Raw genomic sequence first — 52,728 nt, forward strand, 5'->3', positions numbered from 1 at the left:
GAGCCACGTTCCCATGTCCAGTGCCGCCCCCACCGCGTCTTCCCGTCCCGCGTCCTCCGCCCTGCCCCCCCTCATGCCGATGTGGATGATCGGACTTCTGGGACTGCTGACCGCGATCGGACCACTTTCGACCGACATGTACCTGCCCGCCTTTCCCGTGCTGGACCTCGAACTGGCCGGGGGGCGCAACGGGGCCAGCCAGATCACGCTGGCGGCGTGGTTCGCGGGACTTGCGGTGGGACAGTTCAGCATGGGGCCGCTGTCGGACAGGCTGGGGCGGCGGATTCCCCTGATCGGGGGGCTTGCGGTATTCACGCTGGCCTCCGTCGGGTGTGCCTGCGCCACAACGCTGGACCTGTTCTGCCTGTGCCGGTTCATCGCGGCCCTTGGCGGGTCGTCCTGCTCGGTCGTGCCGCGCGCCATCGTGCGTGATGTCGCAACCGGACGGCAGGGTGCGAAGATCATGTCGCAACTGACACTGGTGTTCGGCCTGATGCCCATCCTTGCCCCCTCGTTGGGCAGCCTTGTGCTGTCGGTCGGGCATTGGCGGTGGATTTTCTGGATCGCGGTCCTCTATTCCGCACTGGCGCTGGTGGCGGTGGCCGCCGCGATGCCCGACACCATGCCCACGACGCGGCGCATCCCGCTGTCGGCATCGGGTATTGCCTCGCGCTACATGGGGCTGGTGCGTGAGCCGGTTTTCATGTCCAGCGCGCTGATCACCAGTTTTTCGTCATTCGTGATGTTCGCCTACCTTACGGCCTCGCCCATCCTGTTTGAAAAGCTGCTGCACTTTACCCCGCTGCAGTTCGGGATGTTCTTCGGCATCAACGCGGCATTCTTCATCGCCGGGGCGCAGGTCAACGGGTGGCTGGTGCATCACCATTCTCTGACGCGGCTGCTGAACATCGGCATCCTGGTATGCCTGTGCACCAGTGCGCTGTGCCTTGCGCTGTCTCTGTCGGGCTTTGCCGGGCCGCAGCATCCGGCGGTGATCTGCCTGCTGATCATGGGGATTACCGGCACGCTGGGCTTCATCGGCCCCAATGCGATGGTGCTGGCCTTTACCCACCATGGCCACCAGGCGGGAAGTGCCTCGGCGCTGATGGGCACGATCCAGTTCTCCCTCGCCGCACTCAGCGGATTCGTGCTGGGGCATGTGACATTCCACACGCCGGTGCCGCTGGCGGTGACGATCATGGTGGGCGTGGTGGCCATGGCGGCGTGCAATGTCTGGCGGCATATCTGTGACAAAAAAGTATCACATGCGTCCCTTTCTGGCACTTCCGCTTGACACCGGTCGGTCGCTTTTTCCATCCTTGGGGGCGAAGCCGCATGACGTGTGTGCTTCATGGACGTTTCCTCCCTAAACTCTGGCGGCGTCTCACGACGCCGCCTCTTTTTGGCGCGCTTACGGCAGGCCATCGGGTCTCACGCGGTTTGGCTTTGACGCCATGACCATCCCGCGCTACGGCAGGAAGATGTCCGCTTTCCTCTCCCGCTCCGTGCCGCTGCCCCATCCGGAGCGCGCGCATGGATAAGATCCTCGATTTCATCGCAGGCATCGGCCGCACGCTGCTCGACATGGTCCGCATGGCGGGTCAGGTGACGCTGTTCGGGCTATTGGCGGTCTCGCACCTTGTGCGGCCGCCCTTCTACTGGCGGACGTTCTGGGGTTCGCTGATCGAGATCGGGTATTTCTCCCTCCCCGTCGTGGCGCTGACGGCGCTGTTTTCGGGGGGTGTCATCGCGCTGCAATCCTATACCGGCTTCGCGCAGTACCATGCGCAGAGCGCGATCGCGGGTATCGTCATCCTTGCGGTCACGCGTGAGCTTGGGCCAGTGCTGGCGGGCCTGATGGTGGCGGGGCGCGTGGGGGCCGCGATGTCGGCGGAAATCGGCACGATGCGGGTCACCAACCAGATCGACGCGCTCAGCACGCTTTCGACCAATCCGATCAAATACCTTGTCACCCCACGCCTGCTGGCCGGAACGCTGGCGCTGCCGTTTCTGGTCATCATCGCCGATATCCTTGGCGTCATGGGCGGCTTCATCGTCTGTGTCATGAAGCTCAACTTCGTGCCGCAGGCCTATGTTTCGGCCACCATCTCGTCGTTCAAGATGATGGATGTCACGGTGGGACTGGCGAAGGCCGCGATCTTCGGCTTCCTGATCGCGCTGATGGGCTGTTACCATGGCTATCACAGCCGTGGCGGGGCCGAGGGCGTGGGCGCCGCCACGACGGCGGCGGTTGTCGCGGCGTCGATCCTGCTGCTGACCTTCGATTACCTGCTGACGGATGTGTTCTTTTCACAATGACCGGACCGACACCGAAAATCCGCATTCGCGGCCTGTGCAAGTCCTTCGGCCCGAAGGTGGTGCTCAACGGGGTGGACCTCGATGTGATGGAGGGGACGTCCTTCGTCATCATCGGCGGGTCGGGCACGGGCAAGTCGGTGCTGCTGCGCTGCATCCTTGGGCTGGTGACGCCGGATGCGGGCACGATCGAGATCGACGGCGTGGATGTCACCGCCCTGTCGCCGCGCCATCGTGAGCCGTATATGGAAAAGATCGGCATGCTGTTCCAGAACGCCGCCCTGTTCGACAGCCTGACGGTCTGGGAAAATGTGTCGTTCGGCCTGATGGCGGCGGGACGGCAGCACAAACATAAGATCAGCCGTGCGGATGCGAAGAAACGCGCGGGCGAACTGCTTGAACAGGTGGGGATGGACCCGGCCGTCGGTGCGCTGTCGCCCGCCGAACTGTCAGGTGGCATGCAGAAGCGCGTGGGCCTTGCGCGCGCGATCGCGGCACGGCCGGAAATCCTGTTCTTTGACGAACCGACCACCGGCCTTGATCCCATCATGGGGGCGGTGATTGACGGGCTGATCGTCGATTGCGTGCGCAAGCTGGGATCGACCGCGATTGCGATCACCCATGACATGGCCTCCGCCCAGCGGATCGGCGACCAGGCGGCGATGCTGTATGAGGGAAAGCTGATCTGGCAGGGACCGGCGACATCGCTGCTTGACAGTGGCAACCCGATTGTCGACCAGTTCACCCACGGCCGCCGCGAGGGACCGATCAAGGTGGATGTCCGCGTCTGAGGCACTGTCCGGAGAAAACGATAAAAGTTTTTGGGTGTCGCCTTTTGATCGAAAAAGGCGACGTTCCTTGAAGCTTTTTGCAAAAAGCTTCACCAAAAACTTTTATGATTTCAGGGTATTGTCGGCCTGATCTTTACGACAGATCTGCCGCCCTGTCACAAGCTGAGGAACCAAGATGGCACGCCGTCCCGCCAACCGCTTCGTCTGCCAGTCCTGTGGCGCGGTCTTCCCGAAATGGTCGGGCCGGTGCGACGCGTGCGGTGCATGGAACAGCATCGTGGAGGAAACGGTCGAACCCACGGCCGGCGGTGCCGTCGCCCCCCGCCGCAGCCGGGGCAAGCGCATCGAACTGGTCGGACTGGATGGTGACACGCCGCCGCCCGAACGGATCGAGACACGGATCAGCGAACTCGACCGCGTGCTGGGGGGCGGCATGGTCCCGGCCTCCGTCGTGCTGGTGGGCGGTGATCCGGGCATCGGCAAATCGACCCTGCTGCTTCAGGGGGCCTGCGCGCTGGCCGGGATGGGGCGCAGGGTGATGTATATCTCCGGCGAAGAAGCGGTGGACCAGATCCGCCTGCGTGCCCGCCGCCTTGGGCTGGACACACCGGGTCTGGAACTGGCGGCGGCGATCAATGTCGCGGACATCACGGCAACGCTGGAGGGCGAGCGCGACGTGGCGCTGGTGGTCATCGACTCCATCCAGACGATGTGGATGGAAACGGTCGAAAGCGCGCCGGGCACCGTAAGCCAGGTCCGTTCCTCCGCGTTCGAACTGATCCGCCTGGCCAAGCAGCGCGGCTTCTGCCTGATGCTGGTGGGTCATGTGACGAAGGAAGGTGCGCTGGCGGGTCCGCGCGTGCTGGAACACATGGTCGATGCGGTGATGTATTTCGAAGGTGATCGCGGGCACCAGTTCCGCATCCTGCGCGCGGCGAAGAACCGCTTTGGCGCAACAGATGAGATCGGCGTCTTCGCCATGACCGATCAGGGACTGGTGGAAGTGCCCAACCCGTCCGCCCTGTTCCTTGCCGAACGGCGCGGGCATATCGCGGGGTCTGCGGTCTTCGCCGGGATGGAGGGCACGCGCCCCGTCCTGCTGGAGGTGCAGGCGCTGCTGTCGCCCAAGGCAGGCGATGGTGCACCGCGTCGCGCGGTTGTGGGGTGGGAGACGGCGCGGCTGAACATGCTGCTTGCGGTGCTGGAATCGCGTTGCGGGATGAAGCTGAACGCGATGGATGTGCACCTGAACATCGCGGGCGGCCTGCGGGTGATGGAACCGGCCGCCGACCTTGCTGTGGCGGCTGCACTGGTGTCCGCCGCGACGGGACAGCCGACGCATGCGGGTGCGGTCTATTTCGGCGAAGTCGGCCTGTCGGGGGAAGTGCGTCAGGTCTCGCTGGCTGATACGCGCCTGAAGGAGGCACACAAGCTGGGGTTCGAGAGCGCCTACCTGCCGCGTCGCATCGCGCGTGGCAATCGCCGTCCCAGCGCGCCCGAAGGCATGCAGTTGCATGAGATCGGCCACCTTGGCGATCTGGTCAGCCTGTTCGCCACGGAGGGGGAGTGACCCCGGCGTGAGCGAGACGCCCCTGATCCTGACGCAGCAGGTGATGCTGGAACGCGAAGTCCGCAAGAGCCTGTTCCTGGCACAGGCAGCCCCCGTCTCCTCGGCCGAGGCGGCGATGGCGTTCATTGCCGAGGTCAGCGATCCCGACGCCACGCACAACTGCTGGGCCTATCGCATCGGACAGGCCTATCGCAGCGATGATGACGGCGAACCCGGCGGCACGGCGGGGCGGCCCATCCTGCAGGTGATCGAGGGACAGGGGTTCGACCATACCGTGGTCGTGGTCACGCGCTGGTTCGGCGGGATCAAGCTCGGTGCCGGTGGGCTGGTCCGTGCCTATGGCGGGACGGCGGCGGAATGCCTGCGCACCGCGCCGTCACGACCCATCGTGCCGATGGTGGGGCTGACCTTCCACTGCGGCTTTTCCGACCACGCCCTGATCCGCGCCCGCCTGCTGGCGATGGACGCGACGATTGATGACGAGACATTCGGTGCAGATGGCGTGGACCTGCGCATTACCCTGCCGCAGGCGCGTGAGGAGGAGGTCCGCGCGCGTGTTACCGATATCACGCGCGGGCAGGCTATTATCCGGGAGATTGAGGAATAAGGGATCGTTTCAAAACACCTTCTGGGGTCTCTTGGGACTTATGTTTAGGGCTGGCATCGGTAAGTCAATAAAAGAGAGATTGCCGGAGCAACGCGACAAGAGAGACAGGTCATTCGCAACCATGATCCATCCTGTCGCCGTAGTCATCAATTCACGTCAATTGCCAACAGGCCCTGAAAAACTGCATCAAAGTTTCCTTGTGATTTTCAGAATATTTCGTGAGCAGTTTTTTTGAACCATATCCAAAACATGTCATGCCCACAGGGCCGAGGGCATGAACACATTACAGGAATAGCAAATTTAACGTCCCCTGAACCACCGGAACATTCCTTTTCTTTTCGGTGGTTCAGACGTTTCCCCAGTTTCGGCAAGATCAGGACGAACAGACGGTTCGCCTTCATCCTTAATCCATGCAGGATAAGCCGGCACATCGCTTGTCGTGAATATATCCTGGGAAAGCTTCATCCCCAGACGTTCATAATAATCATGACATGTCATATTCCGGCCCGTATCGACCATGCGGGCAACCGCTTGCGGATGATCCTTCAAAATCAGTGCGATAACTGTGTGACCCAACGCAATTTCCGCGCCCAGTCGGAAAACGCGACACGAAAGGACAGTCTGCACAATTTCGTTTCCTGAAACTATAGCGACACTGATGAGGCCATTATTGACAGTCTTGTCCCGCAGGAATGCTGCGACAAGATAGCCCCCGTCGTCAAACAGAGCCGACATGTCGGAATGACTCCATCTTTTCCCGGTCGTATTAAACTGGTTTGTCTTGTTGATCAGTTCAAAGGCACGGCCGAAATTTTCGTGTTCCGAGCTTTGTATAACAATATTGCGCTGACGGAGTTCGAGAGATTGGAGCCACTCCTCGCGATCAAGGGACCGCATACCGACATCCCTGTTGATCTTGGCCTGCGTGGCCCTGGTGCGATTGACGGATTCAGTCGTGATACGGGCGACCTGCATCACAGGGGATGTCAAAATGAGGCTGCGCCATTCCAGATGACTGGATGACAGGGTACGCATTTCAGGAAAAACATGCTTTACGGCTTCGATTTCGCGAGGGTTATCGTCAATGAACAGCGTGTTTTGGGGAAGAATATTAACCTCATCCAGTATTTCAGAAATATTCTCATTCTTGCTATTATAATTTATCCGCACGGAGACAAAATCATCCATACTGATATTGCTGCCGAATATCTCCAAAAACCGCTTGCGGGCGGTGGGTTCGTCATTGGCGCTACATATCGCAAGCAGGCCACCGCGTTTCTTGAAAACAAGTAGGGCTTCGACCATACCCAAAGGCCAGCCCTCGACATATTCCCAATGAGGTTTGTCATCATCTGCGGCAATGCCCCGCCAGAGGGTATCATCCAGATCAACAATCAGTAACTTTATCGGATCGACCTGCCTGATGATATCCATCGCATCAATCATGCGTCGTCCTATTGCAGGCAGGATCTCGCGCCACCCCGTCTGGACATCGTAGAGGTCACCCGGAGAATAAGCGGGTTGTATGCGCATGTCATCCAGCGGATTGGTCCCTACAGGCATATAGGACGCATGCGCCATATGGGTAAAGGAATCATCCTGTATTTTTATACGGCCACCTGCAGACAGGACATCATTGATATCCACATAATATGCATTCGACATTTCCTTTGTCTTGTCACTTATTTTTCTGTTCAGCTCTCTTACCAACATGACAGGATTGGTCATGCTGAAATTATCCACCAGAATACCGTTATAGTTTGTACTCGGTTCAATAAATGACACGAACAGCAGGGATGATTTTGAAGTAAGGTCCTGAAACTTATCCATCACCTGATGAATGAGGTTACCGCAATTATCTATATACTGACGCGCGCCGTCTTCAGTAACCAATCTGGTCCAAGCCAACTCACTTGGCTGTATACCTTCAATCGGGACTGCCGCCTTGAAAAATATATGCCTGAGAGTAATAAATATAACGACAAAATCATATTCTTCATAATTGACATCGGGGATATCGTGATGAAGATAACTTTCAAAAAGTACATGAGCGGTTTTCATGCTCTGCGGCATATTTTCCATTACGGATTCAGCGGAGCATGTTCCCAAAAAGAGAACCTTGTAACTTTCCTCTTTTCCACTTGATCGAAGTGTCTCTTTATACTCGTGCAACGTGAATCTCCATATGCCGCGTGCGCTTTGCATGACATTATACAAATAATATTATGATTTGAGAAGATTTACCTGTATTCAGAAACTAACAGAAAATCGAAGCAGATATTTTCTATCGGTTGATGAGAATGAGCAGTTTGAAAGCATCTCTCTAAATCATTGAATCAGCCACGATGGCCGTATCCCAATTGAATAACCATAGAGATGGTTGTCATGCACCATCGGTCAGAACCCATTTTGAGCAACACGCATAATCATAGCAACGCGACGATATATAAGGTTAAAACGTCTGCCGATCACAGTGCTGTCCATATTGGGCGCCTGAATCAAACCTATCCGGTAATTACATGCCCCCGTAAAGCAGGAAATTACCGGATTATCATTCCACAATTATTTCCAGGGTGATCAATTATTTATTTTTAACGATGCCTGATAAAGAGATTCGGGATCCGGTTCATTGGAAGCTGGTGGCTGAAACAGATATCCGTACTGATCATGATGAGGGCGCAGATGAAGTCCTTTAATTTCCTCGACCGCAGACTCATTGATTATTGGCAGGAATATTAACGGATCCACCGGGAAGAAAAGTTCTTTCTCCATATATGTCACATATGACCCGTACCAGGCGAATTCATACGGCGCCAGTACAATCAACCCGACAAACCCATCATAGCCGTTATTATAAGCCCACCGCTCAAGGCTGGAACAGATCGCACTGTCAAAAAATCCATTGCATCCTATATAATGATATTTTTTCTCATTGAGTTCGGAGAACTGCTCATCTATGAAATCAAATGCTACCGATGCATTGACCAGGTTACCTTTTAGCCAACACAGTTCACCGCTTTCGATAAATTCCTTATTTTTTTCGTATCTATTCTGCTCAATAGCAGCCGTCTTCAAAATATCTCCGACATATAGATGTTCTTTATAATCAAAATCCCTTGAAAAAAACTGGGCCGAATCAAATGTTATATATTTTCGTGACATAAATAATTTTGAAAAGCATAGTTTTATGACCTGCTGTATTCTCCATCCATCGAAATTTTCAGGAATATTCGAACCAGTTGATGATAATACCCATTCTTCAAACAGAATCATCGGCATATTATTGATAATGCCAGCATCTTTCATATCTGAAAACCGACTATGAAATTCAGGAGCATCCGCCCATGGAACAACCAGATAGAAAGGCGCTTCTTTCTTAAAAAACTTTTCATAAGACTGATATAAAACTAACGTCCACTCAAGATCCTTTTTATAGCTTTTGTTGAGGGATGAAAATTCTCCCACATATTCTCCAGAATAAACTTCCAAGGCATCGAACTTGATATCTGCAGCTTCATCAACATAGATTCTAAATTCTACATCCCTGCATTCTTCGTCGAGATATATGCGGACAATAGATATGACGCCTATCCCGGATGCTCCTTTTATCTGTTGTTTCGAGATTATTTTTTCCCCTTTATCACAAGAAATATCGATTTCTACCTTTCCAGATAAATCAAAAACGTCCCCATAAAAAAATATTGTATGAAAACCCTTATCTAGTTTTACATATGGACCACAGATTAAATACCCTTCTTTGTTTGTTGATCTGATAGAACGCCCCTGCTTTTTTCCGATACGGGTGGATATGGCTTGGTCATTTGCCAAATACAGTAAATCAGCTTCTCTTCCGAGAGTTTCATGTAAGTTTGACATGTGCTTTTCCTTTATTTTGATGTTTTTCCATAATGTATTGATATTACATTATTTTGACATTTGTAGGGCCATTGTCAACATTCCATTTTCACGATCCATACTCCGTGTTTTTCCATTTTCTTGAATAAAACTCATCAAATATATCCAAACAAAAATTCCATAATTTTCATATCCATAATAAAATCAGAAAATAACAGACAGCATTTTTCGCCTGTCGATTTCCAGAGATACTCTCACGCCTCGCCTCCCCTTGAATCTGCTCCCGTTACAGAAACATCAAAAACCGAAACCTCGTGTTCATATGATGAACGTATGGATTATATTATACGCATGAAAACCCTATGGAAAACCTCAATACAGGCAACATATCGTAACTAGCCACGTTAATGCCGGATCGTATTATCTCTTCAGACAAAAAAACCGCCTCACATGGAGGCGGTCAAGTTTGTATGCATCAGATCTCGATGCACCTTCAGGAATCTGGAAACTTCTATCAAAAGGCAGTCTCGAAATCGATTCGACTACACAGCAGACAGAACCTTCATGACGCAGGACGTTCCACCATAACGCTGGTGACGGGCAACGTGCGTTGCTTATAATCCTCCATTCCGCCAAGGCTTACCGCTTCCAGAAAGTCGATCTTTTCCCGATTGTCACCTTCATTGAAAATAAAGAAGCCAGAAACACCTATATCTGCACTCTGTTTTTTCCCGGCCTGATATACGCCCGAAGACGCGGAACTACTCCATACCTGACACATGAAAGTACGTTCTTTCTCGGCGGGCGGCAGATCGATAAAGACCCATCTCTGTTTTCCAACTGACACGAGGATATCGCGTAGCACGACCCCTAAATTTGTTTCGATATAACAGCGCACATCCTGTTTATCATGCTCATGGGGAGGCCCGATCAGATGAATGGCAATACGTCGCGTCCGGGGGGACAGGCGCATAGACAGACCCGCTCCATCCTCCATGATCCGGCTTCCGAACGCCTCAAGTGCGCCCCACCCAGTGCCGTGGCGATAAACCTCAGCTGAGGTCGTACCCGCGCAAAGGGCCGTTTCATCACTTTTCGTCAGGGCATAATATCCCTGCGGCGCAAGAGGGGGCACCCATGCCAGACGCGTGGCTCCCTGCGTCAGGCCCAGGACCTTGTTCTGCAGATCCTGCACCACCTGGGACCATGTCCGAAGAACAAAATTTTTCTTGATTTCCTCTTCTTTTGCAGCGCGAAATTTCTGATCAAAGATCATTTTTTCCACAGCCTGCAACAGGGCTTTTTGTGAACCAGTCTTGTATAATACAGAAAGACCCATTCCGGCCTGCGGCAAGGATGAGTTATCAGCAGTTATTACAGGCTTCCCATAACGAAGGGACTCAGTAACCGGCAGACCCCACCCTTCATAGAAACTCGGAAAAACCGTAAAAAGGCAGTTTTCATAGAGATTTTTGAGATCTATATCATTAATGCCCCGGAGAATGATGGCCCGAGACTGCAGATCCGGATTGGAGTTAAGGCAATCTATGGCCTGATCGCCTTTATATCCCTGTGTGCCTGAAATACATACCAGAGTGGGAACCTGCTCCTTACCATGCATCATGATAAGTTTTTTCCAGACTTCAAAAGCACCTATCTGATTTTTTCTGGCCTCAAGCGTTCCAATGCACAATACATAATTCTGTCTGGACAGGTTCCAGTGTGCCAGATTTGTCGTTTTTCCGGAATCAGCTTTCTGGCTGCCAATTTCAGTAGCAGGCGTCACGACTGCTATATGCTCTGAAGGAATATATACTCCTAGTATCCGTGCTGCCGTAATCAAATCCTTCTTCGCGGAATCAGATACCGATATATAGTAATCCGCATGCTGCAATACACTTAGAAGCCATCCGATGAATTTCTTCACATCATCTGGATGACAGTATGCAGGCGCAATAGCGGGGACCACATCATGAACAAAGGGTATATAGCAGATATTATGCTTTTCTTTTGCTTCACGGATATAGATAAAATAATTTTCTATCCCCCATGACGCCCCGATGCTGATCAGCACGGCATCGCGGGGAAAAGAAAGAGCGGACTTCCCCGGCGCGAGAGTATGAAGTGCATCTACTTCAGCGCGCCATTCCTCATCATCCGAGTCTCCGGCAGCCAGGCTGAGCAAAGCAACGCGCCGGAAGCGTTCCGTCGACACTTCCACCCAATCCTCCAGAAGAGGATCTATACGACACAATATGACATTTACACCAGACAGCGTATCAAAGATATTATTTATGATGCCAATCTGGACACGCTGTATCCCGGTAGGCAAACGGTTATGCCTGAAAAATATTATCAGATCTGATATGTCGAAATATAAAGCGTTTTTTACCTGATTATTATTTGAATATTCACTATTATTGCGACCAAATCCATCCAGGATAGCTTTTAGCGAAGAAATATTTTCCAGAGTTTTTTCTGAAACATCTTTTGACAAAATATTATTTAGCTTTTCCATCTCCTTTTTGACGGCTGTTATGGTCTCAACAAAAGAAATTTTTTCTTCCTTCTCTCGATCTTCATTTCCCATATTTTTTTATTCTCCATTACACTTGCGAGATGCACATTTTTGATCTCTTACTTCTTGCACGGATTCGGAGTTCAATCTACACATATAATAGATGATATCAGGCGTGAAATGTGACGCAAGTCTGATAAATGATTGAATATCGGCATTAGTCGCCCGTTGACTGTTTCAGTCACGGCGAACAGGAACAGTGGGATATGAAGTTCGAATTGAAGATCAAGAAGAGTGGCGGTGTATACGTGACGCCAACGGTTCATCGCATCATCCGTCATGGCAATCATGCTCGTGATGCGGGAAAATGGACCGAGGCCATACGGGAATACAGGCAGGCCCTCCAACTTGATCCTTCATTATACCACATATGGATACAATACGGACACGTCGCCCATTCCGCAGGCTTTGAGGACGAGGCTGATGCCGCATACATGCAGGCTGCGAAATTACGTCCGAACACTGGGGAACCCCATCTTCACATGGGGCACTGGGCGACCAAGAACGGAAAAATTCCCAAAGCCCTCAATGCGTACGCCATTGCAGAAAATTATGCCGATACCAGACCTGATTCACTGATCGCCATACGACACCGCCTCCCTCCCACGCTTGCCATGAGCAGCGAAGAAGTTGCCGAAACGCTGCGAAAGGCCACGATCCGGCAGCACTACTATCATAATACACCCGAAGAATTACGGACTGCCGCCGCCCAATTGGAAAAACTCAAGGACCTTTTCAAGGGCAGGCAGGACCAAAAATCAGATGAAATCGTCAGTCTGATAGATGACATTGCCCCCCAACTGACAGACATCAAACCTGATGAGTCAAAACCCGGTTCAGATTATCGAGTTGTATTCGATATTACCGATCTCATCATGCATTTTCGTGGTGATCATCGATTCCCCACCGGCATTCAACGTGTCCAGGTCGAGGTCGTTATCGCTGGACTTCGTACTTATGGCACTGGACAGTTCGACCTTTGCTGTTTTGTGCCGGGTCGAGAAAAATGGGTCCAGATTCATATCGATAACTTCATCGAACTTGCCTATATGTCAGGAAGTATCGAGAACATATCCGAAGCCGAGTGGCAACAGGCCCGCAAGGAACTCCTGATCCATCTGGTCAGTAGCGAATATTACGAAGTTCCCGAAAAAACGGTTCTTGTGAATCTTGGAACATCATGGTTTATCTATAACTACTTTTTACTTGTTCGCAATTATAAAGAGAGAGGGAACTTTTACTACATTCCCTTTGTTCATGACCTTATTCCTGTCATAACGCCAGAATATTGTGCGGGCGGGGTTGTTGAGGATTATATTACATGGGTTGTCGGCGTGTATCAGCATGCTGATTTTTTCCTGGCAAATTCAGAATCAACGGCTGTGGACCTCATCAGAACGGCCAAAAAGCTGGGACGTGACCTGAACCCGGAAAACGTGGTCGTCGTGCCACTTGACGCGGATTTCCGTCGCCCGCTTCAGGACGAGATCTCCACATCTCTCCTTCATCACTGGAATCTCAAGGAAGATTCCTTTGCGCTGTTTGTATCCACGATTGAACCCCGCAAAAACCATCTCTTGGCCTTTGAGGGCTGGATAGAGCTTATTCATCGGCATGGTAAGGATGCAGTGCCGCAACTGGTCTGCATGGGTCGGAAAGGCTGGCTATATGATCGCATTGACGAACGTCTGGAAAGCAGCCCGGAACTGAAAGAGAAAATCACGTTCATATCGCGGACGTCTGATGATGAACTGGCTCTTCTATACCGGTCCTGTATGTTTACCGTATATCCCAGCCATTACGAAGGATGGGGCCTACCTATTACGGAATCGCTGTGTTACGGCAAAATACCTGTCATTGCGGACAACTCCTCCCTTCCGGAAGCCGGAGCGGGATTTTCGCTCATTTTCGAAAGCAATAATCTGGACGCTTTCGTGGGTTGTCTTGAAAAGGTGATTTTTGATTCTGATTGGCGCAAGCAGCAGGAAAAGAATATATCAACCAATTTCCGTCCCCGGACATGGGCCCAGATTGCAGACCAGATCAACACCACTTCCATCAATGTAAGCAAGCTGGTAAAGGCTTCAAAAGAGATCCCCAGGAAAGTAGAGTTAGGAAAATACTACCCCGTTTCGCTCTACAAGAAGCCACAAATCTGGCCCTCTCTTGAAAGTGGTGAGATCTTTCGTCTGGGTTTCGACTGGCTATGGCCAGAAACGGATCGGTGCCGTATTGGCCCCAACGGCGGAACATTGTGCATTACAGATCTTCCTGTCGGAAAAAGTCTGCGTATGTACATTCAGGTTTCAGGACTTACTGAAAAATCCTGCCCATTTTCGATCAGCATAGATGGCGATGTTATTTTACGCAGTATTCTGGAACGACACACGACCCGATGGATTCTGCTCGATATCCCTGAACGAAAGACCCCTTTGCTAAAGGTCTTCATTAAAGGGGAACAGACAGAAATGTGGCGTATGCATCCCTGTGGGGTCGAGCAGATTCTCCCCTATGCCCTTTCTGTTGTCGGTTTTGCGATCTGCGATGCAGATGACGAAGATATGCGTATATCATTCCTTGAATCCGCGACCGCCGGAAATCTGGAAGAGATCAGTATCTATCGGGAACCTGCGGCATAGGGCCTATTGTTCTTTGCAAGCGAGAGATTGCTTCGGAGCAACCCATCGGCAAAAAGTTTCCGGATGCCGCCTTTTTGAAAAAGGCGGCATTTTCCCTGATGTTTTTTGAAAAAAGCTCCATCAGACACTTCATTATGCCTGTGGACCCAAGATCAGACCTGTCACAACAGGCCCTACCTGGTATGTCTGTTTTCTTCCGTATAGGTAGAGAGCAGGAAATGTCCCACACTCCCGCTATCGACAAAAGCAGGCCACTTTCCTCCTGAATTGTTCACGGCCGTAAACGCATCCAACTGGATTTCATTATATCCCTTGCGGTCACATGCAGGCATATGCGCTACAGGTGCGGATGGCGGCGACTGGTTGAACCCACCGAACATCGAATGAATCATCAGGTTTGAACATTGCGATGTATTCGTCATATTGATGGCCGCACCTGACACATTCTGGACGAACATGTCCCCAATCTGCAATTGCGCACTTCCATCAAGCTGAATTGCCGCATTGTCAGGGATGTTCTTACCCAATCTTGCGCTATCTTCCCCCTGCCAGTCCAGTTGTGAGAAGAGGCCGGTTACCTGCCCCCTGGTTGTATTATCAACCCACAGGCAATATTTGCTCTGGTCACATGAAAGCTTCCCGGAATGGATTTTTGACGGATGCCCGCCAATATAATCACCGACATTGCTATCTTGCGTAAGTTGCAGGACAGAGTGTGTGCCCAGTCCGAAGATATTATCAAGGAACGGTGTATCCGCCCGTCCCAGAACAATAAGATTTTCGTTTTCCGTCTTCCAGTCCTGGATATTCCCGACCTGCTCTCTGGTCAGAAGCATGTTCTGGGGATGCGATTTCGTATTTGACTGGGTGTAATACCCCCATCCATGCACATCGTAGATCCGGTCAACATCATAGGAATGGTGTATCGAGATGCCGTAGCGATAGAATTCACCATAAATTCCATTTGCCTCAAACCGACCAACGCCATCGGCATAGACGCCGCCATATATCCCCGCGAACAGCAGGTGATTGAGGAATACACCGCCATCTATCCTGGAAAACAATATTGCTGGGGCATATTCTGTTGGCTTCCATGCAGTCCTCGCCACACTCGAAGGTGCAGGATGATCCTGATAAAGGGCAATGTCACGAATGACAGTGCCACGGGCTTCCCGTCCATGTACATGAATGGCGGGACTGCCTGCCCCTTTGCTGGTGATATGCAACCAAGTCCCGGCAGACAGGGGCATCTGCTCCTGCCACCCCGTTCCCCTGATGGTCACGGCACAGGGCACGTCAACAGTGCTGTCAATTTCATAAACCCGTGCCTGAAGCTGGATGATTCCTGCCATGCTCCTGTGGTCCCGTGCATTGCAGATCATGCTGACAGCACGCTGGATGGTCGGCGCATCATCCATGCCATCGCCCGCCAGCTTCAGGTCATCAGGAAAGATCACATCATGTACCACGGCGACCCGCGCGGCTTCGGAAACCTCCTGCGCCTGCACCGACAGGGGACAACCGAGCACGACACCGCATAACAGGAGAAATTTCTTCATCGGAATCATCTCACATATTTTGATCAGTATCCACAGGCCCCATTCCCACCCCAGTGACCTCCGTCGGAAACCCCCTCACGACAGGAGATCATCTAAAGCCGCCTGAGCCTTAACCGTCATGCACCATGTCGAGATCCGCGAACCGCGTGAATTCCCCTTCGAAGAACAGATGCACTGTCCCGGTGGGACCATGACGCTGCTTTTCAAGGATCAGTTCCGCACGATTATGGGCCAGGTCCATCTTGCGCTGCCATTCCTCCAACGCGGTCTGGTACTTGTCCTGTGAATCGAAGGACGTTTCCTTGGGCTGGCGCTGCTGCAGGTAATACTGGTCGCGATAGACGAACATGACCGCATCGGCGTCCTGCTCAATGGAACCGGATTCACGCAGGTCCGACAGCATCGGGCGCTTGTCCTCGCGGCTTTCGACCTGGCGCGATAGCTGCGACAGCGCGATGACCGGCACCGACAGTTCCTTGGCCAGCGCCTTGAGCCCCTGCGTGATCATGGAGATTTCCAGCACGCGGTTTTCCGGGCGCGTGCCGACCGACGGGCGCATCAACTGAAGGTAGTCAACCACCACAAGGCTCAGCCCCTTGGTGCGCGCAAGACGCCGGCAACGCGTGCGCATGGCCGAAAGCGAAATGGCGGGCGTATCGTCGATATGCAGCGGCAGTTGCGACAGTTCGCGGCTGACCTGCACGAAGCGGTCGAACTCCTTCTGCCCGATCTCGCCGCGACGGATACGCTCACCCGACACGCTGGCCTGTTCGGACAGGATACGGGTGGCGAGCTGTTCCGCCGACATTTCAAGCGAAAAGATCGCAACCGATCCCTTGGGCTGTGTGCCCGGCGGTCCTTCCTGCGCCTCACGCATCAGGGCACGCGCGGCGCTGAAGGCGATCTTGGTCGCCAGCGCCGTCTTGCCCATCGCCGGACGCCCGGCAAGGATCAGCAGGTCAGAGGGATGCAGGCCGCCCGTCTTCTTGTCGAGGTCACGCAGGCCGGTAGTCAGGCCCACCACATCGCCCGCGCGGGTAAAGGCCTGCTCCGCCACGTCGAGCGCTTCGGCCAGCGCCTTGTCAAAGGCAAGGAATCCGCCATCCTGCCCCTTTTCGGTGGCAAGGCGGAACAGCGCCTCCTCCCCGGCCGCGATCTGATCCACGCCGGTCATGCCGGTGCTGGATCCGAACGCGGTGTTGACGACATCCTCGCCAATGTCGATCAACTGGCGGCGCACCCATGCGTCATGGATGGCGCGGCCATAATCGGCGGCATTGATGATGCCGACCATCGCACCGGCCAGCTTCACAAGGTAGCCGGCGCCGCCCACCGCGCCCAGCACGTCGGAATTCTCGAACTCCGCGCGGAGTGTCACCGGATCGGCCAGCAGTCCGGCCTCGATCCGCCGGGAAATGGCGTCGTAGATGACGCCGTTCACCTCGTTGGCGAAATGGGCGCCGGTCAGGAAGTCCGAGACCCGGTCATAGGCGCGGTTGTTTGTCAGGATCGCGCCCAGCAGGGCCTGTTCCGCCTGCAGGTTGGCGGGGGGCGTGCGCTGGGAAATCCCGATCAGGGAACCAGAGGCGCGGGACTCGTCGGGGGAGGGATTGATCGTATTCACGGGGTCCATTCTATCCGACATCGCGGCACAGCAGGAGGGGAACAGACAGGCAAAATGATGACATCAGACCCCGAAACTCGCGACAAGGTCGGCAAGGCCATACTGCCGGTGGCGTTCCAGCCGGGCCGCCACCAGAACCGCGCGCGCCTGCGCTATGGCGGTGTCGAGGTCGGCATTGACGATCACATGGTCGAATTCGTTCCAGTGCGAAATCTCGTCACGGGCGGCCTGCATGCGGCGTTCGATCTCCTCCTTCTCGTCGGAACCGCGGCCATGCAGGCGCCGCTCCAGCTCCTCGATGGAGGGGGGCAGCACGAACAGGCCGATCACGTCATCGGGCAATGCCTTGCGGATCTGGCGATGTCCCTGCCAGTCGATGTCGAACACCATGTCGCGTCCCTCCGCCAGGGCCTGTTCCACCGGCGCGCGCGGCGTGCCATAGCCCCGGCCGAAAACGGTCGCCCATTCCAGAAGTTCGCCCGCTTCGGCCATTTGCGTGAAACGTTCCATGGTGCGAAAGTGATAATGGACACCATCCGTCTCACCCGGGCGGGGCTGGCGGGTGGTGACGGACACGGAATGCAGCAACTGGGGTTCTGATGCACGCAACGCATTGGCAATGGTGGATTTCCCGGCCCCCGACGGGGCGGAGATGACAAGGCATACCCCACGACGCGGCACCGGGGGACAGGAGGATGGCACAGGCGCGCGCGTCGTGGTCATTGGCTTGAATCCTTGCTCAGTGGTCCATGGTCCGGTCCGGCGGGGCGCCGGGTTTTCGATGTTTTATCAGGCGAAGAGTATTCTGCGAATATGAAACCCACCCCCATGCGACGCGGGACAGGCCTGCCGCAGCCCGATCGCGCCCCTGATCATTCCAGCCGCAGAACGGACGCTGCATGAACCTGTGTCGCGTCTTCATCCTGCGCCCGGTGGCCACGACACTGGTGTCGCTGGCGCTGCTGCTTGCGGGGATCTTCGCCTACCGCATCCTGCCGGTGGGGGATCTTCCGAACATTTCCGTCCCCATCATCTATGTGGAGGCGACACAGCCCGGCGCATCGCCACAGCAGATGGCCAGTTCGGTCACGACGCCGCTGGAACGCAGGCTGGGCCAGATTGCAGGCATCAACCAGATCGAGTCGGATTCCAACCAGGATTCCGCCTTCATCCTGCTGACCTTCAATGACGGGGTGAATGTCGATGCGGCCGCCAACGACGTGGAGGCCGCCCTGCGGGCCGCGCGCGCGGACATGCCCGCCACCCTGCGGTCGCAGCCCGAATACTGGAAGGCGAACCCGTCGGACAACCCGATCATCATCCTTGCGCTGACATCGGACACGCAGCCGGTCTCGCGCCTGTATGATATCGCCAAGACACGCCTGCAGCCGCTGCTGTCACAGATCCAGGGCGTGGGCTGGATCGACATCGTCGGCAGTTCCGCCCCCGCCGTGCGCGTGGACATCAATCCTTTCCCCCTGTTCAAGTACGGGCTGGGGTTCGAGGACATCCGCTCCGCCCTGGCCTCGGCCAACGCCAACACGCCCAAGGGCTTTATCCAGAACGGGCCGACGCGCTACACGCTGGCCACCAATGACCAGGCCCGCGATGCGGCGCAGTACCGCAACCTTGTCATCGGCTACCGCAGCGGGCGGCCGGTGCGCCTGTCGGATGTGGCCAAGGTGCATGACGGGGTGGAAAACGATCACAAGGTGGGCTTCTTCAACGGCCATCCCGCCGTCATGGCCATCGTGCGGCCCAAGGCCGGGGCCAACGTCATCCGGGTGATCGACCAGATCAAGGAACGCGTCCCCACCCTGCGCGCGGCCCTGCCGCAGGGCATCACGCTGACACCGGCGATGGACCGTTCGGTGACGATCCGCGCCTCTCTGGCCGATACGCAGTGGACGCTGGTCATTTCCGTCGCCCTTGTGGTGCTGGTGGTGCTGTTCTTCCTGCGCTCGCCCCGCTCCACCCTGATCCCGGCGATCACGGTGCCCATCTCGCTCGCCGGGACGCTGGCGGTGATGTACCTGTTCGGCTTCTCGCTCGATATCCTGTCGCTGATGGCGCTGACGATCGCGACCGGGTTCGTAGTGGATGACGCGATCGTGGTGCTGGAGAACATCGCACGCCACATGGAGGCCGGGATGGGCCGCATGGAGGCCACCCTGCTGGGGTCGCGTGAGATCGCCTTCACCGTGCTGTCGATCACCATTTCACTCGTTGCGGTGTTCCTGCCGCTGCTGCTGATGAGTGGCACGGCGGGAAAGGTATTCTTCGAATTTTCCATGACGCTGGCGATCACGGTCGTCGTCTCGCTGTTCCTCTCGCTCAGCCTGACGCCGATGATGTGCAGCCTGATGCTGGAGGTCAGCCACGACACGCCCCTGCCGCCGACAGCCCCCCTGTGGCAGCGTGGGATGCGGGCCTGTTCGGACGGGTTCGAAAACATGTTTTCCATGGTGCTGCGGGTGTATGAGCGCTCGCTCGAATGGGCGCTGCGCCATCATGTGCTGACGGCGCTGACGCTTCCGGCGAGTTTCTTCCTCATGATCGGCGTGCTGGTCATCATGCCCAAGGGCATCCTGCCCAAGGAAGATGTCGCCCTGATCATGAGCTTCTTCCGCGCCGACCAGACGACGTCCTTTCCGGTCCTGACCGACAAGATCCGCCAGATCAGCCAGGCCATGATGGCGGATCAGGACACGCAGGACGTCCTTGCCTTCTCCGGCGATTCCAATGTCGAGGGGCAGGCCTTCGCACAGATGATCGACCGGACCGAACGCCGCGATGGCCCGGACCAGATGATCGCACGCATCCATGACCGCATCCGCAACGTGACGGGGCTGGACCTGTCGATGTTTTCCGCAGGCGACATCAGCGGTGGCGGCGGCCGGCAGAAGGAAGGGGCCTATCGCTATATCCTGACCAGCGACAATGCCGATGACATCTACACCTGGGTGCCGCGCCTGACGGCGACGCTGCGTGACGACCCGGTGCTGAAGGACGTGACCACCGATGTCATGAACAATGGCGCGGCCGTGCATGCCAACATCGTGCGTGACGCCGCCGCGCGTTATCTGATTACACCGCAGTTGGTCAGCAACACGCTCTATGATGCGTTCGGGCAGCGTTCGGCCTCCAACATCTCGACCTCGCTTACGACCTATCATGTCGTCATGCAGGTGGAGGACCGGTTCCGCACCACGCCGGATATCCTGTCCGCCTTTCGCCTGTCCACGGCGGGCGGCACGGCGGGCGGGGGCACGGTGTCCAATACGGTGCGCGTCACAGACCCCAGCGGCACCGCCAGCAAGGAAACGCAACTGAGCGAACAGTCCTTCCGCAACTCCATCGCCAACAAACTCGCGGGGGGCAACGGGGCGTCGAACGGCTCGGCCGTGTCGTCAAGCAGCGAGACGATGGTCCCGCTGTCCGTGGTGGCGAAGCTGGAGCGCCATCCCACCGCGATCACGGTGTCGCACCGCGACGGGTTCGTCTCCGCCGCGATTTCCTTCAACCTCGCCCCCGGCAAGGCGCTGAGTGATGCGAGTGATGAAATCCGCACGACCATGGTCAGGATGCATGTCCCGTCCACCATCCAGGGCGGATTTTCCGGACAGGCGGCCGAGTTCCAGAAGGCCCTCGTCAACGAGGTGCTGATCTTCATCGCGGCGCTGATGACGATGTACGTCACGCTGGGCATCCTGTATGAAAGCTACATCCATCCGCTGACGATCCTGTCCACCCTGCCGTCAGCGGCGGTGGGGGCGGTGCTGGCGCTGTGGCTGACGGGGCAGGAATTCTCCCTGATCGCGATGATCGGCATGATCCTGCTGGTGGGGATCGTGAAGAAGAATGCCATCCTGATGGTGGATTTCGCCCTGCATGCTGAACGCGACGGCGGCATGCAGCCCGAAGACGCCATCCGCGAGGCCTGCGTCAAACGCTTCCGCCCCATCGTCATGACCACGCTGGCGGCGGCATTCGGGGCTGTTCCATTGATCATCAGCGACGGCTACGGCATCGAACTGCGCCGCCCGCTGGGCATCGCGGTAGTGGGGGGGCTGGCGATGAGCCAGTTGCTGACGCTCTACACCACGCCGGTCATCTATATCTACCTTGACCGGCTGCGTGCATGGGGCAAGCGGCAGGTCCTGCGCCTGCGGAGAAAAAATAATCCGATCAAGGCATAAAAAATGAAAAAAGGGGGTTGCGGCCCCGGTGAGGTCGGGTTAAAAGCCGCCTCACAGCGCACCCGTAGCTCAACTGGATAGAGCACCAGACTACGAATCTGGGGGTTAGAGGTTCGAGTCCTTTCGGGTGCGCCACTTTTCTTTCCAAAATATAATCTGCTGTCTGGGACAGGGGCGATGCCCGATCCTGATGGATTTGGTCTTGTCCGCCATTCCTGCGTGCAGGATAAGGAAGGCGGTCGCCTGTCCTGCGTTACCTGCTGCTACCACACTGATCCGTTGATCTTCCCCTCAATGGGACAGGGACGGAAAGACCGCGCATTCAGATCCAAGAAGACGCCTTCCGACCGCACCGCAAATGTAGCCGATACCCCATCATACGCTTGGGGCTTCATAAGCAGGGATCGGGGCGTTGAGGGTGGCGCGCCGGAAGGGCGGATGGCCTGCCCGTCCTGTGGCCGCGACCGAAATTATCTTTATGGTCGCCGGGTGTGCTGCGCACGCTGCAATCGCCACTGGTCGGTCACAGCCAGCACAGTGATGAGTGGCATGATCCCATTGCCCGTTTCCGTCCGGCCCACTGCGGACTTTAAGCTCATCCCCCAGACAGACCCATAATCGCTATCTCAGGCTTGGAAGGCATCCTGCACGCACCGGAAGCGCCCCAAGCCGCGACAACCGGGCCTGCGACATTCAGTGATCGGCGCACGCAGACCATTTCCTTCGGGATGACAGCAACCTGCCCTTCCGTGAACCGGCCATGTTTCATGCGTCCGTATGTTTCCTGATTGGGCTGTAATGAAACCAGGCACCCAGGAAGAATGCAGGACTTTAAAAAAAGCCCTGCATTTTCCATTGATCTTCAAGCCATCAGCCGTATCGGCCATTCCTCTACATTGAGGAAGTCAGCCTGCTTCATCTCAATTTCCTACATTCAAACCAAGGAAAAAAAGGAGTGACAGGCGTCTCAGGTAGCACGAAGTTTTTTGTCCCTCCTCCGCCATCTAGGACGGATTTGAGAAAAGTTCCTGAACTGCACCGTAAACTTCATCAATATTAATCAATTTAATGCATGCTACATCTTTAGCACACTCGTCATAATTATGATGCAGTGAGCATCCTGCACACGGAACGCGGCGACTAATCGCTATCCCCCCTCGTTCCTGTCCCCATTCTTCCCATCCTATGCGTGACGAATGAAGGCTTACGACCTGCGCCCCACGCAGTGATGCCAGATGCTTGGGGCCAGAATCATTCCCCACGAATACGGACGCAAATGAAAGGAAAGTATCGAAATGATCAAATGGCATCTGACCCGTTATATATACGATCATGCCATTATTTAACAGGTCCTCAGGCAGACGTGCTTTCTGTTCTGCATTTTCCGCCATATACACAACGCGCACGTTCATTTCCCGCACGATACGTTCAGCAAGTTCAACGTAATGTGGCCAGTGGGTAAATTTGATACGTGCGCCGCTATGTATAACGATATAGGGTTCTGTTGCCGGAACGCCATACGGCACAAGCGTATCGCGTGTAATGTCATCACGCTTTTCAACACGGGCGCCACTGTCCATGGCGAGGGAAATGGCCTCACCTATGATTGCGGTCCGTGCTGAATGCTTGATAAAATCACAGCCAGTACTGGGATCATAACTGGAAAAGTTCAGGTCCATCGATTTACGCGGACCGCCAAAGCCTACTGTCAAAGGTGCTTGCAGAAGTGGCAGCAGTTTATATGAATTGGCCGAAACCGGCAGATCAACCGCCAGGTCAAATTTGTACTGGGCAAGTTTTTTCTTTAACCTGACCTGTTCTTCCAAAGGCATGACACGCTGATGGGACACCGGATCATCGGGAAATTCGACGATCACGATGTCATCAAAGATTCCCAATGTACGTGCCAGTGCCTCATTCGCGCGGCCTAACAGCCCGACAATTTTTGCATCCGGAAATGTAGTACGAATTTTGCGAAGGGACGGAATTGACGCAACCAGGTCCCCAAGCTGATCCGGCCGCAATACGGCAATGGTTTTGATATCGAATGGAATGGAACGTGTTGTACAGCAGTGAAGAACGCTCGGACGTGCGTTTATCTGATCCACTATCGACAGGGAGGAGCCTTTATCAATCGGGGCTATAATCGCGTCAGAGTTCTGATAATAATATTCAGGGAACGGCGGTGCTACGATAAGCCTCTGACGATACCAGGTCTTGTTTTCAACTTCTTCTTCAAGGTCGGATGACTGCGCACGGAAGGTAAAGTCATGCCACCCTGACTTCACATCCGTGAAATCCACCCAGGCATTATAGCAGTATTTCCGAATTTTATGATTCGACTTTTCCCGAGGCTGGGCCGCTATGGTCAATGGCTCACTATGGAACAGCTTTCCATCCATGAAGATATCTATTCGTTCCAGCAGAACGGAAGATACAAAATACCCACGCAGCGCCGCAATGCCCCGAACGGTCAGGCCCTGTCCCCATTCAGTGTGCTGTGGCGTTCCATGTCGCGTGGGAACGATCACTTCCTGATGGTTAATGCACAGGTCTTCGTACGATCGTGGAATAAGCGTGCCATCCAGCAAAGGACTTGTAAAATCTTCAAGTTCGATATCACTGGAAAGACGACCGTCTTTCGACGCTTCCAGAAACGCTTTTTTTGAACGTTCGATGAGAAGTTCGCTCGACTTTTCAAGATTCTCCGCTTCTTCTGCGGGGATCTTCCAGCCCGGTTTCAGGGTAACTGCCGACCTGTAGAAATGAAGCGCATCCTCATAACGTCCGATAGTTTTATAAAAATGCCCGAGCTGACAGGATATTTCCGGGTCCGCGGGGTTCATCTTGTATGCCGATAGATAATGCCGGGAGGCAGAGGGAAAATCTCTTGCTTCCTTATACATATGCCCTACCTGAATTCGGATGCCCTGATCTTCACGAATTTCCAGAGCATGCAGGTAAAGCTTGGCTGCTTCAGAAAAGCGCCCCATATCGCGGGCGGCATCGGCGGCGGCAAGCCTGCGATCCCACTCCTGATTATTGGAATTTGATTTTTTATTGAAAATTTTTCTGAAAACCCGGCGCGGGGGGGGAATTCGGATCAGATTTTTCAGGGGCATTTTAAGGAGACTCATCCATGAGATAAACGTCTGCTCCGATAGCCAGAATCCACGGGAGCAGGCTTCGTTACGATTGGCATATTTACCTTAAATCCTAACACAGCGATATCGCCTCCTGCAATAGAATACAAATCCTGGCAATATGTTACATTGCGGACAATTCAGGCAAGAAAACCATGAATCCATTTTATCATTCCAGAAATAAAGCATAATTTCCTGATCTGCATAAATATAGACATGAAATATTTTACCAGAACGTGAAAATACTTTCATTCAAGAACATGGTTTTGGACGAAATTCGAACGGTCATCAGGATTTTCAACAACCATGCGCCACTCATGTCCACTGCCATCACTCTCCCGTTCCGCAATTTCTCCCATATATGGTGCTGAACCCCATCAGAAACGGCCTGCGCCATTTTATTCCTCCAAAAGGCTGGCTGAAAAAGAAACCAAAAAATAACATTATGAATTAAAAAGGTTTTTTGAATATTTCTGGTTCTGTTGGGGATTATCATGAATTGATAACTGCGGCGACAGGATGGATCATGGCTGCGAATGATCTGCCTGTCTTGTCCCTCCGCATGGAAATGCGCTTGAACTGATTGATTTTGCAGAAGAAGTTTCCGATAAGATGCCGCGCTTTGAACAGGGCTTTATCGAACGGGCGCCTGTCAAGGCGGTTCCTGCGCTGGGGAATGACCTCCCAGACGCCTTGCGCACGTAGGGCATCTGCGATCCGGTGGACGTCAAACGCCCTGTCGGCAGGAAGCCCCCAAATCCGGCGGTTCAGGAAGGGGCGCAACCCCGACCGTGTCGTAATGCTGGCTGGGGATAAGCGTAAAGCGGACCAGATTGCCCAGGACGTCAGTCATGGTGATGATCCTGGTGGACCATCCTGTTACACTACGTCCGATCACCTGTTTTTCGGTCCCCCTTTTGCGCCCTTGCCGTGGCGGTGAACCCGGACCACCGTGCCGTCGCACCATCGCATATTCCATGCCTGCATCGTCAGGGACGGCTTTGAGAATCTTCTGGACAACCCCGGCCTTCGTCCAGTCTCTGCAACGCGTGCAAACCGAGTTCCAGTGTCCGAAATACATCGGCAGATCCCGCCATGGACTGCCATTACGGGCAACCCACAACAGGCCCCGGAAGGTTATTCTCAAACAGCCTTTGAACCAATGCGGCACGGGTTCCATTATCTCTCTGCCTGCTGGATGGCATGAGTCATGCCGCCAGCCGGCAGGTCCGCATAATAGCCTGTCCTCCACGTTTCTTGTTTCCATGTGGATTTTGCATATGCTAGATTTTCTATGTCTATCCAGTGGAGTCTTTGAGGGTAATGAAGCCAGCCGTTTTTCTGGACCGTGACGGCGTCATCAATGTCGATGTGGGCTATCCCCACCGTATCAAAGACTTTGAGTTCATCGCGCATGCTCCCCAGGCCATTGCCCGCATCAACGCCAGTGGCCGGCTGGCCGTTGTCGTCACCAATCAGTCCGGCATCGCCCGGGGCCTGTACGAAGAAGCGGATGCCGAGGCCTTCAACGCGCACATTCAGGAACAGCTCCGTCCATGGGGGGCGCATATCGATGCGTTTTACCTGTGTCCCTATCATCCTGATGCTACGGTCGCGCGCTACCGGGCGGACCATCCGGACCGCAAGCCACGGCCCGGCATGATCGAACGTGCGATCAGGGATCTCGGCATCGACCGCGCCGCTTCCTTCCTGATCGGCGACCGGACGACGGACATACAGGCGGCACAGGCTGCTGGTATGCCCGGATATCTCTTTACGGGCACCGATCTCGACGCTTTTATACGCCCGCTACTGCTCTCCTCCCGTGCTGAATCCCTGAATATGTGATCCTGGAATGATTGAGAATTTTAAATTTGGTCGCCTCTGCATCATTGGGGACCTTCTGGTTGACCAGTATGTCTTTGGATCGGTCAACCGGATCTCGCCAGAGGCTCCCGTGCCGGTTCTGCTTCATTCCCATCGCATAACCGTGCCGGGGGGGGCCGCCAATGTGGCCGCCAATGCCGCCGCCTTGGGATGCAAGGTGAACCTGATCGGTGTGGTGGGCGCGGACCGGGCTGCCGATACCCTGCGTGAGGTCATGGCCCCCTGGCCGGATGTCGAACTCAGCTTCGTCAAGGACCCGGCATGGACCACCATCACCAAGACCCGCATTCTCAGCGGGCAGCAGCAGATCGTCCGCATCGACGAAGAGCAGGTGGGCACCCTGTCCCCCACAACGCCGGAACAGCTGATCGCGGCGACGCTTGAGGCGCTTGGCAATGCCGACGTGCTGGTCTGTTCGGATTACGCCAAGGGCGTGCTGTCGGATGAAGTTCTGGCGGTCGTGATCAGGGCAGCGCGCGAAAAGGGCATCCCCGTCATTGTCGATCCGAAGCGTACCACTTTCGAAGCCTATCGCGGGGCGACTCTTGTAACCCCCAACCGTTCGGAAATGACGCGGGCCACGGGCCTGCCGCTGAAAACGGAAAAGCAGATAGAGGCGGCGGCGCAGGCCGCATCGCAGCAGTTCGGCGGCGACGTGCTGCTGACCCGCTCCGAAGATGGCATGACCCTGTGGCAGCAGGAGGGGGACTGCCTGCATGTCACGGCCCGCCGCTCCGAAGTCAGCGATGTATCGGGGGCGGGCGATACGGTGCTGGCAACGGTGGCAAGCGTCCTTTCGGCAGGTCAGAAGCTGGAGACGGCGGTGGTGATCGCGGCGGCGGCGGCGGCGGTTTCCGTCAGCAAGCTTGGCACCGCGACAGTCTCACGCGCGGAACTGAGCGCGGAACTGCAGAGCGAGATGAATGATGCTGGCGCGCTGGTCCCGCTTGAACAGGCAAAGGACATTGTCGCCAACTGGCATCGGCATGGCGCGCAGGTCGTCTTCACCAATGGCTGTTTCGACCTGATCCATCCCGGCCATATCCAGTTGATCCGCGCCGCCGCCAACGAAGGGGACAAACTGATCGTCGCGCTGAATACGGACCGCTCCGTCAAGCGCCTGAAAGGGGACAGCCGCCCGATCCAGGACGAAATCGCCCGCGCGACCGTCATGGGCGCACTGCGCGATGTCGATCTCGTGGTGCTGTTTGACGAGGAAACACCGCTTGAGACCATCATGACGCTGCGTCCGGATGTGGTGGTCAAGGGTGCCGACTATACCGAAGATCAGGTGGTGGGCGGCGATTTTGTAAAGCAGTATGGCGGCCGCGTCGCGCTGGTTGACATCGTGCAGGGACGTTCGACATCATCGCTGGTCAAGAAAGCGCGGACACCTGCCGACTCCAGTTGCGAAAACACCCCCGTTTCGCAATAACGGCAGCCGTGGACTCCATAAACAAGAATAAGAAATAAAAAAGAGGTATTGCATTGCCGCACGATACATGGCGTCTCTGGCTGTCACAGAGCGCGCTTCCCCTGTGGGCTGGTATAGGGTTTGATTCCGGGCGTCGTCTGTTTCATGAACGCCTGACGTTTGAACACCAGCCCATAGAGCTGCCGGAACTGCGCCTGATGGTGCAGGCACGGCAGGTTTCGACCTACTGCCGTGCGGAACTGGATGGTTTCTGCAAGACGGCGGCCCAATCCCTTGAATGCCTGCACGAAGTCGAACGCCGTTACCGGCGCAGCGACGGTGCCCCGGGCTGGATTTTCTCCCTTGGGCCAGACGGACGTCCTGCCGACAGGCGACGCGATCTGTATGCCCATGCCTTCATCCTGTTCGCCTATGGCTGGGCATACCGGGTGTCGCACGATCCCGCATACCTGACCGTTGCGCGTGAAACCACGCTTGAAATCGACCAGATTTTCCTGACGCAACAGGGGGGATACCGCGATACCGTTCCGCCGGCGGACAGCATCCATCGCCAGAACCCGCATATGCATCTGCTGGAAGCCTATCTTGTCCTGTTCGATGTCTCGGGCGACAGTTTCTACCTTGATTACGCACGGCGTCTTGTTGCGCTGGCGCTGAAGCACTTCATCCTTCCCGGCACCGGGATGCTGCTTGAATTCTTTGACAGTGCGTGGGAGCCGCTTCAGGCGGCAGGACATAACCGCGTCGAACCAGGGCACCTGTTCGAATGGTCGTGGCTTTTCTCCGAATTCGCCCGCCTTGCCCCCGCAGATCCCGATATCACCGCCATCGTGCATGCCAGCAAGAAACTGGCGGAGACGGCGCTGGCCCATGGGGTGGATGCCGATACGCTTGCCGTCTGTGACGCCATTACCGAAAATGGCGTCCGGCTGGAGGAATCGACACGCATCTGGCCGCAGACCGAATTCCTGCGCATTCTCGCCCGTCGTGCCCGCGGCGGGGATACGAAAGCGGCAGGTTTCATTGAACGTCAGAGCAGGCTTTTCTTTGAAAATTACGCACCTGCGCGACTGCGTGGGGGGTGGATTGACCGCCTTGACGTGCATGGCGTGGCCCTTACCGACCATATGCCGGCAAGTTCGCTGTACCATATCTATGGCGGGGCGATTGAATACCTTACGACCGCATGAAAAAAGTGTCGCCTTTTTCCGGAAAGGCGATGCCTTGCAAAGCTTTCTGAAAAAATCTTCGCCAAAAACTTCCTTACGTTTTAAGGAGATTACGCATTACCCGGCGGCCTCGGTCTCACATGCCTGACGCACGACGGTACGCACACTCTCGCGCCAGTCCGGCAGCCTGACACCGAAAACCTCATACAACCGTTGCGTATCCAGTCGTGTATCGGCCGGGCGATAGGCAGGCGTCGGCCAGTCTGCTGTTGCGATGGGCACAATCCCCGGACGCGGCCGTCCCAGCACGTGGGCTTCGTCCATGACCACGCTGGCCAGATCATACCACGATGCCCCCCCATAGCCCGCGGCGTGAAAGATACCACCATACCCCGCATGCCATCCCCCGGCCCGCAGTCGCGCCACGATATCCATGATGCCGGATGCCAGGTCATCCGCACTGGTGGGATTGCCGAACTGGTCCCCCACCACACGTAATTCCGGCCGCGTTTCCCCCGCTTTCAGCATCGTACGCACGAAATTACGGCCATGCGCGGAATAGACCCACGCAGTGCGCAATATGATCGAACGGTCATGCGCGGCCAGGACTGCAGCCTCCCCCTCCGCCTTGGACAGGCCATAGACGCAGCGGGGATCCACGGTATCGGTTTCGCGGTAGGGCGTTCCCTTCTGACCGTTGAAGACATAATCCGTGGAAACATGGATGAAGGGAATTTCCCGCCGGGCACAGCCACGCGCCAGCAACGCCGGCCCATCACGGTTGGCGCGCATCGCGCCTGCCACATCCTGCTCGGCCGCATCCACTGCCGTCCATGCGGCCGTGTTGATGACAATGGCCGGCATGTGCGCCTCCATGACCATATCCACCGTCTCGGGCCGGTCAAAATCGAACTCTGGCCGTCCGACGACGCGAATATCGTCCCCGCCGACCCTGCCAAGCGAATGTGCCAGTTGCCCGTGGCCTCCCGTTACAAGGACGGTGCCGGGGAAATATTGCCTGCCATCGTTCATGGTCATTCACCGAAGGTAAAAATACCGGAAACGGACAACAGATCCCCCGCGGCAGCATCCTTGTCCGACACGATGGCGTCGCCTGGCGCGACCGGCCAGTCGATCGCGAGTGCGGGATCATTCCACAGCACCGCGCATTCGCTTTCGCGGTTCCACACATCGGTGCACTTGTACTGCACCACCACGTCATCGGACAGGGTGCAAAACCCGTGCAGGAAACCCGGTGGAATCCACAGTTGCGATCCATTTTCTCCCGTCAGGGTCGCGGCGACCCATTTCCCGAATGTCGGCGACCCGATGCGGATGTCCACCGCCACGTCCCAGATCGCCCCCTGCGTGCAGCGCACCAGTTTTCCCTGTGCATGCGGCGGCGCCTGACAGTGCAGGCCGCGTACGACGCCCTTCTGCCGCGACAGACTCTGGTTATCCTGCACGAACGGCAGCGTCAGGCCATGCGTCGCCATACGTGGCGCATTGAAGGTTTCGGTGAAATATCCGCGACTATCCTCGAAACGGGCAGGCGTGATCAGGAGGATATCGGGAATGGTCAGTTTTTCGACATGCATCCGGCGAAATTCCTTGGGTCATACACGCAATTTCCGCCTGCAACGGGAAAAGGTAACCCTATGTTATCAATTCTGGGATAATGAAGCAGATCATATCCCGCTTTGAATTACTCAATTCACACAATCACTATTCTACACTTCTTAACAATATATAAATACATGCGGTCATATACATGCGTATTCTCCTGACAGGTGGCTGCGGCTTCATCGGATCGGCAGTGGTGCGACACGTCATCCGGCATACCGGGCATGAAATCGTCAATGTCGATTGCCTGACCTATGCCGCAAGCCCACAGGCCCTCGAACATGCACCCGCCAGCCCGCGTTACCGTTTCGAACGGCACGATATCGCCGACGCCCCGGCCATGGCGCGCCTGTTCGCGCAGTACCGCCCCGATGCGGTCATGCACCTTGCCGCAGAAAGCCATGTGGACCGCTCCATCGACATGCCATCCACCTTCATCAGGACCAATATCGTCGGCACATCGGTGCTGCTTGATGCAGCGCGGCACTACTGGCAGGGGCTGGACAGGGCGGCGCAGGCCCGCTTCCGCTTCCATCATATTTCCACTGATGAAGTATTCGGCGCGCTGGCCCCGCACGATCCGCCCTTCACCGAAACCACGCCCTATGACCCGCGCAGTCCCTATTCCGCCAGCAAGGCTTCCTCCGACCATCTGGTCCGGGCATGGTATCATACCTATGGCCTGCCGACATTCGTCACGAACACGACAAACAATTACGGAATCTGGCATTTTCCGGAAAAACTGATCCCGCTGACGATCATAAACGCCATCATGGGCGATCCCCTGCCGGTCTATGGCGCGGGGCAGAACATCCGCGACTGGCTGTTCGTGGAAGACCATGCCGAAGCACTGGTGCGTGCACTCCAGCATGGGCAGCCGGGCGAGACCTACGCCATCGGCGCGCGCCAGCCCCGCACCAACATGCAGGTCGTGACCAGCCTGTGCGCCATCCTTGATGAACTGCGCCCCGATCCGGCAGGTCGGCATGAACGCCTGATCCGGCATGTCCATGACCGGCCCGGCCATGACTTCCGTTATGAAATTGATCCCACCCATGCCGAAAACGCCTTGGGATGGCGTCCGCGCCACGATTTCGAACAGGGACTGCGCCGGACCGTGCAATGGTACCTGGATCACGCATCATGGTGGCAGGCCATCCGCAAGGAACGTTACGCGGGACAACGCCTTGGGCAGGCGGCGACACTGGAGATGTCATGACCAACGCACAGTCATCCCACCCGCCACGCAAGGGCATCGTGCTGGCGGGCGGATCAGGAACACGCCTGCATCCCATGACGCTGGCATCGAGCAAGCAGATGCTGCCGGTTTATGACAAACCGATGATCTATTACCCGCTTTCGACGCTGATGCTGGCAGGTATCCGCGACATCATGGTCATTTCCACCCCGCAGGATCTGCCACAGTTCCGCCGCCTGCTGGGCGATGGGTCGCAGTACGGGGTTTCCTTTTCCTATCGCGAACAGCCAACCCCCGATGGCATCGCGCAGGCATTCATCATCGCCGAGGACTGGATCGATGGCGCATCCTGTGCGCTGATCCTTGGCGACAACCTGATCTTTGCCGACCATCTGGCACAGATATTGCAGAAATCCGCCAGACTGGAACACGGGGCTACGGTTTTCGCCTATCAGGTACGTGATCCTGAACGTTATGGCGTCGTTTCCTTTGCGCCTGACGGCACGGCGATGGATATTGTCGAAAAGCCCCGCTCCCCCCTATCCAACTGGGCCGTAACGGGGTTGTATTTCTATGACGCACGGGTCTGCGAATTCGCGTCCCGCCTGGCTCCATCGCCTCGTGGCGAACTGGAGATCACGGACCTGAACATGATCTACCTGCAGGAACGTTCGCTACGGGTGGAACCTCTGGGACGGGGCTGTGCATGGCTGGACGCGGGCATGCCCGACAGCCTGATCCAGGCTGGCACATTCGTGCAGACCATCCAGTCACGTCAGGGCATGCTCATCGGATCTCCGGCGGAGGTTGCATTCCGCATGGGCTATATCGACGCGGAACAGTTGCGCCACTGGGCCGGACGGATGATCAAGACCGAACTGGGCCGCACTCTGTACGCCATCGCCGGAGGGCAGTAAGGCCGCCCCGACAACAGCCCGAACGGTTAGAAGTTTTTGGTGAAGCCTTTTTGAAACAAGGCGACACCCGAAACTTTTTACTGTTTTCACAGACGGGGCGTTTTCAGACAGTCCCTTAAATCTGCAGGATGGTCCCAAAATCGAAATCCTGCCCATCCGGGTTCGCCCCAATCCGGATGGTGGTGGGTGTCGCCATGGAATAGGGAGGCACCGGCAGGTTGTAAGGGGCGGGCGCCCCCTTGAACACACGCCCTGCCAGATCGAACATCGACCCATGACACGGGCAGGCGTACCCACCGGGCCAGTCATCGCCACCTGTCCCCTCCGGCAGGGGACGATAGGCCGGGATGCAGCCCAGATGTGTGCAGATCCCGACCACAACCCCATATTCCGGCACGATGGAACGATGCCAGTTGGTAGCGTAAGGCGGCTGCTGCCGGTCGGACGAACGTTCATCACGCAGGCGACGCGTCAGGTCCGCCTGCTGCATCCGCGCCAGCGCCTGTGGCGTACGGTGGGTGACGAAAACGGGCCGCCCCTGCCATGTCACAACAATCTGCTGCCCTGGGGGCAGGCGCGAAATATCGACGTTCACCGGCATATGCGCCGCCGCGCTGTCTCGGGGCGCCAGACTCTGCAGGAATGGCCACAGACATGCCCCTGCCCCGGTCACGGCAGTCGCGGCCGTCACCATACCCAGAAAATCACGCCGTCCACCGCCTGACGCAGGCGTTGCGCTATTGTCGGTATCGTCTGTCATCTGGATTTCATATCCGCAGATGGCCATAACGGAAAGGGAATATCACATTCCTCAGGGCGCAAACCATATCCCTCACCCGGAAGGCAAGGGCACTGCCCTTGACCGGCCAAAGGTCACGGACCTCTGGAAACCATGACCTGAACGAACCGGGGTACAGAGGCCTGTGGCTCCTGCCGGATCCGGGCAGAGTCCGGATGCCTCAGGAAAGCGAAGACGGCAGCGACCGCGTCTTCTCGAAACGCGGCGCGAACGGCAGCAGCACAAGGAAATAGCCAAAATAATACAGCGTGGCGCACCGTCCCGCGATCATCCACGCCCCCGCCGCATGATGCCGTCCGACAAGCCCCAGCAACACGAACGCTACCACCAGCCCGAACAGGCCGATACGGCACAGCGGGCGAAACCGGGCGGAGCGCACGGGCGACGGGTCCAGCCACGGCACCGCGAACAGGACCAGCACCGCCCCGGCGGAGGCGACAAGTCCCCCGAACTTTGACGGCACCGATTGCAGGATGCCGTAGAACGGCAGGAAATACCATTCAGGTTCGATATCGGTCGGCGTATGCAGCGGATTGGCCGGACGATAGTTCGCCGGTTCCGAAAGCAGGTCCGGCCACAGGAAGGCCAGCGCGGCAAACACGATGCCAAACAACACCAGACCCACCATGTCCTTGCTGCTGTAATAGGGATGGAAGGGCACCGTGTCCGAAGGCTTTGCCGGTTCCACGCCCTGCGGATTGTTGGAGCCCGAGATATGTAGTGCTGCGACATGCAGCCCCACGATCCCCACGATCGCGAACGCCATCACGAAATGCAGCACGAAGAAGCGATGGACGAACACATCGCCCAGCGCGTCGCTGCCCTCCATCACATGTTCCAGCCCGGGGCCAATGCCGGGAATGGCACCGACCGCCTTGCCCACCACGTCAGCACCCCAGTACGACATCTGCCCCCAGGGCAGGACATACCCGGCAAAGGCCGTCACCATCGTCATGACCAGCAGCACAAGGCCCGTCAGCCACAGGATCTCACGCGGGGCCTTGTATGACCCGTAATACAGGCCCCGGTACAGGTGCACATACAGCGCCCCCATGAACAGGCTGGCCCCCGTCATGTGCAGCGCCCGCAGCAGCCAGCCGGCAGGCACCTGACGCTCGATCACCTCGATCGACGCAAAGGCGCTGGCCGCGGCAGGGGTATAGTTCATGGCAAGGAAGATGCCCGTCGCCAGCATCAGGATGAGGACAACACACAGGATCGCGCCGAAATTCCACAATCCGTTCAGGTTACGCGGCATGCGGTAATCCACATACTCGGCCCGGAACCACCGGACGACATGCAGGCGACGGTCGATCCACGCAATGATGCCGGTTTCGGACTGCTGGTCCGTCCCCTGCACGATCTCTGGACCGTTCATCCCCTTCTCCCTTCCCATCACGCATCCTGACGTGGGTATGCCGCAGCGATCAGGTCTTCTACCTGCTTTCAGGCACGTTTAACAGAAGGGACGCCCCGCCATGTCCGGCGGGGCTTTGGGAATGCTCAAAACCAGTGCATTGATAACAAATAAAAGTTTTTGGTGAAGCTTTTTCCAAAAAGCTTCGAAAGACGCCGCCTTTTTCGATCAAAAGGCGGCACCCAAAAACTTTTATGATTTCAGCGTATTACCCGGCATCAGAACAGCAGGATGGCACCACCCGAGGCCGTGTTGTCGGTTGCGCGCGCCGGGCCATGCGCCTTCGATTCCGTATGGGCATATTCACCCACGATGTTGAGCCAGTCGGTCAGGCTGTAGAACAGGGCACCGACTTCGGACTCGTTGCGCGCGACAAGGCTGGGATCATTCTCGCCCCGCGCTTCGTAAAGGTTACTGACACCATAGCTTCCGACCAGCTTGATCTTCTTGGTGACGTTATACATCCCCTGCAGATAGTAGCCTTCGGACGCACGCTTGTGCCCGTTCGACGCCACACCGTCGAAGAACAGGCCCGTCGTGCCAAGGCCGCTGCCGCGATAGTAGTAAGCCACGCCCTGGAACGGGCCATAGGTCAGCTTGGTGCCGATTTCGCCCGCTTCCGCCGTCACACCGCGCTTTTCCCCTTCGGAAACCGGCACGGTGGATGTGGTGGTCTGGACCATGTTGTAGATCCCGCCATCCATGCCGCCGGTCGTGACCTCACGCAGCGCAGTGGTCACGGTCGTCGTCTGGGTGCGGGTCAGGTCCTGCTGGTGCTGCGTCAGGAAACTGGCCCAGATGCGACCCGTCAGGCCCCCGATCTTGAAGTCATAGGTAACCTTGCCCTGCACCATGGGCGAACTGTGCTGCGTCGATCCGGCGGACAGGTTGTCGCCCGCGAAATTGTACTCATCCAATGGCTCCAGAATACCGATATTCCCCTGGAAACCGGCGATCTTGGGCGACAGGTACGAAATCTGCGGGATCCAGTCGGCATACACGTAACCGACACCGATACGGCCAAGCGACGTATTGCCCGGCTGGGTATTGCTGCCGGTGGAACCGACACTCAGCAGGGTCGCGTCATTGAGGATCGCGTCACCGCCAAAGATACCGAGGTCACGACCGATCTTGATCGTGCCGAACGATTTCGTGCCCGCCGTCACGAACACCTGACGAAAATCGATGCCCGCGGTGCCAAGGCCGACCGAACTGCCGCCGGAGTTGGCGTTCATCGCGCCGGGCTTGTTATTGTCGATGCCCGGATACATGCCCATGACAGCGGACATGTCGATGCCCGCCTGCGTTGTGGACAGTTTCAGGATCAGGCCCGCAGGCAGCAGGCCGTTACGCAGCGAGGAGGAGTCAAACCCGTTCGGCCCGGTGGACACCCCGCCATTGACGGTACCCCCACGGCCCGGACTGTTGAACGTATAGAACCCGTTGACGAAGCCCGACAGGTTGATCTTGACCGGCCCGGCGTCAAAGGTCAGGCCCTTGCCGGGGACGTATTTCTCCATCCGCACGAACCCCTCGCCATAGGACGGGCCGCCGGGCTGCATCGACAGCATGGCGGTGCGCGCGGCCTCCGCACTCTGCGCGGCGGAGGCCGCTGCAGCACGGGCCTGCGTCACCATGTCGGCGGTCTCGTCCGCGCCACCGATGCCGACATCACCGGGCAGTACGGTATGGATGGGATTGTCCGGCGTTCCGGGGGCCGCCGGGCGCGCGGGCGACACATGGCGGGTCGTCGCGGCCATGCGACTGCCCCGCGCGGCGGAAGCATCGGCGCGCGCGTGGCTCAGATGCTTGGCCAGCAGTCCCTTATACTCGCTGGAGGTCAGGCTACCCTTGGCACGCAGGATATCGAGCAGATCGCTGTAATCATCGGCCCGCGCCACACGCGGTTCCATCAGATGCCCGGCACTGGCGGTCAGAACGACAACGGCCCCTATTCTGGCCAACCTTCTCGCCGACATCTGATCGTTCCTTCCGTGCACTTTGCCTGAATATTACCGGGTGACCGCTTCAGGGCATTTCTGTTGGATATGATCCGATGGGTCAATGGTGCCCCCGGCGCGCCCCATGGCCATGCCGCATCCTTCCGGTGGAAAATTCTGTCCCGCCTGAATCGTAAAAGTTCCCACCACCACACCAGATGTTGATGCCACGAATCAGGTACATCAACTGTCTGTGCGCGCACTGTCACCCAACCGGACGCGATATATGCGCGGCATAAAGAAGTTCCATGTAAAAACTATTGTTTTCACGTTTTGTCATGTACCGTGAAATCAGTACGTTAGGACAAAACCCGAAAAACGCCCCATGAATTCAGGGGCGGAAAAAGGGAACCGGAGGCGTTAAAATCGGCATCATGAAAATGTGATTTCAACGCTGATTTTAACTTGGACAGTTGCAGTGAAACTACAGATCGCACAAATCTGTTCAAACAATCGTGTGTACAAACAATCGTGTGATTTGTATTTCCTGAACCTGCCCTGCATCTTCATCCGTCATGCCGGGCGTAATAATCCTGGTACCAGGCCACAAAACGCTCTACCCCCGCCTGCAGCGGCGTCTGGGGGCGAAAACCCGTCAGGCGTTCCAGCAGGGAGGCGTCGGCCCATGTCCGTTTCATATCCCCCGGCTGCATCGGCAGGAAGTTGATCCGGGCGGTCCGGCCAAGGCATGTTTCGATCTCGTGGACGAAATCCATCAGCGGCACGGGCTGCCCGTTGCCCACATTGACCACGCGATAGGGCGCGACCGGACTGCACCCCGTCGCCACATCTCCACTGACCGGCACACAGGGCAGCAGGCGCAGGACGGATTCCACCACGTCATCAATATAGGTGAAGTCACGCTCCATCTGCCCATTGCCATACACGTCGATCGCACGTCCCCGCAGGATCGCATCGACGAACAGGAACAGCGCCATGTCGGGTCGGCCCCATGTCCCGTACACGGTAAAGAACCGCAGCGCTGTCACCGGCGTGCCCGACAGGTGGGAAAAGGAATGGGCCAGCACCTCGGTCGCCTTCTTGGTCGCGGCGTACAGGCTGATAGGATAGTCGCAGCGTTCGGTCTCGGCAAAGGGAAGATCGGTTGCGGGACCATAGACGGACGAGGTGGAAGCCAACAGCACATGGTCCAGCGTCATGCCGCGCGCCAGGTCAAGCAGGTTGGACGTGCCGACGATATTGCTGTCGATATAGGTATCGGGCCGGTGCGCGCCGTACCGCACCCCCGCCTGCGCCGCGAGGTGAATGATGGTGCCGATCCGCGCGCCCTCCACCACGCGGGCAAGTGCCGCGCGATCCTCCAGCATGATCTCATGGGCGACAAAACGCGGATGGGCGCGAAGGAGTGCATGGCGACGCCGCTTGAGCGCAACATCGTAATAGGACGTCATGCCATCGATACCGATGACGTCATGCCCTTCCTCCAGCAGGCGACGCGCCACATGGAATCCGATGAAGCCCGCGCTTCCGGTGACCAGCACCCGCACTCTATCCTCCTGCGTGCCATAAGGTGGCACTTCTGTTGTCGTGGGCGGCAGATACCCCATATCCACGCGCCTGCCGATCCCTGATCGCATGACCGTGACATGCGTTGTCCGCCGGAAACGCGTCTGGAAATAACTTCCTGATAAAAAGTAAAAGTTTCTGGGTGCCACCTTGTCTCTAAAAAGGCGGTGTTCTTCCGAAGCTTTTTGAAAAAAGCTTCACCAAAAACTTTCTTCTGATGATCTGGCTTCTGAAACGGTGACTATTGCTGCCGTGCATGTCGCCATGCGGCTTCCAGCGCATCGACCATCGTGTCGTGCCCAGTGCACCATTCCATCTCTTGTCCTGCCTGCTGCGGGCCGACGGCAGCACGCCACGACATCGCATCCCCTTCCCCCGGCGTCCGCTCGACCCTGATCGACCAGTCGGCGGGAATACGCGACAGGACACGCGCCAGGCGTTTTTCCGGCGTCATGGGGGTAGCATAGTTGTGTGACATGGCATCCTTTCCCGTGTCTGGCGATATGCAGACCCCTCCCATACCAGAGGCCGTCCGTTTTATCAGCAGCAGGCATCCTCCTGTCCATGACATAGGCGCAAATGGCTATTTCCGGCAGCAATCAGACCGAAATCGCAACATTTCCCTCTTGACGATACGCGCCACAGCCACACAATCCGCCCCTTCCTGACACCCCAAGCCAAGACTGGAGCACCCCCCGTTCGTGACCCTTCTTCCCGGCCTTTTACCCGATGAGTCCATTGACGGCGCCACCCACCTGATCCAGACCGCGCTGACGCCGGTTTTCATGCTGTCGGGCATTGGCACGCTGCTTGGCCTGTTCAACACGCGCCTTGCCCGTGTCAGCGACCATATCGAAAGCATCCGCGACAAACTCGATGCCGCCACCCATACGGATGGCAAGGGCGATAATGACAAGGACGACAGTGACCGCCACATGCTGATGCAACGCCTGCGGCACCTGCATTACCGCACGTTGCTGCTTGATGCGGCCATCCTGTTCGCTGGCGTGGGCGGTGCCTCGGCCTGTGGGTCGGCCTTCGCCCTGTTTGTCGGCAGCGTACGTGATTCCGCAAGCGCCTGGTGGCTGGTGCTAATGTTCGGCAACGCGCTGATGTGCACGGTTGGCTCGCTGGCGATGTTCCTTGGCGACAGCATCGTCGCGTGGCACGGCCTGCGGGTCACGACCTTCCTGCCGCACAAATACACGCAGGTGGATTAAGACGCATTTTTAAAATACTGAAAATATTAAAAGTTTTTGGGTGCCGCCTTTTTTTAAAAAGGCGGCGTCTTTCGAAGCTTTTTGAAAAAAGCTTCACCAAAAACTTTTATTCTTCTGTCTACGGCGTTGTCGCTGGCACCAGTGCAAAGGGATCAACGGCATAGGTTTCCAGCGCGACATCATGGCTGATGACGCCATGGGCGCGCAGGAACGCCGTGAATGCGCGATACCGCCGCGCATTGAGCAACGCTGGCTGCTTCGCCAGACGCGGCAGGGTTTCACGCCATGCCGCCCGGTTGAGCGACGTATCAAGTTCCGGGTGATCGGCAATCGCCTTCGACAGGATCTCGTCGGAGTGGTTGAGAAGCGTATTCGTCCCCTCCTCCAGCGCCGCCATGAACGCACGCACCCACGGGTCGCGTATGTGATCCCGTGCCGCAAGGAAAACCAGTTCATCATTCAGCGGCACGCCATGCTCCTCAGGGAAGAAGGCAGTCACGGTCATACCCTTCTGTTTCAGGTCGATGAGTTCATAGGTCCGTACCGCCCCCATCACCGCATCGACGGAATGCGACATCAGCGCCTGTTCAAGCTGAAAATTGACATTGACCTGATGGATGTCGCCCATCCCGACCCCAACGGTAGACAGCATGGTCGCCAGCACCGCATCATCCGCGCCCGACAGGGAAACGCCAATCACCTTCCCCTTCAGGTCGGCAAGGGAATGGACATCCCCTGCGGCGATCAGGGTATTGAGCGGCGTGTCGATCAGCGTCCCCACCCGCACCAGCGGAATCCCCTGTTCCGAGAGCATGCCAAGCTGCGTCTGGTAAGACACCGCAAGGTCCGCCTGCCCCGCCGCCACAAGACGCGGTGCCGCCCCCGGATCGGCCGGTGCGATCAGGTGGACATCAAGCCCATGCCGCGCGAACGCCCCATCATATTGCGCGGCAAGCAGTGCCGCATGATCGGCATTGAGGAACCAGTCCAGGATCACGCTGACACGACGTGGCGCGTCAGTGGCATGGGCGCTGCCGATCCCGCCCATCATGATGAGAAGACATGCAATCCGTAACAGTATGGCCTTCATCATCGCGCATCCCTTCGTGCATCCGTCCGGGGCAAAAACCGAACAGGGGCAGCACGGGGAAGCCAGCATGGCGGAGGCAGGTCCGGCATGATGCTTGTTCTCCCTACGCTGGCATGACCCAGGTCAGGTTCAACGGGTGTGATCTCAGCCCGCATCGCGGACACCCCGGTTGGTGCAGATGATGGGAAATCCGGTGATGCGTCAACCATGCAGGGTGGCACATCAGTGTGACCTGTCGGCTGGCTTTCCGTTCTTTTTGCAAAAAAGAACCAGAAAACCTTTATTCATAGAAGAAATCTGTTTCGCGAGCTTCAGAGATTCATAAAGAAGTTTTTGGTGAAGCTTTTTTCAAAAAGCTTCGAAAGACGCCGCCTTTTTCGATCAAAAGGCGGCACTCAAAAACTTTTATTCGTAAAAAAACTTCATCCTACGGCTGCAACCCATACAGCCCGATCTCCAGATGCTTCCCGGTAGAATAGTTCAGCCCACTGGCCATCCCCAGTCGCCGGACACGCAGGTCATCATGTTCCAGCCCGCCTTCAAATGCAGGCAGATCCTTTGACCCCACCAGTACCAGTGCGCATTTCCCATACTGGCGCAGGAAACCCGCCGCCAGTTCCGGCCGCATCAGCTTCGTATCCTGCCCCAGCAGGAAGACAAGGCTCGGCTCCGAATCCGAAACCGACGCCACCATCGTGGCAGGACAGGGACGATGCTCCGCCACCAGTGTCGCCAGCCGGGGACTGAGCCAGATCGTCTCCAGCTTGGGAATGACGGCAAGGAACAGGCCGACATGGATGATGACGGCCGCCGCAATCGACGCCATGACGGCCTGAAGCACCGCGCCACGCACCAGCAGCAATGCCGCCGCCATCAGAAGCGGCAGCGCACCCGCCGTAATCGTCATGGCGGCGGGGGACATGATCCCCTCCATCCGCCACAGCAGGACCGGACCCGCCAGCGCCAGGACCGAGCCCACGCCAAACCAGATCACGCCATAGGCCGACAGCAGCCCCCGCCCCCACAGGGACTGCGGCCACCGCCAGCCTTCGGGCATGCTCACGATCGCCGCCGCCGTCAGGATGGCGATGGCGGGATAGGTCGGCAGCACGTAATGCGGCAGCTTGGTCGCGATGGCCTCAAACACCAGCCAGTGCGGCACGATCCAGCAGATCAGGAACCGCACCGGCGGCTGATGCCGCTGCTGCCACACGAAAGGCAGCGCCATCGCGGCGAACAGGGAACCGGGCCAGAATGCAATGGCAAAGGCCAGCAGGTGATAGCCCGGCGGCAGTCCATGGGATTCCTGACCACTGGCCACCTTGCCAAGGAAATTGTGTCCCACCGCGCGGCTGTAGAAATCCCCATGGCTGACCACACCAATGGCCACGCACCACGGCACGACAATCGCCAGCATCACCAGCCAGCCCCATGCCGGACGCAGGCGACGCCACCAGTCGGTCCGGCGTTCAATCAGGGCAAGGGCGATCGGCGTGCCGAAACCGGGGATCAGGACCACCGGCCCCTTGAGCATCAGCCCGCATCCCAGTGCCGTCCAGTACAGCAATGCCGCCGCCAACGGGGTCGGCAGGTCACGCTCGCGGTCCAGATAGGCCCGCAGCAACCCGCATTGCGCCAGCAGGATCGACAGCAGCAATGTCGTGTCGATGGTCGCCATGCGCCCTTCGGCGGTCATCAGGACCGATACCGCCAGCAACGCCGCAGCCAGCAGACCGCTAACTGGACCGAACAGGGCCGCCCCCATCCATGCCGTCAGCACACCCGCCGCCGTCACCGCCAGAAGGGAGGGGATACGATACGGCCACGTCGCATGGGCATCGCGCATGCCCGTCAGGCTGACGGCTGCGGCCTCCAGCCAGTAGATCCCCGCCGGTTGCAGATATCTGGGCTGGTCCAGGAAACGCACATCGACGTAATCGCCGCTGTGCAGCATCTGGGCCGTTGCCTCCATATAGCGGGGTTCATCCCGGTCCAGCGGCGGCAGCGATGCGCGGCCGGGCAGGAACAGGACGAAAATCGATACAGCGACAATGATATAATGGCGCAGCGTCAGGCGTGTCATCGCACCGCCCTCTCAGCGTTCGGTAATGTGGTCCGGGATCCTGGCGCGGTTGTTCAGCCACATGACACCAAGAACGTCACGAATCCCGACCAGCGCCCGGTTGAGGTTCGTGTATTTCGACTGCCCGTGCAACCTGCTGCGATGGCCGACCGGCGTGCAGACCAGCGGCACGCCATGACGCCCCATCAGCGAAGGCAGGAAACGATGCAGTCCCTCGAACTGTGGCAGGCGAAGAAAATCCTGCCGCAGGAACAGCTTCAGCGGTGCCCCCGTATCGGGACACCCATCCTGCAGCAGGCGGCTGCGCAACCCGTTGGCAAAACGTGTCGCCAGCCGCCGCGACAGCCGATCCTGCCGCTTGGCCCGCACGCCGACCACCAGAGGCGCACGACCGGGGGCCTGCTGCGCCAGTTCAAGCATGCGGACGAATTCGAAGGGATTGTCCTGCCCGTCACCATCAAGCGTTGCGATCCATTTCCCGCGCGCCGCCTCGATCCCCGTGCGCAATCCCGCGGATTTGCCAAGACGACGATCGTGGGAGAGGATTCGGAGTTGCGGCAGGATGCCTTCGGCCCGGACGGCCTTCAGGATGGCAACCGTGTCATCGGTGCTGCCGTCATCGACAAAGATGACTTCGGCAGGGGGCAGTTGAGTCAAGGCATCGGCCAGTTCCTGACAGACGGGGCGAATGTTCGCCGCTTCGTCAAGAACGACCGATACGATGGACAGGACGGGATTACCGTCCGTATGGGGAACCGAAGAACTCAGCGTTCCGCCGTCCGGCTCAGGCCGCGCGACGGGACAGGGCCGACGGAAGTCCCGAAATGGCGTTGTCGATCAGGGTTTTGTCCCCATCGGCCGTCAGTGAACCCGCCAGAGTCTCCTGCGTGGCCTGCATCGCGATATCGATGGCGGCTTCACGCACCTCACGGATCGCGCCACGCTCGGCGGCGGCAATACGGTCACGGGCCATCTGTTCGCGACGACGCGCAATGTCATCGGCGTCCTGACGGGCCTGTGCCGCGATACGGGCGGCTTCCTGCAGGGAATGTTCGACCATTTCACGGGCTTCCGCCAGTGCGGCTTCACGCTCCCGCGTCGCGTCCTCGAGCATCTGCTCCGCTTCGCGGCGCAGGCGCGCGGCTTCGTCAAGGTCGGCGCGGATCTTCTGGGCGCGGGCGTCGAGCGCCGCACTCAGCGGACGCCACAGCTTCGCGCCGAACAGGATGAAGAACAGGAAGAAGGCGACAGCCGACCAGAAACGGGGCTCATGCAACATGACTACGGACCTGTCTGTAGAGGGGGCCCATTAGAAACCACGGGCCGTCGCGGCACCGTCAACCTTGGACGTCACCACGTCCAGAGGGGCCGAAGTGCCGGATAACTGATGGATCAGGGCTTCTGCCGTATCGGTGGAAATCTGCCGCAGAGACCCCAGCGCCGTTTCACGGGCAAGGGCGACGCGGGCTTCCGCCTCACGGATTTCGGCACCCAGTCGCGTATTCATTTCCTGCGTCTGCTTTTCAGCAGCGGCGCGGGCTTCTTCCACGACCTTGTCAACATTGGCCTGCGCCTCCGCCATGGCGTCCTTGCGGGCCTGGCGAAGTTCGGCCACCGCGTCATCGGCGCGGGCCTTGGCCTTGTGCGCGATCTCAAGGTCATTCTCGATCGTCTGGCGACGAAGGCTCAGGACCTTTTCGACCTTCGGCAGGGCCGAACGGCTCAGCAGCAGGTAAAGGATGAGGAAGATGCCCGCACCCCACACCACCTGACCGATGACGTAGGGATTGCCGAAATCAAGCTGGGGCATGCCCTCGGCGCGTGCGCCAGGTGCAACCATGGCCATCAATGGCAGGGCCAGCACGGGTGCCGCCGCGCGCGACGCCACCCTGCGGATGTTTTTATACACCGTGGAACGCACCACGCACCCCTCCTGTATCAGACGAACAGGATCAGGAACGCAATCAGCAGCGCATACAGGGCGACGGCTTCCGTCAGGGCGAAGCCCAGCATGCCGAGGCCGAACACGTGCGGACGTGCGGACGGGTTGCGCGCGATGCTGCTGACCAGCGTGGAGAAGATGTTACCCAGGCCAATGCCCACGCCAGCGAGGGCGATAACGGCGATACCGGCACCAATTTCACGGGCTGCTGCGATATCCATGTCAGTTTTTCCTTGTTTCAGACGTTCTGGATGAAATGACGGGGGATGGTGGCCCTCAGTGGGCCACGGCCTCCCGCAGATAGATGCAGGTGAGGATGGCAAACACATAGGCCTGCAGCGCACCCACCAGCAATTCGAGAGCCATCAGCGCGACATTGATGACGATCGGTCCCACGGCGATGACATCGCCAAACAGGCCCAGACCAGCCAGCATGATCGTGAAGGCGGCAAACATGTCGAACATCACGTGACCGGCGACCATGTTGGCAAACAGACGGATCGACAGGCTCACGGGACGGGAAAGGAAAGAAAGGATCTCGATCGGGATCAGCAGCGGCGCGAGCGCCTTGGGCGCACCGGCGGGCATGAAGTGGGCGAAGAACTTCGCCCCCTGCACCTTGAGCGACACGATGATCGAGAGACAGAACACCATCAGCGCCAGCGCCAGGGTCACGGCGATATGGCTGGTGAAGGCGAAGGAGAAGGGCAGCAGGCCGAGGTAATTGCCCGCGAGGATGAAGAAGAACAGGGTGAACACGAACGGGAAGAACGCACGTCCCTCAGAACCGATCGTGTCAACGGCCATGTTGTAGATGAAGTCGTAGCACATCTCGGCCGCGGCCTGCAGGCGACCGGGCACCACGGCGGCGGGCCGCATCCCGATATACAGGAACGCCAGCACGATGACGGATGCGATGATCATCATCAGCGGCGACTGGCTGAACCTGAGGGACTCCCCAAGGGCGCCCAGAACTGGATGGAGCTCGAACTGACCGAGCGCGTCGATGGATGATCCGGCCGCCAACTTCGTTCTTCCCTAAAATATCTCTGCCCGGTTCCCCGTCAGGAACCCGAATCGCCATCCGTTATGGCACCGGGCCTGACAAGACGCCAGACATTAAGCACACCTGCCGCACCGCCGAGAAGCGAGAACAGAACCAGAAACACCGCCCGCAGGTGCAGCCAGTGATCCAGACCCCAGCCGATGCCCACCCCCACGATGAGGGCCGACACAAGTTCGGTTCCCGCCCGGAGCATCAGCCCCAGTTCCGAAAACCCCCGTCCCGTGTCCTTCTCCTGCGCTGCCTTCCCCGGCTTTTCCAGCCGGGTCTGTGCCGCGCGCAGGCGTTGGTCAAAGGACGTACCGGATGGATCCTTGTCCGTGTCCATTTTCGCACCTCCCGATGGGTGCAGGCGCTAGCTAACGATGCTGCAATAACCTGTCAAGCAAGCGTCGTCCAGCAAAGCATGACAATCTTGGGTCAGAGCATAAAAACAATATGTTTTCCCCTGTACCGGACAGGGGAAAACCGAAACTTATTCTGCGGACGTGTCGCTGCCGGGAATCCGGTCATAGGCGGCACTTCCGGGGAAGGCGCCCGGCGGCGGCGCATCGGCGGGCACGATGTGGATCGCCTGGTTGACGTCCGGCCCGATCTCACGCGCATTGATCGCCGTGCCGCGGCCACCGTTCACGCCGGTGCCGATCGCATGCAGCGTCGCCCCCGGACGCAGCCAGTTGCCAAGCCGCGCGGCATTGGCGCGGCCCACGTAAACGAGGGAGTGGTCACGCATCACGACACCCTGCACCGCGCCGGTGATGTCATAAAGCTGCGCCAGCACGGTGCCGTCCACCGCAACGTCGGGTCCGATATTGGCCGGCGGCAGGACCGTTTCCGATCCCGGTTCGTCCGCGATCCGGCGGCCACGCGGCCCGCTGATGACGTAGGCACGCACGATCGGATGGGCGCGCCCCTTCAGGCCGCTGACACTGACCTGTTCACCCGGACGCACGACCTGCGTCGCGGCATCGCCCAGACGGTGCGGGCACAGGACCTGCGTTCCGTCGGACAGTAGCAGTCCCGCCACGTCGCCCGTGCTGGTCAGCAGGTACTGCGCCACCGTCCCCGTCACGACCGGCAGGGGGGAATAGTCGAACGCCGAGGTCGCCTGCGCCTGCGAAGGCTGCGCGGCAGGGGCCGCCGCCGGGGCATGCTGAGCCTCCGGCGCGGCCTTGGACGCGGCGATGGCCGGTGCGCCCGCGAGGCTGGCCACAAGGCCAAGCGCCGCTGTCACGTAAAGGGGGGAACGCCGATGAATGTGCATGCCGGATCTCGTCTTTCGTCTGCATCCACCGGCCTGTCGCGATGCCGGGGCGGTGTCTAGTGATATCCCTCGCCCCGCGACAGGCAAGTCCCCGTGATGTGGGATCAGTGCCGGAAATGGCGCATACCTGTGAAGACCATCGCGATCCCCGCCTTGTCGGCGGCGGCGATGACCTCGTCATCACGGATGGACCCGCCCGGCTGGATCACCGCGACAGCGCCCGCCGCGATCGCGGCCTCAAGCCCGTCGGCAAACGGGAAGAACGCGTCCGAGGCCACCACGCTGCCCTGTGTCAGGGGCTGTGCCTCGCCCGCCGCCTTTGCCGCGTCCGCACTCTTGCTCGCCGCGATGCGGGCCGAGTCGACACGGCTCATCTGCCCCGCGCCGATCCCCACCGTCGCCTGGTCCTTGACGTAGACGATGGCATTCGACTTCACGTGCTTTGCCACACGGAATGCGAATATCAGGTCTGCCATTTCAGCATCGGTCGGTGCACGCTTGGTCACGACCTTCAGGTCCGCACGGTCCACGCGTCCATTGTCGCGGGTCTGCGCCAGGAAGCCACCGGCGACCGAACGCACGACAATGCCGGCCGCCGTGGGATCAGGCAGGGCACCTGTCAGCAGCAGGCGCAGGTTCTTCTTCTTTGCGAGGATGGCGCGTGCCTCCTCCGTCGCGTCGGGGGCGACGATGACCTCCGTAAAGATGGTGGCGATCTTTGCCGCCGCTTCGGCCTCCAGCGGGCGGTTCAGCGCGACGATGCCGCCGAACGCCGAAACCGGGTCGCATTTCAGCGCCTTGTCCCATGCCTCGGCCTGCGTCGCGGCAACAGCGATGCCGCACGGGTTGGCGTGCTTGACGATCACGACGGCAGGGTCGGTGAACTCGGCCACCGCCTCGAACGCGGCGTCGGTGTCGTTGATGTTGTTGTAAGACAGCGCCTTGCCCTGGATCTGGCGCGCGGTTGCAACGCCCGGACGGTTGGTGCCGTCGGTGTAGAACGCCGCCTTCTGGTGCGGGTTCTCGCCATAGCGCAGGCTTTCACGGCGCACACCCGCCACCGTCATGCGCGCGGGCAGCAGGTCGTCGCGCTGTTCGGCGAACCACTGCGCGATTGCCGCGTCATAGGCCGCCGTGCGGGCATAGGCCGCACCTGCAAGCGCCCGGCGCTGCGACAGCGTCGTGCCGCCTTCGCCAAGGGCGGTGATGATGTCGGCATACTGCGCCGGATCGGTCAGGACCGCGACATGGTCGTGGTTCTTTGCCGCAGCACGGATCAGGGCCGGGCCGCCGATATCAATATTCTCGATGCAGTCTTCCGCCCCCGCGCCAGAAGCAACCGTGGCCTCGAACGGATAAAGATTGACCGCCACGAGGTCGATCGGCGCGATCCTGTGCTCTTCCATCTGGCGCAGGTGTTCGGGCAGGTCGCGACGGCCAAGGATGCCGCCATGGACCTGCGGCACCAGCGTCTTGACCCGGCCATCGAGGATTTCGGGGAAGCCCGTATGTTCGGACACGTCCTTGACCGGGATGCCCGCTTCACGCAGCGCGCGGGCGGAACCACCGGTGGACAGGATCTCCGCCCCGTGGGCGACAAGCGCGCGAGCAAGATCGAGCAGGCCGGTCTTGTCCGAAACGGAAATGAGGGCGCGCCGCACCGGCACAGGCGTCTGGGGGGCCATCGCAGTGACCTTTCACTTTAAACCGCGGGACGATCCGAACACGGATCCGATGGGGGTGATTAATCCAACCCTGCCTTTTTGAGCAATAACCGAAATGACGGGACCGATGGACTTACGCCATCAGGGCCGCCCTAATCCGCTGCGCCGTGGCGGGTTCACGCGGCAGCGGTGTTGCGTCGAGGGAGACCGCCTCGCGCACCGACAGGCTGCTGACCAGCACAACGGCCTCCGCCCCCAGCAGGTCCGCACGTGTCAGGGCCTGTTCACGTGCAAGGCGCATGTCCAGCAGCACGGAGCGCGCAATACCGGGCAGGGCACCATCAGTCACGGGCGGGGTCAGCAGCATGCCGTCGCGCTGGATCAGCAGGTTGCTGGCACTGGCCTCAGCCACACGGCCCGCCGTGTTGAGCAGGACGGCCTCGTTCCCGCCGCGCTGCCGGGCCTCCATCAGGGCAAGGATATTGGGCAGGTAGTTCAGCGTTTTGGTTCGGGACAGGGGACTGGTTTCATCACGACGCATGCGACTGATGACCAGATGCGCCTCAGGCATCGGGGTGGCGGCAGGCGGGAACGGCACGATCATGACGGTCGGCGCAGCGCCTTCGGGCGGCAGCAGGCCACGTGGGCCGCATCCGCGCGTGATGGTCAGGCGCAACGACCCCGCCTGCATCGCATTTTCACTGATGACACGCGCCAGCGCGGCCTCGACCTCCGTCCGTGCGGGTGGCGGGATCATCAGCGTCCCCAGCCCCGCATAAAGGCGCGCCATGTGCCGCGCCAGATGAATGATGCGACCGGCATGCACGCGCATCGTCTCGAACACGCCATCGCCAAGCAGCAGTCCCCGGTCGGCGGGATCGATATGCACCGCGTCCCGATCCCGCATGGCCCCGTTGAACCACAGGCGGTCAGTCATCCCCGCTCCCCCGTTGCGTCGTATCGCCAAACACCGCCAGAAGGGCTGCAACCTTCAGGCGCATTTCATCATATTCCCTGTCAGGATCGGAAAGAATTGTAATTCCGCCTCCCGCTGCCGCGCATATCCGGTCACGTGTCATGACGAGGGTGCGGATGATGACCGAACTGTCCATCGCCCCATCCCCGCCAATGCGGAACACCACCCCACAATAGGGGCCGCGCGCCGAGTGCTCCAGTTCGTCGATGATCTGCATCGCGCGATGTTTTGGCGCGCCGGTTACGGAACCGGGGGGCAGGGTCGCGCGCAGCAGGTCGATGGCGTCATGGCCGGGCAGCAGGGTGGCCTGCACCTCCGACACCAGATGATGGACATGGGTGAAATGTTCCACGTTAAACAATTCCGGCACGCGGACGCTGCCAATCCGGGCGAGTTGCCCGAGGTCGTTGCGCATCAGGTCCACGATCATCAGGTTTTCGGCGCATTCCTTCTCATCAAGACGCAGGTCCTGCGCAATCTGGCGGTCGCGTACCGGATCGGGATCACGCGGGGCGGTGCCCTTGATCGGACGCGTGCTGACATTGCCGTCGAGATCAAGGGCGACGAACCGTTCGGGCGAGGCCGAGAGCAATGCAAAATCACGCCCACATGACAGGAACGCCCCGAACGGCGCGGCCGAAGTCTGCCGCAGGGCACGATAGACGGACATGGCCGACAGTCCGGCGGGCCTGTTCCCCCACATGCGTGAGGTGATGTTGACCTGAAAGATGTCGCCCGCCGCGATATAATCACGCGCCCGCGATACCGCCTGCCGGTAGGCCGTGGGCGCGCAGTCCGCCACGAAGGAAACAGGCGGGATGGGCGCGATGGGCGCGTCCGCGACAATACGGGCCCACAGATGCTTCACGTTGCGCCAATGGCGCGCCTGTATTTCTGCCGTGCCATATCCGGCCAGCCAGGCCCGCCGTGCCTGCCGGTCAAGAACAATGGCGTGGTCATAGATCCCCCCCACGAATTCCGGCTGTTGTGGATCAGGAACGTGCCGCGTCCCCAGGCCATGATGCCGCTGTCCATACCGGTAATCGGCAAATCCGATGGCCCCGCCCGCAAAGGGCACCTCCACCGGACAGCGGAAGGTCGGAACAAGGTTACGCAGCAGTTCCAGCGAAGCCGTCGCCTGTTCCTGTCCATCCAGAAAACACCGACCTGCGCGTACCGTCACCACATGGACCGGATCGCGGCAGATGATGGTCCACCGTCCACGGGGGGCGATGTCGCCATTGCTGTCGAGGCAGGCAAGCCACGGTTCCCCGTCGAGGGCTGCAAGCACGTCTTCCGCCTCCCGCCAGGGCAGTTCATGTGCATATCCAACTGACATCACGGGACACGCCACATCTGTGCCTGCCGACCCTTCAGGCGGGGTTGTCATCCACCTTCGGCTGCGTACCGCCATGGGGGGAACCGCCCGCGGAGGCGCCATCACCGGGGCGGTTGGCCCAGCGCCAGCTACTGCGCCCCTGTCGGGCCAGTTCACGGTGCATCACCACAACGGGCCATGATCCACGGGCGAAATCCTCAGGGTTGTTCCCCTTCCCGGCGGGGGGCTGCGTCTGGGTTCCACTCAGGCGATGGGCCAGGGCTTCGACCAGCGTCACGGACCGATGACGCCCCCCGGAACAGCCGACGGCGATCGTGGCGTATTTCTTGCCTTCCTGCACGAAGCGCGGCAGCACGAGTTCCAGCAGCCCGTCGATATGGTCGAGGAACGCGGCATAATCCGGGTCCGCCTGCACATAGGACGCAACCTGCGGATCAAGGCCCGTCAGCGCGGACAGGGACGGATCGTAATACGGGTTCCGCAGAAAGCGCGCGTCGAACACCATGTCCGCCTCCCGCGGGAGGCCGGCTGGGAAGGCGAATGACATGAGGGCAACCGTCAGTCCCTCGCCCCGGCCATCTTCCCACTGCCCGAAGCGGGCCTCCACGAGCTGTCGCAGTTCGGGCGGCGGCAGGTCGCTGGTGTCGATCACGACATCGGCGGCTTCGCGCAGGGGAGACGTCAGGCGGATTTCCGCCTCGATCCCTTCCTTGACGGTACCATGGCTGGCCTGCGGATGGCGGCGACGCGTGGCGGTATAACGGCGAAGCAGGACGCTTTCCTCCGCCGTGGCATAGATCAGTTGCGCATGCAGGTGCGGATTGATCCGCAACCGCGACAGCGCAGCCAGAACCGTGGTGGCGTCAAACCCGCGCGTACGGGAATCCACGCCGATCGCCACCGGCTTTTCCGCACGGGCCACGATTTCATCCAGCATGCCAAGCGGGGGGTTGTCTATGACCTCATGCCCCAGATCCTCCAGGATGCGCAGGATCGACGACTTCCCGGCACCGGAAAGCCCGGTGACAAGCAGGATACTGCGCGGCGGTGGTGAATCTTCATGCATGTATGTGGCAGTCACGCGAAACCCTGATACAGACATCTTGCCAGCACGGACCGGTACCGGATGCCAGATTTTACGAATTTGACGTGCCCCCCTTTTTGTATCCACTCAAAAGGAGAGTTCCCGTTTTTTATGGCTTGGGGTTGGTGGGATGACAAGTGTCTCGGGGGC

The 52,728-nt window shown here is 58.3% G+C and carries 41 protein-coding genes, 1 tRNA gene and 1 riboswitch; of the genes, 14 read left to right on the forward strand and 28 right to left on the reverse strand.

Annotation, left to right across the window (positions count from 1 at the left end; genetic code table 11):
- The first annotated feature begins 13 nt into the window (after positions 1-13).
- The 5 genes from HNH97_RS11930 to HNH97_RS11950 all read left to right on the forward strand — a co-directional run bounded on the left by HNH97_RS11930 (position 14) and on the right by HNH97_RS11950 (position 5,284).
- On the forward strand, positions 14-1,294 hold the full coding sequence (locus HNH97_RS11930; protein ID WP_171791046.1) for a multidrug effflux MFS transporter: 1,281 nt from the start codon (positions 14-16) through the stop codon (positions 1,292-1,294).
- A gap of 239 nt (positions 1,295-1,533) precedes the next feature.
- The gene (locus HNH97_RS11935; RefSeq protein WP_171791020.1) at positions 1,534-2,319 is read left to right on the forward strand and encodes an MlaE family ABC transporter permease; all 786 of its coding nucleotides are present in this window, start codon (positions 1,534-1,536) and stop codon (positions 2,317-2,319) included.
- A complete protein-coding gene (locus tag HNH97_RS11940; protein WP_110095910.1) occupies positions 2,316-3,107 on the forward strand; it encodes an ABC transporter ATP-binding protein in 792 nt (263 codons plus the stop codon). The genes HNH97_RS11935 and HNH97_RS11940 overlap by 4 nt, the downstream gene beginning before the upstream one ends.
- A 175-nt stretch (positions 3,108-3,282) precedes the next feature.
- Positions 3,283-4,677, forward strand: a complete 1,395-nt coding sequence (gene radA, locus HNH97_RS11945; protein ID WP_110095909.1) for a DNA repair protein RadA — start codon at positions 3,283-3,285, stop codon at positions 4,675-4,677.
- Between the two features lie 43 nt (positions 4,678-4,720).
- Entirely contained in the window at positions 4,721-5,284 is a 564-nt protein-coding gene (locus HNH97_RS11950; protein ID WP_171791047.1) for an IMPACT family protein, read from the forward strand.
- Between the two features lie 300 nt (positions 5,285-5,584).
- Here HNH97_RS11950 and HNH97_RS11955 read toward each other — a convergent pair whose 3' ends face one another.
- From HNH97_RS11955 to HNH97_RS11965, 3 genes are all read right to left on the reverse strand, one after another.
- The gene (locus HNH97_RS11955) at positions 5,585-7,456 is read right to left on the reverse strand and encodes an HAD-IIIC family phosphatase (RefSeq protein WP_216657646.1); all 1,872 of its coding nucleotides are present in this window, start codon (positions 7,454-7,456) and stop codon (positions 5,585-5,587) included.
- 405 nt (positions 7,457-7,861) lie between these two features.
- The gene (locus HNH97_RS11960; RefSeq protein WP_171791022.1) at positions 7,862-9,160 is read right to left on the reverse strand and encodes a DUF6492 family protein; all 1,299 of its coding nucleotides are present in this window, start codon (positions 9,158-9,160) and stop codon (positions 7,862-7,864) included.
- 541 nt (positions 9,161-9,701) lie between these two features.
- On the reverse strand, positions 9,702-11,729 hold the full coding sequence (locus HNH97_RS11965) for a glycosyltransferase (RefSeq protein ID WP_171791023.1): 2,028 nt from the start codon (positions 11,727-11,729) through the stop codon (positions 9,702-9,704).
- A gap of 194 nt (positions 11,730-11,923) precedes the next feature.
- Here HNH97_RS11965 and HNH97_RS11970 point away from each other — a divergent pair, with 194 nt between their 5' ends.
- Positions 11,924-14,356, forward strand: coding sequence for a glycosyltransferase (locus tag HNH97_RS11970; RefSeq protein WP_171791024.1), 2,433 nt, complete (start codon positions 11,924-11,926; stop codon positions 14,354-14,356).
- Positions 14,357-14,529: 173 nt separating this feature from the next.
- Here the strand turns inward: HNH97_RS11970 and HNH97_RS11975 are convergent, their stop codons facing one another.
- From HNH97_RS11975 to gmk, 3 genes are all read right to left on the reverse strand, one after another.
- Positions 14,530-15,915 carry a hypothetical protein gene (locus tag HNH97_RS11975; RefSeq protein WP_171791025.1) on the reverse strand — a complete coding sequence of 462 codons (1,386 nt, stop codon included), beginning with the start codon at positions 15,913-15,915 and terminating at the stop codon, positions 14,530-14,532.
- 109 nt (positions 15,916-16,024) lie between these two features.
- Complete coding sequence (locus HNH97_RS11980; RefSeq protein WP_171791026.1) at positions 16,025-17,548, reverse strand: replicative DNA helicase; 1,524 nt, start codon at positions 17,546-17,548, stop codon at positions 16,025-16,027.
- A 54-nt stretch (positions 17,549-17,602) separates the two neighbouring features.
- Positions 17,603-18,262: a guanylate kinase gene (gmk, locus tag HNH97_RS11985; protein ID WP_110914519.1), complete on the reverse strand. Its 660-nt coding sequence runs from the start codon at positions 18,260-18,262 to the stop codon at positions 17,603-17,605.
- A 176-nt stretch (positions 18,263-18,438) separates the two neighbouring features.
- Here gmk and HNH97_RS11990 point away from each other — a divergent pair, with 176 nt between their 5' ends.
- Both HNH97_RS11990 and HNH97_RS11995 read left to right on the forward strand, forming a co-directional pair.
- Complete coding sequence (locus HNH97_RS11990) at positions 18,439-21,738, forward strand: efflux RND transporter permease subunit (protein WP_171791027.1); 3,300 nt, start codon at positions 18,439-18,441, stop codon at positions 21,736-21,738.
- Positions 21,739-21,796: 58 nt separating this feature from the next.
- A tRNA-Arg gene (locus HNH97_RS11995) sits at positions 21,797-21,873 on the forward strand.
- An 869-nt stretch (positions 21,874-22,742) separates the two neighbouring features.
- Here the strand turns inward: HNH97_RS11995 and HNH97_RS12000 are convergent.
- Both HNH97_RS12000 and HNH97_RS12010 read right to left on the reverse strand, forming a co-directional pair.
- On the reverse strand, positions 22,743-24,860 hold the full coding sequence (locus HNH97_RS12000) for a glycosyltransferase family 9 protein (protein ID WP_171791028.1): 2,118 nt from the start codon (positions 24,858-24,860) through the stop codon (positions 22,743-22,745).
- Positions 24,861-25,608: 748 nt separating this feature from the next.
- Positions 25,609-26,061: a transposase gene (locus tag HNH97_RS12010; RefSeq protein WP_171791030.1), complete on the reverse strand. Its 453-nt coding sequence runs from the start codon at positions 26,059-26,061 to the stop codon at positions 25,609-25,611.
- Between the two features lie 143 nt (positions 26,062-26,204).
- Here HNH97_RS12010 and HNH97_RS12015 point away from each other — a divergent pair, with 143 nt between their 5' ends.
- From HNH97_RS12015 to HNH97_RS12025, 3 genes are read left to right on the forward strand one after another with little or no spacing between them, the layout of a single operon-like run.
- Positions 26,205-26,729 (forward strand): D-glycero-alpha-D-manno-heptose-1,7-bisphosphate 7-phosphatase, encoded by a 525-nt coding sequence (locus tag HNH97_RS12015; protein ID WP_171791031.1) that lies wholly within the window; start codon positions 26,205-26,207, stop codon positions 26,727-26,729.
- 7 nt (positions 26,730-26,736) lie between these two features.
- Positions 26,737-28,203 carry a D-glycero-beta-D-manno-heptose-7-phosphate kinase gene (gene rfaE1, locus HNH97_RS12020; protein WP_110914515.1) on the forward strand — a complete coding sequence of 489 codons (1,467 nt, stop codon included), beginning with the start codon at positions 26,737-26,739 and terminating at the stop codon, positions 28,201-28,203.
- Between the two features lie 53 nt (positions 28,204-28,256).
- Positions 28,257-29,393, forward strand: coding sequence for an AGE family epimerase/isomerase (locus HNH97_RS12025; protein WP_171791032.1), 1,137 nt, complete (start codon positions 28,257-28,259; stop codon positions 29,391-29,393).
- 96 nt (positions 29,394-29,489) lie between these two features.
- Here the strand turns inward: HNH97_RS12025 and rfbD are convergent, their stop codons facing one another.
- Both rfbD and rfbC read right to left on the reverse strand, forming a co-directional pair.
- Entirely contained in the window at positions 29,490-30,404 is a 915-nt protein-coding gene (rfbD, locus tag HNH97_RS12030) for a dTDP-4-dehydrorhamnose reductase (protein WP_171791033.1), read from the reverse strand.
- A 2-nt stretch (positions 30,405-30,406) separates the two neighbouring features.
- Complete coding sequence (gene rfbC, locus HNH97_RS12035; RefSeq protein ID WP_171791034.1) at positions 30,407-30,970, reverse strand: dTDP-4-dehydrorhamnose 3,5-epimerase; 564 nt, start codon at positions 30,968-30,970, stop codon at positions 30,407-30,409.
- A 173-nt stretch (positions 30,971-31,143) separates the two neighbouring features.
- Here rfbC and rfbB point away from each other — a divergent pair, with 173 nt between their 5' ends.
- Together rfbB and rfbA are read left to right on the forward strand one after the other, a co-directional pair.
- Positions 31,144-32,214 (forward strand): dTDP-glucose 4,6-dehydratase, encoded by a 1,071-nt coding sequence (rfbB, locus tag HNH97_RS12040; RefSeq protein WP_171791035.1) that lies wholly within the window; start codon positions 31,144-31,146, stop codon positions 32,212-32,214.
- Positions 32,211-33,110, forward strand: coding sequence for a glucose-1-phosphate thymidylyltransferase RfbA (gene rfbA / locus HNH97_RS12045; RefSeq protein ID WP_171791036.1), 900 nt, complete (start codon positions 32,211-32,213; stop codon positions 33,108-33,110). The genes rfbB and rfbA overlap by 4 nt, the downstream gene beginning before the upstream one ends.
- Before the next feature lie 115 nt (positions 33,111-33,225).
- On the opposite strand, the gene petA is transcribed toward rfbA, so the two are convergent.
- The 5 genes from petA to HNH97_RS12070 form a co-directional block, all read right to left on the reverse strand.
- The gene (gene petA / locus HNH97_RS12050) at positions 33,226-33,870 is read right to left on the reverse strand and encodes a ubiquinol-cytochrome c reductase iron-sulfur subunit (RefSeq protein ID WP_171791037.1); all 645 of its coding nucleotides are present in this window, start codon (positions 33,868-33,870) and stop codon (positions 33,226-33,228) included.
- A gap of 199 nt (positions 33,871-34,069) precedes the next feature.
- Positions 34,070-35,287 carry a cytochrome b gene (locus HNH97_RS12055; protein WP_171791038.1) on the reverse strand — a complete coding sequence of 406 codons (1,218 nt, stop codon included), beginning with the start codon at positions 35,285-35,287 and terminating at the stop codon, positions 34,070-34,072.
- Positions 35,288-35,544: 257 nt separating this feature from the next.
- The gene (locus tag HNH97_RS12060) at positions 35,545-37,305 is read right to left on the reverse strand and encodes a porin family protein (RefSeq protein WP_171791039.1); all 1,761 of its coding nucleotides are present in this window, start codon (positions 37,303-37,305) and stop codon (positions 35,545-35,547) included.
- 527 nt (positions 37,306-37,832) lie between these two features.
- Entirely contained in the window at positions 37,833-38,834 is a 1,002-nt protein-coding gene (locus HNH97_RS12065; RefSeq protein WP_171791048.1) for an NAD-dependent epimerase/dehydratase family protein, read from the reverse strand.
- Positions 38,835-39,094: 260 nt separating this feature from the next.
- Positions 39,095-39,331: a hypothetical protein gene (locus tag HNH97_RS12070; protein ID WP_171791040.1), complete on the reverse strand. Its 237-nt coding sequence runs from the start codon at positions 39,329-39,331 to the stop codon at positions 39,095-39,097.
- Positions 39,332-39,554: 223 nt separating this feature from the next.
- On the opposite strand from HNH97_RS12070, the gene HNH97_RS12075 reads away from it, so the two are divergent.
- Positions 39,555-40,073: a DUF2721 domain-containing protein gene (locus tag HNH97_RS12075; protein ID WP_110913375.1), complete on the forward strand. Its 519-nt coding sequence runs from the start codon at positions 39,555-39,557 to the stop codon at positions 40,071-40,073.
- 118 nt (positions 40,074-40,191) lie between these two features.
- Here HNH97_RS12075 and HNH97_RS12080 read toward each other — a convergent pair whose 3' ends face one another.
- The 13 genes from HNH97_RS12080 to rapZ form a co-directional block, all read right to left on the reverse strand.
- Positions 40,192-41,163 (reverse strand): ABC transporter substrate-binding protein, encoded by a 972-nt coding sequence (locus HNH97_RS12080; RefSeq protein ID WP_171791049.1) that lies wholly within the window; start codon positions 41,161-41,163, stop codon positions 40,192-40,194.
- Between the two features lie 83 nt (positions 41,164-41,246).
- Positions 41,247-41,341, reverse strand: a riboswitch (TPP riboswitch).
- A 249-nt stretch (positions 41,342-41,590) separates the two neighbouring features.
- Entirely contained in the window at positions 41,591-43,246 is a 1,656-nt protein-coding gene (locus HNH97_RS12085; RefSeq protein ID WP_171791041.1) for an ArnT family glycosyltransferase, read from the reverse strand.
- Positions 43,247-43,258: 12 nt separating this feature from the next.
- Positions 43,259-44,014: a glycosyltransferase family 2 protein gene (locus HNH97_RS12090; RefSeq protein WP_171791050.1), complete on the reverse strand. Its 756-nt coding sequence runs from the start codon at positions 44,012-44,014 to the stop codon at positions 43,259-43,261.
- 16 nt (positions 44,015-44,030) lie between these two features.
- A complete protein-coding gene (locus HNH97_RS12095; protein WP_110913373.1) occupies positions 44,031-44,525 on the reverse strand; it encodes a F0F1 ATP synthase subunit B family protein in 495 nt (164 codons plus the stop codon).
- 30 nt (positions 44,526-44,555) lie between these two features.
- A complete protein-coding gene (locus tag HNH97_RS12100) occupies positions 44,556-45,170 on the reverse strand; it encodes a F0F1 ATP synthase subunit B family protein (protein WP_110913372.1) in 615 nt (204 codons plus the stop codon).
- A gap of 14 nt (positions 45,171-45,184) precedes the next feature.
- Positions 45,185-45,409, reverse strand: coding sequence for an ATP synthase subunit C family protein (locus HNH97_RS12105; protein ID WP_003616715.1), 225 nt, complete (start codon positions 45,407-45,409; stop codon positions 45,185-45,187).
- 55 nt (positions 45,410-45,464) lie between these two features.
- Positions 45,465-46,214 (reverse strand): F0F1 ATP synthase subunit A, encoded by a 750-nt coding sequence (locus HNH97_RS12110; protein ID WP_110095961.1) that lies wholly within the window; start codon positions 46,212-46,214, stop codon positions 45,465-45,467.
- Positions 46,215-46,252: 38 nt separating this feature from the next.
- The gene (locus tag HNH97_RS12115) at positions 46,253-46,579 is read right to left on the reverse strand and encodes an AtpZ/AtpI family protein (protein ID WP_171791042.1); all 327 of its coding nucleotides are present in this window, start codon (positions 46,577-46,579) and stop codon (positions 46,253-46,255) included.
- Positions 46,580-46,726: 147 nt separating this feature from the next.
- Entirely contained in the window at positions 46,727-47,515 is a 789-nt protein-coding gene (locus tag HNH97_RS12120) for a hypothetical protein (protein WP_110913370.1), read from the reverse strand.
- Positions 47,516-47,619: 104 nt separating this feature from the next.
- Entirely contained in the window at positions 47,620-49,200 is a 1,581-nt protein-coding gene (purH, locus tag HNH97_RS12125; protein WP_171791043.1) for a bifunctional phosphoribosylaminoimidazolecarboxamide formyltransferase/IMP cyclohydrolase, read from the reverse strand.
- Positions 49,201-49,312: 112 nt separating this feature from the next.
- The gene (locus tag HNH97_RS12130; protein ID WP_171791044.1) at positions 49,313-50,116 is read right to left on the reverse strand and encodes an aminotransferase class IV; all 804 of its coding nucleotides are present in this window, start codon (positions 50,114-50,116) and stop codon (positions 49,313-49,315) included.
- On the reverse strand, positions 50,109-51,494 hold the full coding sequence (locus HNH97_RS12135) for an anthranilate synthase component I family protein (RefSeq protein ID WP_171791051.1): 1,386 nt from the start codon (positions 51,492-51,494) through the stop codon (positions 50,109-50,111). The genes HNH97_RS12130 and HNH97_RS12135 overlap by 8 nt, the downstream gene beginning before the upstream one ends.
- A gap of 34 nt (positions 51,495-51,528) precedes the next feature.
- Positions 51,529-52,560, reverse strand: a complete 1,032-nt coding sequence (gene rapZ / locus HNH97_RS12140) for an RNase adapter RapZ (protein WP_171791045.1) — start codon at positions 52,558-52,560, stop codon at positions 51,529-51,531.
- Between the last annotated feature and the right edge of the window lie 168 nt (positions 52,561-52,728).

Origin of the sequence: Gluconacetobacter entanii, from assembly GCF_013155425.1 — a bacterium.
GTDB classification, from domain to species: Bacteria; Pseudomonadota; Alphaproteobacteria; order Acetobacterales; family Acetobacteraceae; genus Novacetimonas; species Novacetimonas entanii.

Excerpts from the sequence above, each read along its gene's own strand:
- HNH97_RS11930 (WP_171791046.1), top strand. The coding sequence starts at position 14 with ATGTCCAGTGCCGCCCCCACCGCGTCTTCCCGTCCCGCGTCCTCCGCC.
- HNH97_RS11935 (WP_171791020.1), top strand. The coding sequence starts at position 1,534 with ATGGATAAGATCCTCGATTTCATCGCAGGCATCGGCCGCACGCTGCTC.
- HNH97_RS11940 (WP_110095910.1), top strand. The coding sequence starts at position 2,316 with ATGACCGGACCGACACCGAAAATCCGCATTCGCGGCCTGTGCAAGTCC.
- radA (WP_110095909.1), top strand. The coding sequence starts at position 3,283 with ATGGCACGCCGTCCCGCCAACCGCTTCGTCTGCCAGTCCTGTGGCGCG.
- HNH97_RS11950 (WP_171791047.1), top strand. The coding sequence starts at position 4,721 with ATGCTGGAACGCGAAGTCCGCAAGAGCCTGTTCCTGGCACAGGCAGCC.
- HNH97_RS11960 (WP_171791022.1), bottom strand. The coding sequence starts at position 9,160 with ATGTCAAACTTACATGAAACTCTCGGAAGAGAAGCTGATTTACTGTAT.
- HNH97_RS11965 (WP_171791023.1), bottom strand. The coding sequence starts at position 11,729 with ATGGGAAATGAAGATCGAGAGAAGGAAGAAAAAATTTCTTTTGTTGAG.
- HNH97_RS11970 (WP_171791024.1), top strand. The coding sequence starts at position 11,924 with ATGAAGTTCGAATTGAAGATCAAGAAGAGTGGCGGTGTATACGTGACG.
- HNH97_RS11975 (WP_171791025.1), bottom strand. The coding sequence starts at position 15,915 with ATGAAGAAATTTCTCCTGTTATGCGGTGTCGTGCTCGGTTGTCCCCTG.
- HNH97_RS11980 (WP_171791026.1), bottom strand. The coding sequence starts at position 17,548 with ATGGACCCCGTGAATACGATCAATCCCTCCCCCGACGAGTCCCGCGCC.
- gmk (WP_110914519.1), bottom strand. The coding sequence starts at position 18,262 with ATGACCACGACGCGCGCGCCTGTGCCATCCTCCTGTCCCCCGGTGCCG.
- HNH97_RS11990 (WP_171791027.1), top strand. The coding sequence starts at position 18,439 with ATGAACCTGTGTCGCGTCTTCATCCTGCGCCCGGTGGCCACGACACTG.
- HNH97_RS12000 (WP_171791028.1), bottom strand. The coding sequence starts at position 24,860 with ATGCCCCTGAAAAATCTGATCCGAATTCCCCCCCCGCGCCGGGTTTTC.
- HNH97_RS12010 (WP_171791030.1), bottom strand. The coding sequence starts at position 26,061 with ATGGAACCCGTGCCGCATTGGTTCAAAGGCTGTTTGAGAATAACCTTC.
- HNH97_RS12015 (WP_171791031.1), top strand. The coding sequence starts at position 26,205 with ATGAAGCCAGCCGTTTTTCTGGACCGTGACGGCGTCATCAATGTCGAT.
- rfaE1 (WP_110914515.1), top strand. The coding sequence starts at position 26,737 with ATGATTGAGAATTTTAAATTTGGTCGCCTCTGCATCATTGGGGACCTT.
- rfbD (WP_171791033.1), bottom strand. The coding sequence starts at position 30,404 with ATGAACGATGGCAGGCAATATTTCCCCGGCACCGTCCTTGTAACGGGA.
- rfbC (WP_171791034.1), bottom strand. The coding sequence starts at position 30,970 with ATGCATGTCGAAAAACTGACCATTCCCGATATCCTCCTGATCACGCCT.
- rfbB (WP_171791035.1), top strand. The coding sequence starts at position 31,144 with ATGCGTATTCTCCTGACAGGTGGCTGCGGCTTCATCGGATCGGCAGTG.
- rfbA (WP_171791036.1), top strand. The coding sequence starts at position 32,211 with ATGACCAACGCACAGTCATCCCACCCGCCACGCAAGGGCATCGTGCTG.
- petA (WP_171791037.1), bottom strand. The coding sequence starts at position 33,870 with ATGACAGACGATACCGACAATAGCGCAACGCCTGCGTCAGGCGGTGGA.
- HNH97_RS12055 (WP_171791038.1), bottom strand. The coding sequence starts at position 35,287 with ATGAACGGTCCAGAGATCGTGCAGGGGACGGACCAGCAGTCCGAAACC.
- HNH97_RS12060 (WP_171791039.1), bottom strand. The coding sequence starts at position 37,305 with ATGTCGGCGAGAAGGTTGGCCAGAATAGGGGCCGTTGTCGTTCTGACC.
- HNH97_RS12070 (WP_171791040.1), bottom strand. The coding sequence starts at position 39,331 with ATGTCACACAACTATGCTACCCCCATGACGCCGGAAAAACGCCTGGCG.
- HNH97_RS12080 (WP_171791049.1), bottom strand. The coding sequence starts at position 41,163 with ATGAAGGCCATACTGTTACGGATTGCATGTCTTCTCATCATGATGGGC.
- HNH97_RS12085 (WP_171791041.1), bottom strand. The coding sequence starts at position 43,246 with ATGACACGCCTGACGCTGCGCCATTATATCATTGTCGCTGTATCGATT.
- HNH97_RS12095 (WP_110913373.1), bottom strand. The coding sequence starts at position 44,525 with ATGTTGCATGAGCCCCGTTTCTGGTCGGCTGTCGCCTTCTTCCTGTTC.
- HNH97_RS12105 (WP_003616715.1), bottom strand. The coding sequence starts at position 45,409 with ATGGATATCGCAGCAGCCCGTGAAATTGGTGCCGGTATCGCCGTTATC.
- HNH97_RS12115 (WP_171791042.1), bottom strand. The coding sequence starts at position 46,579 with ATGGACACGGACAAGGATCCATCCGGTACGTCCTTTGACCAACGCCTG.
- HNH97_RS12120 (WP_110913370.1), bottom strand. The coding sequence starts at position 47,515 with ATGCACATTCATCGGCGTTCCCCCCTTTACGTGACAGCGGCGCTTGGC.
- purH (WP_171791043.1), bottom strand. The coding sequence starts at position 49,200 with ATGGCCCCCCAGACGCCTGTGCCGGTGCGGCGCGCCCTCATTTCCGTT.
- HNH97_RS12130 (WP_171791044.1), bottom strand. The coding sequence starts at position 50,116 with ATGACTGACCGCCTGTGGTTCAACGGGGCCATGCGGGATCGGGACGCG.
- HNH97_RS12135 (WP_171791051.1), bottom strand. The coding sequence starts at position 51,494 with ATGTCAGTTGGATATGCACATGAACTGCCCTGGCGGGAGGCGGAAGAC.
- rapZ (WP_171791045.1), bottom strand. The coding sequence starts at position 52,560 with ATGCATGAAGATTCACCACCGCCGCGCAGTATCCTGCTTGTCACCGGG.